Source organism: Citrobacter sp. Cpo100 (assembly GCF_030332595.1).
GTDB lineage: Bacteria > Pseudomonadota > Gammaproteobacteria > Enterobacterales > Enterobacteriaceae > Citrobacter > Citrobacter portucalensis.
The window spans coordinates 628924-686594 of sequence record NZ_JAOWHM010000037.1 but is presented as its reverse complement, the minus strand read 5'-3'; the positions used below and the strand labels follow the sequence as shown (position 1 = coordinate 686594).

The following is a 57671-nucleotide window of genomic DNA, read 5'->3' as shown; positions in this document are numbered from 1 at the left end:
TTGGTCGTTCAGCGGCGCCGGAAAACGACGCCATTGCCTACGCCAATAAGCTCAATATGGGGCAGGATAACTAAAAACTAAGGGCCTTCGGGCCCTTAGTTTTGATAGTGATAAAGGATAAAGTAGTCGCTCCGATACACCACGGTACTGTTTGCAGGTGATAGCAATTCACCCACGCGAAAACGTGGCCAACTGGAGAAAATGATCCTGTTTTCCAGATTAGTCAGAATCACATAGTCAGGATGGGCACAGGAAAGCAGTTCGGCTTCTATCTGACTGACCAGCAGATCGACCGCGGCAACACCGAGAAACTGGTTGTTGTAGTAGACCGGGACGGCTGACGTTAGGGTATAGGAGATATTGCAAATATAGTCGACGTAGGGGCCGTGGATATAGGCTTTGCCTGCCGGAGGAGAATGCTTAAACCACTCAAAGGTTCTGAAATCCAGTCGTTGTTGCGTGGCCTGATCCAAATCCAGATGCGCCTGGCTTAAACCATTATCTTTCTTATACCACCACTCCAGCAACCAGTACTCTTTTGTGGTTGCGGTGCTCTCAATATGGCTGGCGAATCCTGCCCCTGAGCAGTAATGGTTGTTATTGAGCGTGCGCTTGATGTGCTGTTGAACGGTGGATCTGACTGAGGGGTCGAGAACGACCTCGGCTGAGGCCTTTTGTACCCCTGAAATCGCCTCATGGATGCTCCTCGCCAGCGCAACGGTAGAATCTACGGTAGAAACAGTAATGTCATCAATTTTACGAATTAATGCGCTTAGGGATGTCGAAGAGCTCATTGTCTGTCCTGCCTTCACTGATTGTCAGTTCGAGTTATATTTCAGCTTTTTTTCAATAAGGTAGTAGGTAAACGTGTCGATGATCTGCGTGGCAAACTGTACTGACTCTGCCTCGTTGTGAGCAGCCAGCGCATCGGCCAGCGCCGAATAAAGCGCGATAATTTCTGCATGAATACTGTCTGTGCGATAAAGTATCGCCACCAGCGATGCCCATTCAGCCTGAACCTGCAGCTCCTGATTGGCCAGTCGCGCTGAATGCGAACTGGCGGCAATCGCCAGCAGACAACGCATATCGGCCTGGGTCATCAGCTCAGGTGAGTTTGCCTTTCTGAGCACCTCGACAAACTCGCGAAATTTGGCGATATCCGCACCGGTCATCCGTCGGGAAGCCAGCCTCGCGCTATGGCTAATAATGGCGCAATGCATTTCACCCAGATCAGACAGATAATCCGTACTGATCGCCTTGAACGGATGCAGGGCGCTATTTTTGCCATCAATATTTTCGCAAACGAAACTCCCGCCATTACGACCACGAACCGTATGGATAAGATTATTAGCCCGAAGCGTGTTTAGCGCTTCCCTGATAGTGATATGTGAGACACCCATCATCTTTGCCAAATCAGTTTCGTTGGGGAGCTGTTCTTTTGGCTCCAGCAACCCCGTGATAATGGCATTTGAAAGGCGTTGGACTATCTGGTCTGAACGACTGACCTGCCCGATAGGCGCAAATATGACCGCGTGAGTAATCATAATCTTTTCTGTACTCAATTCCCTGAAACAACGACCATTTTTAACACATGCCCGTCGGGCAAGGAAGGTAAGAATGGCCGAGTTATTTTACATGCCTGGGCGCAACGTCACTGCACAAGCGGATGTGTGTCCCGATAACCTTATGATGAGCTGGGCGTAACGCGTCAGCTGGCAATAAAAAGCCTCATCCTGCAAATGTGAAAATTAAGTTAAAAATGCGAGGCTTATCATAGTGTCAATGTTGCGCATTTGAAAAAATTTTACAATATATATATTACATAAGATTCTTTATGTATTAATTGGCAGGAGACAAACATGAAAACCCTGAAGCATTTTATTAATGGGCACTATGTAGCAGGCAGTAGCGAAGATAGCTTCGAACTGGTGAGTCCGGTTGATGGTGAAACGTACGCAATATCTCCCAACGCTAACGAGGTGGAGGTAGAGCAGGCTTACTCAGCAGCGGAGGCGGCGTTTAGCATCTGGAGAAAATCGACGCCGGCACAGCGGCAAAAGGCGTTATTGCGGCTGGCCGATGAGATTGAACGTAACGTTGAGCGACTGGTAACCGCGCAGAGTCAGGAAACTGGTCAGCTTCGCCATTTTATTGAGAAAGAGGAGATCGCGGCATCTTGCGATGCCATCCGCTTTTTTGCCGGAGCGGCGCGCTGTCTTGAAGGAAAGGCGGCCGGAGAATATTCCGCAGGATTTACTTCAACCATTCGTCGTGAACCGCTGGGTATTGTTGGGCAAGTGACGCCGTGGAACTACCCGTTCATGATGGCGGTGTGGAAGATTGCACCAGCGCTAGCGGCAGGCAACACGGTGGTGTTAAAACCAAGCGACACCACGCCAGTTAGTACGCTGCTGTTGGCTGAACTGGCCGCACCGTTGTTCCCGAGAGGGGCGTTTAACGTTGTGTTGGGCAAAGCCAGCACTGGTTCGCTGGTGGTTTCAAACCCGAAAGCCTCACTGGTCTCGATTACCGGTTCGGTCCGTGCGGGTTTGCAGGTTGCGGCTTCGGCGGCGGCAAATCTGACCCGAGCACACCTGGAATTGGGCGGGAAAGCGCCCGCAATCGTGTTCGCCGATGCGGATATGGACAAGGCGATTGCGACGATTACCACAGCTGGCTTTTTCAATGCCGGGCAGGATTGCACAGCGGCAACGCGGATCCTGGTAGACCAATCTATCTACGCTGAGTTTCTGGAAAAACTGATCCAGAAAACAAAAAGTATCAAATTTGGGCCGCCAGAAGATCAAAATGCACTGTACGGCGCATTGAATAGCCGGAATCAGCTGGAGCAGGTGAAAGGCTTTATTGAGCGTTTACCGGCACATGCAAAAATTGAAACCGGTGGGCGCGCAGGATCTGGTCCAGGCTTCTATTTTGAGCCGACGATCGTCTCCGGTTTGCATCAAAATGATGAAGCTATTCAGCATGAAGTATTTGGCCCGGTAATGACTATTCAGTCGTTTTCTACTGACGAAGAGGTACTACACAAAGCGAATGATGTGGAGTATGGTCTTGCCGCCAGCGTCTGGACCAGTAACCATGGTCGCGCCCAACGCTTCAGCATTGACCTCGATTTTGGCACGGTGTGGATTAACAATCACATTCCTCTGTGTGCCGAGATGCCGCACGGCGGGTTCAAAAAATCGGGGTACGGCAAAGATCTCTCATCTTATTCACTCGAGGAATACACTCGGGTGAAACATATCATGTGCGACATTTCTGAATAGAGAGGGTTACGATGAAAACATTAAAAATCGCGGTGCTTTCATTAGTGATGTTCTCGGGCTATAGCCTGGCAGAAAGTACATCGCTGAATACCGTAAAAGAGTATATGGCGGCGTGGAATGCGCATGATGCTTCGCGAGCCGCTCAATTTCTTGCTGATGATGCGGTCTATTATGATGCCGCCGCAGGAGAACCGATAAACGGCAGGGAAAAAGCAGAAAAAGAGGTTATCGGCGCTTTTATTAAGGCGGTTCCAGATCTTAGCTGGAAAATGGTTGGAAAACCCGTCTACGACGAAGATACCGTGGCCTTTCGTTGGGAATTTTCAGGCAAAAATAGTGGTGAATGGGCAGGAAGTCCGCCGACAAATAATCCGATCAAATTTGAAGGCGTCAGCTATATTCATGTTAAAGCAGGAAAAATCACCTGGCAGGGTGATTATTATGATTCTAAAAAACTGGATGAAGAGTTAAAGCCAGTGAAGTAGTCGGTTGTACCCCTTTATAAATAAGAAGGGGTATCTCTCTTATTTGTGTCGTATTAAAGGCAGTGTGTAGCAATAAGGAAAAAAGTTAATGGCAATTACCAGACGTGATTTTCTCAACGGCGTCGCGGTGACTATTGCGGCGGGACTTACCCCGCTGGAGTGGGTCAGGGCGGCAGGAAAGGGAAACGCATTTATAGATGGAAATTATTATCCTCCTGCGCTGACGGGGCTGCGGGGCAATCATCCTGGATCGTTTGAAATGGCGCATGCGCTAGGCCGCGAGCATAAACATTTTGATTTAAACGCTCTGCCCGTTGAGGAAGAGTACGATCTGGTGATTGTGGGTGGCGGGATTAGCGGGTTAGCTGCCGGTTGTTTTTGGCGTCAAGTTGCCGGGCAAAATAGCCGGATCCTGATCCTCGATAACCATGACGACTTTGGTGGACACGCCAAACGTAATGAATTTACCAGCTCGGGTAAGAAATTACTCGGTTATGGTGGCAGCGAAGCATTCCAGTCACCTGCGCATAATTTCAGCCCTGAAGTACAAAAGTTGATGGAAACCGTGGGCGTCAGCGTCACGCGGTTAAAAGAGAGTTTTGACGTAAACTTCTACCCCGACTGGCAGCTCAGTCGCGGCGTTTTCTTCGACAAGAAGAATTTTGGCGAAACAAAAATCGTCAGCGGCGATCCGGGCCGCGCGGTATCTGATGATATTCCGCCGGACAGGCTCAATGGGCGTAATATTGAAGACTTTATCAATGATTTTCCGCTAAGTGAGAACGACAGAAAAGCGCTGATCGACCTGCACGTCCGGCCCGGTGATTACCTGCCGGGGATGACGGTCGATGAGAAAATGGAATGGCTGGATACCCACAGCTACAGTGAATTTTTGGCAACAAAAGTTGGTTTGAGCAAAATGGCGCTGCTCTATTTCCAGCAGCGTTCCAACGACTTCTTTGCTATTGGTATTGAAGGTATTTCCTGTAGCGATGCCCGTGCGTGCGCCTTACCCGGCATGGAAGGGATGGGGTTACCGCCGTTGGACGGAGAGTCACTGGCCGACCTCGAAGAGCCGTATGTTTACCACTTCCCGGACGGTAACGCCGGGTTAGCCCGCCTGTTAGTCAGATATATGCTGCCGGATGCGCTACCGGGCAACACAATGGAAGACTCTGTCCTCGCCAGACTACATTACGAAAAGCTGGATCTGCCGGAAAACACTACGCGCCTGCGCCTGAACAGCACGGTGATTAATGCGGCCAACGTGCAGGATGGCGTGGCAGTGACCTATCTGCGTGACGGTAAAATGCACCGTGTGCGCGGTAAGAACACCATCATGGCAGGCTATAACATGATGATCCCGTATCTGGTGCCTGAGATGCCGGAACAGCAGCAGGCGGATCTTAAACTGAACGTGAAGGCACCGCTGGTGTACACCAACGTGGTGGTCAAAAACTGGCAGGCGTTCAAACAGCTTGGCGTACATGAGTTTTATTCTCCGGCGGCACCTTATAGCAGGGTCAAGCTCGACTATCCGGTCAGTATTGGTGGGTATCAACATCCGGCCTCCCCGGACGATCCGATGGTCATTCATATGGTTTATGTGCCGACCTATCCGGGCAGTAACTTGTCGGCCAGAGAACAGTTCCGTCTAGGACGAGCCTATTTGCTGGGGACCACTTTTGCCGCGCATGAGGAGATGATTCGCTCCCAGTTGCAGGAGATGTTTGGCTCAACTGGATTTGATAATCAACGCGATATTGCCGCCATTACGGTTAACCGCTGGGCGCATGGCTATGCGTACTACGCCAACTCGCTGTTCGATGATATGGATAAGATGCCAGAAATTATCGAACGGGCGCGTAAGCCAGTCGGTCGCATTGCCATCGCTAACTCCGATTCTGACTGGAGTGCTTATGCCCACACGGCAATCGATCAGGCATGGCGTGCGGTTAATGAACTCAAGGATATGGGGTGATCTATGCGTAATGTAACCATTCTCGCCGCCTGTTTATTTACCGCTTCGGTTTCCGCTGCTGAATCTAACGGTGAATACATCGCGCGAATTTCAGACTGCGTCGCCTGTCACACAGCAGAAGGTGGTGCGGCGATGGCGGGGGGCAAAAAGTTTCCTACTCCGGTGGGGGATATTTATTCGACCAACATTACCCCGGACAAAACGCAGGGTATTGGAAATTATTCTTACGAGGATTTTGAAAAGGCCGTACGGCAGGGGATCGCCAAAGATGGTCATCCGCTCTATCCGGCTATGCCTTATCCCTCCTATGCGAAACTTTCTGACGAGGATGTTAAGGCGCTGTATAGCTATTTTATGGATGACGTCACGCCGTCAGCACAGCCCAATAAAGAGAATGCCATTCCGTGGCTACTCTCCGCCCGCTGGCCGCTGCATATCTGGAACTGGCTGTTTACCGACGCGCCAGTGACGGCTGTAGAGGGCGCGAAAACGGATGATAATGCTGCCCTGGTAAAACGGGGTGCTTATCTGGTGGAAGGCCCCGGACACTGCGGTTCATGCCATACCCCGAGAGGCATGGCGATGAACGAAAAAGCGTATACTAATGCTGATGCCGAATACCTGAGCGGCGCGATGATTGACGGCTGGTATGCACCGTCGCTGCGCGGCACCGGTATGTCTGAGCAGGAGTTAAAATCGCTGTTGCTGACCGGTAAAAGCAAGCATGCCGCGGTTTCAGGTTCGATGGCTGAAGTCGTCACGCAGAGTACACAGTATCTGACCGACGAAGATGCCACGGCGATCGCCCAATATCTGTTGAGCCTGAAAAGTGCGAAGCCTGAAACGGTACGTGCTGCGGCGACTACAGCATCCTGGTCGAATTCACCTGAGGCGGGCAAAGTGACCTATAACCGCTACTGTTCAACTTGTCACGGTCTGGAAGGGAAAGGTACGGATGATAACGCGCCTTCTTTAGTTAACAATCCACTGGTGATGGTTGATGACCCGACACCGCTGTTCAGAGTGATTGCCCACGGCGCAGAAACACCGACAACGCGTGGCAGCGTCTCCTTTAAGATGCCTGCCTACGGTGGCTTGTTAAGCGACAACGAAATGCGCGACGTGATCAACTACGTGCGTAAAAGCTGGGGTGAAGGGAATGGCGAAGTAAGCCAGGAAGACCTGGCTGGCGTTAAAAAAGCGTCACATTAAACAGTATGCCGGAGAAGGTGCTTGCACCGTTATCCGGCAGTGCTTACACGGTGTTTACCCTGATAATATCCGCGAGTCGGGTAAACGCCGACGTCATTTCATTTTCTTCGATACTGGCAAATCCCAGCAACAGGCCGCTGCGTTTCTCTTCATTCACGTAGTAGCGTGACAGTGGGCGCACCAACAACCCTTGCGCATTCGCCTGTTGGGCAATGACCGCATCATCGCTCCCGGAGGGTAACTGTAAGATCATATGCAGCCCGGCGTTGCTGCTGAAAGAACCAAGAAAATGTTCACCAAGTTGGCGGCTGATAAGCTCTACCAGCATCTGGCGACGACGACTGTATAGCTGACGCATTTTCCGAATGTGTGCCGCGTAATAACCCTCGCGAATAAACTCCGCCAGTGCGGCCTGAATCAACAGATGCCCACCACGATAGAGGTCGTTATGAACCTTTTTCAGCGGAGCGGCTAACGATTTAGGTAGCACGACATACCCGAGTCGCAGTGCGGGATAGAGTGTCTTACTGAATGTCCCGATGTAAATGACCGGTGTCTCTTCTTCCAGCCCCTGCAAAGAGGGAATCGGCTGGCCGGAAAAGCGGAACTCACTGTCGTAATCATCTTCCACTATCCAACTTCGCGTTTCACGTGCGCGAAAGAGAAGTTGCCGGCGGCGGCTCAGACTCATTACCGAACCGAGTGGGTATTGATGTGACGGTGTCACAAAAATAAGTTTTGGCGGTGTTTCACCTGCATCCGGCGGGACCATGCCTTGTTCATCAACCGGGATAGCCGAAAAATTAACGGCATTGATGCGCAGAATATTTTTGATTCCCCAGTAGCCCGGTTCCTCAATCCAGGCGTGATCGCCGGGGTTGCATAAAGTCCGGGTCACCAGATCCAGGGCCTGGTGAATACCTTCAGTAATCAGAATTTGCTCCGGTGAGCACCGTACGCCGCGAGCGGTGCGCAGATAGTCTGCCAGTGCTTCTTTTAGCTCATTCACGCCGCCTGTGGCATCGTAAGTGAGATACTCCGGGCGCAGTCGTCTTGCCAGCCTGTCCTGAATTTTCTTGAGCACCCGGTGCGGGAAATGCTCTACATCAGGTACGCCTGGAATAAATGCCCCCCACTGACGGGGACTGGCGCTGGCATGACCCAGCAGCTCAAGGCAGCGGTCGGATAAGCGGGTGTGATCTTCCAGAGCGGCAGCAACAGGCTCTTTGTCAGGGTGCAGGTCGAGATTGTCCAGCACGCTGTCGGTCACAAATGTGCCGCTGCTGGTGCGCGCGGAAATATACCCTTCAGCTTGCAACTGTTCATACACCCGCAGGACGGTATTGCGCGATAGCGTCAGTTCTCCTGCCAGGTCACGCGACGGAGGCATTCGGGTAGCCGGTTTCAGGCTACCTTCGAGGATGCAACTACAAATGGCGGCATACAGGCGGCGATGTAGTTTTTCGTCAGTCTGCTGATTAAATGCATGCTTGATCACATCTCCGGCAAGTGAACGCATTTGGATCCTTAAAATAAAACGATTTGGCTCTCGATTAAAGTACCAGACGGCGTCTAAATTTAAAGGGTAATTCAACCGAAATGTATTAATGGACAAGGTGTAGAGAATGAACAATAAAAACCTGCAACAACGTCGTCTGGATGCCACCCCGCGTGGCGTGGGTGTGATGTGTGATTTTTATGCCCAGTCGGCAGAAAACAGCACAATTACCGATATCGAAGGCAATCAGTACATCGATTTTGCCGCCGGGATTGCCGTGCTGAACACCGGACACCGCCATCCTCGCCTGGTGCAGGCAGTCGAAGCGCAACTTCAGGCTTTTACCCATACGGCTTATCAGATTGTCCCGTACGAAAGCTATGTGTCTTTGGCTGAGAAAATCAACGCCGTTGCGCCAATCGACGGCAAGCGTAAAACCACATTCTTCACTACCGGGGCTGAAGCGGTAGAAAACGCGGTGAAAATTGCGCGCGCGCATACCGGCCGTCCTGGCGTTATCGCATTTGGCGGTGGTTTTCATGGGCGTACTTACATGACGATGGCGTTAACCGGCAAGGTGGCACCCTATAAAAAAGGTTTCGGCCCGTTCCCAGGCTCTGTTTACCATGCGCCGTATCCTTCTGAATTGCAGGGCATTTCCACGGCGGATTCCCTAAAAGCTATTGAGCGTCTGTTTAAAGCCGATATCGATCCAACCCAGGTTGCGGCGATTATCTTCGAACCCGTCCAGGGCGAAGGGGGCTTCGTGGTGGCACCGCCAGAATTTGTGGCTGCCATCCGCCGTATTTGCGACGAGCATGGCATCGTGATGATCGCTGATGAAGTACAAAGCGGGTTTGCCCGTACGGGTCAGCTGTTTGCGATGGATCATTACGCCGATAAAGCGGACCTGATGACCATGGCGAAAAGCCTTGCGGGCGGCATGCCGCTGTCAGGCGTCGTGGGCAAAGCCGAAATTATGGATGCGCCTGCGCCGGGTGGTCTGGGGGGAACCTACGCCGGAAACCCGCTGTCGATTGCAGCGGCCCATGCGGTGCTGGATATCATTCGTGATGAGCAGCTATGCCAGCGTGCGGCGGCTCTCGGCGAACAGCTGCGCGCCGCTCTGACAGACGCGCAAGCAGGGTGTCCTGAACTGGCCGAAGTGCGAGGTTTAGGCTCTATGATTGCTGCTGAATTCTGTGATGCAGCGACAGGAGAACCCAACGCTGCTGCCGCACAACGCGTGCAGAAGAAAGCCCTTGAGCAAGGATTACTGCTGCTGACCTGCGGTCAGTATGGCAACGTTATTCGTTTCCTTTACCCGCTGACAATTCCGCAGGATCAGTTCGCCAAAGCGCTCGATATTATCAAAGCAGCAACCAAGTAATTCGTTAGTTGTCATTTACCCAAAGCCGACGGTCGTCATCACCGTCGGCTTTATTGTTGCCGTGGATTTACCAACCACATGCCGTTATATATTTACATATATATCGATTGGATCTATTCTATTCATCATACAAATATAATAACTGTACTCTTCAAGAGAAGGCGCTTGCGTTAGCGGCCTCCAGTCTTTCTATCTAACGAATTGAATTAACGAATGTTAAATAACAAATTTACCCCAGTGGCCTCTGGGTTGTTAACCTTTGCCTGTTTTTCCACCGCCGTCACGGCTCATGCTGAAGATACCGTCATCGTTTCGGCGCCAGCCACGTCACAATCCTCGTTATCGGAACATGAACCTCCGGCGAGCGAAAAAAAAGTCACGTTAGGTAGCCTCGGCGAGCGAGAGTTGATAGACGTTCCCTGGTCGGTGCAGACGTTGTCGAAAAAAGTGCTGGATCAGCAACAAATCAAAGATGTGAAAGACGCCTATCGCTACCTACCGTCCGTTCAGGGTGACGGCGTCCGCCCACAAACCCGCGGCATGCAGGGGAGCGTGGTACAAAACCATATGATTGATGGCCTGAACGCCGTCTCCACGACGGAATATTCGACCGAACAGTTCCAGAACATTGAGGTGTTGAGCGGCATCGCTGGATCGCTGTATGGCCCTGCTAATCCAGCAGGGATGTTTAATTTGGTGTCTAAACGACCTGTCGATACACCGTTGCATCGCGTCACAGTAGGGCAAGGTACAGGGTCGGGAACGTTGGCATCGATGGATTTCAGCGGCCCAATCGATGCGGGAGACCGGGTGAAATATCGCCTCAACTTGCTGAACGATGAGGGCCATAGCTACACCACCGATAGCCATGTCCGTCGACAGTACGCTGGCTTGGGGCTGGACTTTCAACTGACAGATCAAACGGTGCTGGAGAGTAATTTCAGCTATTACCATTATTACGAAAAAGGCATGCCGGGTAGCTTTGCCCTGGCGAAAGGCGTTCACTTTCCCGCGGCATTTGATCCTACGGACAGTAAATATGGTCAATCTTATGCGGGTCATGATGACGAAACGACTACCGTCGATATGCATATTAAGCATGATTTTGACGGCAACTGGATGCTGGACCTGGGGGCGCTGCACCAGGTTGCAGACCGCGAGTCGACGGCCGTGACCAACACCCTGACGGATAACCGGGGCGATTACACCACTACAACCTCTAATTCGGCGGCCAGTCGGTTTACCATCAACAGTTATTTAGCGAACCTGACCGGTAGCATTGATACCGGCTGGCTGACGCAGGATATTGCTACCGGAATGCGTGGATTTGTGTGGAAAAACTATAATCCAAGAAACGGCGGCACTTTCACTCTGGGGCATTCTTCCCTCGATCAACATCCCGACTATCCACGACCACCGTATCCAGATTTTAACGATCGCTATCATTCAGCGACCACCACTCAACATGCATTTTTGCTCAGCGATACGCTGCATTTTTCCCCGCAGTGGAGTTTGCTGCTTTCCGGCAGTGAGAACCTGTTTACCGTCAGTAACTACAACAAAGCTGGACATGAAAGCAGCCATCAGCAGGACAATGGCATGAGCGGTTCTACCAGCCTGATGTATAAACCGGTGGAGAACGTCACGCTGTATACCACCTGGGCGGACAGTTTGCAGCAGGGCGATACCGCGCCCGCCGGGGCGCGCAATGCCGGGCAGGTGTTAGATCCCTACCGTAGCCATCAACTGGAGGTGGGCGCAAAATATGCGCCAGTAAAAGATCTGCTGCTTACCGCTGCGCTTTTTGAAGCCAAACGCCCCTTTGCCTATACCAACGACAATGGCGATTTTGCTCAGGATGGTACGCAGAAAAACCGTGGGCTGGAACTGATGGCTGATGGGCATATCACCCGTAATTTGCGCGTGTTAGGCGGCGGAGCCTGGCTTGATCCAACGCTTCATAATACCGCGGCCAGCAATGCGGATGGTAAGCAAGTTGTTGGTTTGCCGCGCATCGCCTCGAATATCCTCGCAATCTACACCATCGAACGGGTTCCGGGACTGGATGTCGACACGAACGTGCATTACGTCGGACGTCGGGCTACCGATAATGCCAACGACAGCTGGGTCGGGAGTTACACCACGGTGGACATCGGTACGCGTTATGCCACCAGACTGTGGAACACACCAACCACTTTCCGGTTTGATATCACCAATCTCACCGACCGTCACTATTGGACCAATATTGTTCCGGGCGCATTGACTGGTTACACGGGCGCAGGGGCTGCCAGCGCTCAACTTGGCGCACCGCGCCAGGCTCAGTTTTCTGTTCAGGTTGATTTTTAGGGGTTGCTTATGAAAACGTGCCACACATGGCTGCTTTGTGTGTGGCTGGCGTTTCCTGCCCTGGCAACACGCCAGGTTGTGGATGATGCTGGTCACACAGTTACCGTTCCCGCGCATGTTGAACGTATCGCGGATGGGTGGTTTGCCCATCATTCGGTGCTGATGACGCTGGGGGCTGGTCGTAACATTGTTGCGACGGTCAACCATGAGGAAAACCAGCCATGGATGTTCAAAATCAATCCTTCTCTGAGACAAGCCTTACAGATACGAGGAACATCATTTAATAGTGAGGATTTGTTGGCCCGGCACGTCGACGTGGTGTTTGTGGCAAAAGGAAAAGGGGATGCTCAAAGCTACAGTCAGGCGGGTATTCCGGCCCTTGAAATGGCATTTACTGACTATGCTTCGATGGAAAAATCGGTCACTACGACCGCAGAGGTTCTGGGTACCGAGCAGGCTCGCGTCCGTGCAACGGCTTACAATCAGTATCTCAACCGTGTACTCGCGGATGTGCAGGTTAAAACTGCGGAGCTGGCGGAAAATCAGCGCCCTCGGGTACTTCATATTCAATCGCTAAATCCGCTTAAAGTCGACGGCAGGAACACGTTGATCGATACCTGGATTACGCTGGCGGGTGGACGGAATGCGGCAGGTGAAGTTGACGGCAACATGAAAGAGGTGTCGCCCGAGAGGGTGCTCTACTGGCAACCGCAGGTCATTATTCTCGGTGCGGGGTGTGGTGATATCGCCAGTTCGCCATACGCAGCATTGTTCAAAGAACTTAACGCAGTGAAACAGGGTAACGTCTGGCGCAATCCGGCGGGCGTGTTCCCCTGGGATCGCTACGGCACTGAAAGCGCGTTGCAGCTACAGTGGGCTGCATCGAAACTGCATCCGGCATTGTTTAGCGGCCTGGATATGGTCAGCGTAACGCGAGATTTTTATCGCCAGTTCTTCGATTATTCGCTCACTCAGGAGCAGGCGATGCGAGTTTTAAACGCGTTACCCCCACAGGAGTAGCGCTCACGTATAAAGACAGGCGTGATTAGGATTGCACGCCATTTTTACCCCTCTGAAATGTGGGGTTTGGTGCGCTCATGATGAAAATGGTTTGCCAGGTCTCTCGTTATATAATTTAATGCATATCGTTTTTACTCCTCTATTCAGATGGTATCCCATGTTAACTTTCCGCTCTTTTGTGCTGGTTTGCGCCAGCATGTTGTTTGCGTTTTCTGCTCAGGCCGACCGAACGATCACCGATCAGCTTGGTCGACAGGTCACGATTCCTGACCACGTGGACAAAGTGGTCGTGCTGCAACACCAGACGTTGAATATTCTGGTCCAGCTCAATGCCCAGCAGGACATTGTTGGTGTGATGTCGAGCTGGAAAAAGCAGCTCGGGCCTGAATTTGCGCGCTTTATGCCGACGATTACTACATTGCCGACGCCAGGCGATCTCACCAGCGTGAACATCGAAAGCATGTTGGCGATTCATCCGCAGGTGGTTTTTGTCGCCAACTATGCGCCCGCGGAGATGATCCAGCAGATTCAGAACGCCGGTATTCCGGTCGTGGCTATCTCATTACGCAAGGATGCCACCGGGCAACAGAATAAAATGAACCCGACCATGGCCGATGAAGAGCAGGTCTACAACGAAGGGTTGAAGCAGGGTATTCGCCTGATTGCGGACGTGGTTGGGCGCAAACCGCAGGCCGAAACGTTAATCGACTACGTTTTTGCCGCGCGGTCAAAATTCAATGCGCCGGTTGCAAAAATCCCGGATGCGCAAAAAGTCCGTATTTATATGGCTAACCCCGATCTGATGACTTACGGCTCCGGGAAATACACGGGACTGATGATGCAGCACGCGGGGGGATTAAATGTGGCGGCTGCCAGTGTGAAAGGTGCCCGTCAGGTTGCGCTGGAGCAGGTATTAGCGTGGAACCCGCAGGTGATTTTTGTCCAGGATCGCTATCCGCAGGTGGTAACTGAGATCCAAAACGATCCGAACTGGCAGGGGATTGATGCGGTGAAAAATCATCGCGTCTGGTTGATGCCTGAATATGCCAAAGCCTGGGGCTATCCGATGCCGGAAGCGTTGGCGATCGGTGAACTTTGGATGGCCAAAAAACTGTATCCGGATGCCTATAAAAACGTAGACGTTGATGCGCAGGCCCAGGACTACTATCAACGTTTTTATCGTGTGAACTGGCAGCCTGATGCAGCTAAGTAACCGTATTTTGCCCCAGCAACCGCTCTTAATCGTTGTGGTCCTGTTGCTGGGCGTCAGTTCGCTATGCCTCGGACAGTATCCGCTGTCGTTAAGCGAAGTGTTTTACCACCTGACGCACTATAGCGACGCTGAGGGAATAGGCAGCCAGGTTATCTGGACGGTCAGGCTACCGCGTATTCTGATGGCACTGCTGGCGGGGGGCGCGCTTGGGTTATGCGGCGCGACGCTGCAAGGGGTATTTCATAACCCTCTGGTCGACCCGCATATTATCGGCGTGACGTCGGGGGCGGCCTTTGGTGGAACACTGGCCATCCTGCTCGGTCTTTCGCCCTGGCTGATGATGGGATCAACGTTTTTCTTTGGTCTGACAGCGTTGATCCTGGTGTATGCCATTGCTGCGTTACAGGGGCTGGAGAATACGCTGGTATTGATCCTGTCGGGTATCATTTTGAGCGGTTTTTTTGCCGCGCTGGTGAGCCTGATCCAGTATCAGGCTGATACCGAAGAGACGTTACCTAATATTGTGTTCTGGCTACTGGGCAGCTTCGCGACGGCCAACTGGCATAAAGTGCTGCTGTTGGCGGTCCCGGTCGGTATCGCCGCGACGGTTTTGTACCAGCTACGCTGGCGGATAAACCTGTTGTCGCTCAATGACAAAGATGCCAGAGCACTGGGGGTGGCTGTGGTTCCTCTGCGACGCAGCGTTTTGGTGTGCTGCGCATTTTTGGTCGCGGCTCAGGTGGCGGTCAGCGGCAGTATTGCCTGGGTTGGATTAGTGATTCCGCATCTGGCGCGTTTGCTGGTGGGGGTTGATCATCGTCGTTTACTACCGTGCGCCTTCTGGTTGGGGGGCGGATTTATGATTGTGGTGGACGATATTGCTCGCACCCTGATGCACACGGAGATACCGTTGGGGATTATTACCGCATTGTTCGGCGCGCCGTTGTTTGCTTTCTTACTCATTCGTACCAGTCGTCGGGAGAAATCATGATACCTGCCGCACTGCGTGTAAATCAGCTTACTTATGGGTATCGTACGCCGCTATTTGAGCCGCTAACGTTCTGTTGCCAGAAAGGTGAGATCTGGGCCGTGCTGGGACGCAACGGCCTGGGTAAAAGTACACTGCTCGATACGCTAACCGGCACGCTGCCTGCTTTAGGCGGGAATATTGAAAATAACGGTGGGATAGGGATTGTGGCACAGCATAGCCATCTGCCGTTTCCGTACACGGTCAGCGACGTGGTGCTGATGGGGCGAGCACAGCACGTGAAGCTGTTTGCGCAACCCAGTCCGCAGGATCAAAAAAGAGCAATGCAGGCGTTAGAGCAGTTGAATATCGCGCATCTCGCCTCCAGCTCATTTGGCTCACTTTCTGGCGGGCAGCAACAGTTGGTGATGATTGCCCGGGCTCTGGTGACGGAGTGTCAAACGCTGTTACTGGATGAACCGTGTTCCGCGCTGGATCTCGCCAATCAGCAGGTGGTGCTGCAGCTCATCAGCGATCTGGCCCATCAACAGGGATGCAGTATTCTCTTTTCGACTCACGATCCGCTTCATGCGTTACAGGTTGCTTCCCATACTTTGCTGCTACTCCCTGAAGGAAAATGGCGGGCAGGGCCCACGAACAGCATTGTGACGGAGGAGAATTTATTCCTGGCCTATGGCTTAACGCTGAGAAAACTCAGCGTGGAGAACTACCAGACGCCGTTTATCGCACCGTTGTTTTCTATTCGTCGTTAAGCGTTAAGAATCCTGCGGCGCTAAGAAATTCCTGCCCGCTGCGGGTGAGTATGAATTCAACCAGCGCCATGACTTCATTGGAAGCATCAAGCACCGCCAGTTGGTATTCGCAGCGAATATTGTGCTCATCGGGAATAGCCACGTAATGTACGTCGGGCATCGCGCGCAGCGCGTGTGCGTAATGCGCGTAACCGATAAACAGATCGGCCAGTCCCTGGCGCAGGATCCAGGCGCTCGCCAGTTCACCTTGCGGGATTTTTATCGTATCACGACCACCCACCAGCGGGATTGCCCGCGTCCGAAGCTGTTGCCCGAGTCCTGCTTCCAGTACATCCATATTGTCAAAAAATGCCCAGGTATAGTCTCCGGAAGGGTCGCAGCCGGGCGTTGATGTACCTGGTCGCAGCGTTGGGTCGCGGAGTAAATCCAGCCAGACGCCGGTTCGGTTGCTGACAAGGCTCAGTTTGTTCCAGCAAAAAGTGTGCGTAGAGACGGCTATATTACGTGCTAACAGGTTTTGCGGATGTTCCCGGTTGGCCGAGGCAAAGAGCGCACACGGTTCTCCCGCTTCAATACGTTCACGCAATAAACCGGCCGGACCATATTCAACCTTAACGTCTATTCCACTCATGCGCGTGAACTGGCTTATCAATGGCGTAAATGCAGGGCGCAAACTGCCTGCGGCTAACAGGAAGATGGAAGAGGGCATGGTATCCGATCTCTGGCGAATGACATTATGCGAAGAAGATGAATGATACGCGTTGAGCATGGAATTTAGAATGATTTAGCGCAGTGCTATTGAATCATCAAGGGAAATGATAAAACTGACGGATACAAACTGAAGATAAAAAAATAGTTTTGAAGTTAAATAGCACCAAATCAAAGGGATATGATTTGGTGCGTCCGAGTGGACTCGAACCACCGACCCCCACCATGTCAAGGTGGTGCTCTAACCAACTGAGCTACGGACGCAAAATGGTGCGTTCAATTGGACTCGAACCAACGACCCCCACCATGTCAAGGTGGTGCTCTAACCAACTGAGCTATGAACGCAACGTTGTAGGTGACAACGGGGACGAATATTAGCGGCACAGACCGAATGAGGCAAGAGGGAAATAGCATTTTTCTTCCTGATCTCACGCGATTGCAGAGTAATTAAGCAAGTTGATTATATTTTGTTGATTTTGCAGCGTGTTTTTTATTCAGACAGCGAACTGGGGCATACCAGGGACGGTTTGAATTACAGAGGCGCTCAGACTTTAAGCAATGTAAGGATGGTGGTTTCTATTTTCTCTGGGGTAGTGAAGGGGGCAAATCGCTTAAGCGGCTTGCCGTCACGCCCGATCAGGAACTTAGTAAAATTCCACTTGATCCGCCCACCCAGCACGCCGGGTAATTCGTCTTTCAGGTAACGAAATACCGGGTGCGTAGCGGCACCGTTGACTTCCACTTTCTCAAACATCGGGAAGCTCACACCGTAGTTGATGTGACAGGTTTGCGCGATTTCGTCGGCTCCACCGGGCTCCTGGTTACCGAACTGGTTGCAGGGAAAACCAAGCACCACCAGACCCTGCGCGGCGTACTTCTTGTAGAGCGCTTCGAGGCCTGCATATTGTGGAGTGAAACCACAATGGCTGGCGGTATTAACCACCAGAACCAGTTTGCCAGCGTAGTCAGTCATACAGATGGGCTGGCCATGCAAACTGGTGGCAGTCAGTTGATGAAAGGGGGCCATGCCAGAATCCTCAAATAAGATAGCATTACTCATGTTGCCCGCGAGTGACAGGCTTCGCTGCGTATCTATTTATTATGATCGCAACTGCAGGATTAATAAACTTGCCATTGGTGCAGGGCAAAAATAGAAATTCTCTGCGGTTCGGTTATGGACATTCCATAATTTATATTAACCAACCTGACGAGCGTTCCATTCGTCGCGCGTGATTTCCCAAAGTTCAGAATCCAGCAAACCGCTGACATACTCTTTCTTTTCCGTCTTGATAAGCCGCATGCCGCTACTGTCTGAAATACGTTTGGAACGGATATTGAGAGAGGCTTTCGGCGCACGCAATACCGTCTTATTTAACGTATTAAACCAGTAATCCGTAGCGACATTACTGGCCTCACGCATAAAACCCTGCCCCTGATATTCCGGAGCTAACCAAAATCCACGGTTATTATCCTCAACGTCATAAAGGCAAATTAAACCTATGAGAGCGTCAGGGGCCTCACGGAGTCTGATAGTCCAGATCCACGCAATCCCTTTATCCATATCAGGCAGGGCAACGTTATTGACGTAATTCTCCGCACCGTTATCAGGATAGGGCCAGGGTACTGAGGAGACCATATAACGAACTATCTCCCAGCGGGGATAAAGCACCTGAATCTGCGAGGCATCTTTGGCTTCTAATGGTTTTAACAGCAAGCGTTCCGTATGGAGTATTGGTATTTTCATATGCACTTTTCCTACTCGATCAAGATAAGAGGATCAATGTGGGGAGGATTTTGAAAAAATATTAATAACCAGAACCCCAGCACAAATAAGAAGCATACCTGCGATCGCCGGAAAATCTAGCTTTTGCCCACTTACCAACCAGCCCAAAAGACTGATTAATACGATTCCAGCACCTGACCAAATTGCGTACGCAATACCCGTTGGAATGGTCGACAGAGTTTGGGAGAGAAGATAAAAGGCTGTGCAGTAGCACACAATAGTTGCTACAGATGGCCATAGGCGTGTGAATCCGTCAGAGAACTTCATCAGGGTTGTACCTATGACTTCAGCTACGATGGCCCCGGCAAGGAAAATGTATGAATTCAAAATCTGACCCCATATGACAATTTAAAGCAAATATCGTATCACAAAGGGGTGGGTGAGTTTGAACACAGGAGTTATCCGCCCAAGACCTCGAAGCTGCCGTACTGAACTCATAGCGATTAGATTTCCGTTGGTGAGTTCTCCTGCCAAGAGCAAAAGAAAACTCAGGCTGATAATGCGATGGACATATCCATACAACGCAGATCTGTTTGGGCAAGTCTTGATGGGGATATCGTTTCCTTGATAAACATAAAACCATGCTTTTCGTAGAAAGTTTGCGCGTTTGGTGTTGAGGTCAAGGTTAACTGTTTCAGCCCTCTTTTAATCGCCTCATTACATTTATAGATTTATCATGAAACGGTTTCGTTTCAACATCGTTGTTTAACAAAAGAGGGAAGTCCATTACTGGCACGGAGTGGACAAGTTACCAACATGAGCAGTGAGTAGATAATCGCCTCTTGATGAGTCGATTATTCAATGCAAACGGGGCATAGTAATTCATTCAGTACAGGATTATGCAGCTCAATCAATCGACACAAAATAATTGTGAGGTCACAAATATGACGCCTACATTGCAAGGATCTCTTGTCACGCTCCGTCCTCTGCTTGAGACAGATGCTCAGCTATTGATTGATGCGGCAGCGGATGGGGAACTCTGGTCCCTGCCATTTACGGTGGTTCCGTCTGCTGACACCGCAGATTCTTACATTCAGAAAGCCCTCAAGGGGCAGATCGAAGGCACAGTCATGCCGTTTGCTGTAACGCTTTCGTCCGATCAACGTGTCATTGGATCAACACGTTTCTGGAAGATTGATAGAGAAAACCGAAAGCTCGAAATTGGTCATACCTGGTATTCACAAAGCTGGCAAAAAACAGCTGCAAATACCGAGAGTAAACTGTTATTGCTGCAGTACGCCTTTGAGCAACTGAAGTGTGTTCGCGTTCAGTTTACGACTGATGTATTGAATGAGCGCTCGCAGGCTGCCATTCTCCGTATTGGTGCGATCCAGGAAAGCATCATCAGAAATGAACGAATTATGCCTGATGGTCGAAAACGTACTTCCATACGGTACAGCATAATTGATGATGAGTGGCCGCAGGTTCGGACCAACCTTGAGCACCGCCTTTCCAGTTACAGGAAAGAGAAATAACTCGAGGTTTTGCGGACAGAAGGTCTGCTGTGAGCGAAGAGCAGACTAAACCCGGCCAACTGACTCTTAACGGGGCCGCAGAAATTTTGCATCTGAGCTTTCGAAGCCCCTCCCCTGAAGACAGAAAATTTCTGTGTGCTGTGAAGACATTATATCTTTGCCTTAGGTATAAATAATTTTATTCCACATGAAATTTACATTATTTTATTTATCTGCTTGTCTAAATCAGACTGCACTCCTTACTTAAATCAGGAGGCAGTCATGCCATTTGTTATTTATGTTTTCACTATCAGTGCCTTTGCGCTCGGACTCGCGGAATTTGTCCCCATTGGGCTGACCGACGTCATGGCTCAGGGGTTGGGGGTGGGTGTGGAGCAGACCGGTGCAGCGGTTACGACCTATGCACTGGGGGCAACGTTCGCGGCACCCGTACTGTCTGCGCTGACCGCAAGCTGGAACCGGAAGAATGTGATGCTTACCACTGCCGTTGTATTTACCGCCGGTAGTCTGGCGGCCGCGTTTGCCGCCACATTACCTCAGCTACTGTTGGCGCGGTTCATTGCCGGTCTGGGACACGGCCTGTTTCTGGCTGCGGCATCCAGTACCGCTGCTCGTCTGGCTGGACCAGGTAAAGCAGGTAGAGCGGTGGCTGTGGTATTTGGTGGCTTTACTCTGGCGATGGCAATCGGCGTGCCGCTAAGTACATGGCTGGGAGGCGTGGTCTCATGGCGTCCAGTTCTCGGCGCTATTGCCGCTTTCGGCGCGCTCGGATTCCTTGGACTGTTGTTCGGTATGAAAGACCCCGTACGCAGCGTCCCCGGCGAACATAGTGGTTCAGCAATGCAGAATATTAGCATGCTGTTTAACCGTAAGTTACTGGCCGGCGCGCTGGTTACGGTGCTGGCGTATGCAGGCTCGTTTACGGCTTACACCTTTATCGCACCTATTCTGATGCAGGTGACAGGCGTAACCGGAGCAACGGTGAGTCTGTTTATGCTGGTTTATGGTATTACCGCTGCGGTAGGCAACATTCTGGGTGGAAAACTTACCGACAGCATGGGGGTGAATCGTGCCAATATACTCATTATTAGCGGCATTGTTATTGTCGTGCTGGGTATGTGGCTGCTGGCTTCCTCACCAGCGAGCATGGGTATTCTGGTTGCGCTGCTGGGTATGCTGACATTTGCCGCAGTGCCGGCACTGCAGGCCCGTCTGATTGGTGTCGCTGAGCAACATGCTCCTCATGCGCATGGCGTTGCTGCCGGCCTGAATATCGCGGGCTTCAACTCCGGTATCGCGCTGGGTTCAGTACTGGGCGGTCTTACCATCACACACGCCGGTATTGTGTATACCGGTATCAGCGGTGCGATTGTTTCTCTGCTCGGCCTACTGTTGCTGCTTGCACAAATCAGTCGCCGTCACAGCAGTAAATTTCAGCAGGCTTAAATCCTGTGCCAGGAAAGGGAGGTAATATGCTTACCCGTGAAGATATGCTCAATGGCGCATTTGTCAGAGCGCATGAAACGCTGCTCCCGGCACACATGCGCTGGGACGCTGAAAAAATACGGGCATCAATGTACTCCACTCTGGAGGAGCGCCCGATAGGCGCTCCTGTGTGGATATTTGCCTACGGGTCATTGATGTGGAATCCCGCGCTGGCGATTGAAGAAATGCAACGGGCCCGTCTGAAAGGATGGCAGCGCAGTTTCTGTATCCGGCTGATATCCGGACGAGCCACCCCTGATATCCCCGGCAGAATGTTATCTCTTGACGAGGGTGGAATAACCGAAGGTATGGCGTTCAGACTGCCGGAATCGACTCTGATACATGAGTTGGAGATGGTCTGGACGCGAGAGATGATTACCGGTCTGTACCGTCCTGTCTGGGCTGAAATTTCGCTCGGAAACGGTGAGGAAATTCAGGCGCTAGCTTTCGTATCAGACAGATTGCATCCGCATTATGAACAGGACAATCTTACAGCGACCGTAGCGTCGAGCATCGCATCTGCCCGCGGAGACATTGGCACGAATGCAGATTATGTATGGAAACTGCAGGCCACTCTGGGTGCGTTGGGAATACGGGATGATTACGTGAGTGAACTGGCCCTTGCTCTGCATGAGGCTCCCTGTAACGATAAACTTCATCAGCGAGGCGCTTCACTATGAGCCATCTGAGCCACCTGCGAACGTTTCTTGAGGCCTATCGCTCTGGCTCCTTTTCAAAGGCGGCAGAGCTACTGGGCATCACTCAGCCCGCAGCGTCACTACATATCCAATCTCTTGAGACTCTGGTTGGTAAGCGTCTGTTCATCAGGCAGGCCAGAGGCGTGACGGCGACCGAAGCTGCGGATGAGCTTGCCCGCTCCGTTTCACCCTTCATTGACGGTCTGGAAGAAAAGCTATCGTCTTTCCGGTCAGGCCCTGTGCGCGGGGGAACAATTAATCTGGCAGGACCTCCGGATTTTATTCATTCCCGGCTTGGGGCTGTAATGGCTCCATTAATGAAGGAGGGGTATCGCCTGCGCTTTCATACCGGCAATAAACAACGTATTTATTCCCTTTTGCATGACGGGAGCGCCGATCTCGCAGTTACCGCATCTATGCCTGATAACCGTCTGTACGGCTATGCACATCTCCTGACTGAACGCATGCTCCTTGTTCATGCTCCCGCTATGTCAGAGGTCATAGGATCAGAACCTGGTGCTGAAACGCTTGCCTCATTACCGCTGATTGCTTATGACGAAGAGTTGCCACTGATTAGAGCGCTCTGGGCCTCCATGTTTCAGAAAGCCCCTGAGATGCAGGCTGCATTCACCATTCCGGATTTACGTATTATCCGCGACCTGGTCTGCGACGGACATGGATGGACGGTGTTACCGGATTATCACTGTGACAATGACCTGAAAAGCGGGCGTCTGATTTCAGTTACACCTGCAGATCTCGCCCCGACTAATCATCTTTATCTGGTTTGGAACAAAAGGACGGCTAATAACAGCCGAACCGCCTATGTTCGGGATTACATTCTTAAAGCGTTTCCGCGTTGATGTCTGAGGCGAATGATTGACGACGCGTATCATAAGTTACGTCTATCCGCTCCTGGCACTGAGCAGTCGTATGAGGAGGTACTGTTTTTCACGTGAAATTTGAATAGTTGAAGGCCATAAGTACGGATGATGAGAGACTTGAATAACCTGTGTGGTTTTGGAGTGGTTTTACCCCACTTGAAGCGTGATTTTTGGGGCATCTTTTGGAGCAGGGACATAAAAAGGGACACATTAATAGCTGCTATAACCCGCTATTAACTGTCCCAGTAATTGTTTATCGTAATGATTTATATGTTTTTTTTTGAGTTTTGAAATGATTGTATTTTGTTAATTTTGCAGAATGCTATTTACTCAGGCTGTGCGTCGGGCGAGTCACACCTGATTGTTAAACTGCGTGATGTTTTTACATTTCTACGCGCTGGAGTCACTTAAATAATTACACAGCAACTTCCATAAGTAATGAGCAGCCGGTGTAAAACGATGATCGGAGCTACGCAATACATGCCACTGACACTCTCTGGCAATATGATGATCAATCGGTATTGCCGTCAATTCCCCAGGATAAGAATTTGCATTAGCGGTTTGTTCTGTCATAAAAGCAATCCCCAGTCCCGCACGGCACAGGGCTATTGCGCTGGTAAACAAATTACAGCAGTAGGATGGCCTGAACATAATCGCTTCATCGCGAAACATCGCAGTGAGATATCGCTGAAGCCCAAAATTGTCATGCATAGCAATCAGGCGATGCCGGGAAAGTTCCTGAAGCGTTACTTTCTTTAAATCAGAAATAACATGATCCTTCCTGACAATGGCACAAATGGCTCCCCGGTTATAGCTATATCGTTTAAGTGCCGGTTGCCCAACGGGACCAAATCCTACGGCCATATCCACTTCACCTCTTGCAATGAGTTCCATCGATGTTTCCATGTTGCCAGAAGTGATATCGACAAACACATTCGGGTAGATTTGGGCAAAATCGCTCACGACGTGGGTAATGATTTCCTGGACCATCCCTTGTCCAACGCGCAGCGTAACGGTCCCTCCACGCATATGGCGCATATCGCTGAGTTGCCGCTCAAGTTCATTGCGTTTTTGTTGAGTAATGGCGTAGTCATCAGCCAGTAATCTTCCTGCCTCGGTGAGGACAACGTTACGTCCTCTTTTCTCCAACAATGGCAGCTGTATTGTTCTTTCCAGAAGAGAGATTTGGCGACTGACAACCGAGGGGTTAAAGCCAAGGATGTCGGCGGCTCTGCGGATCCCACCGTACAATCCGACCATATATAAATAACGGATCGCTTTTTCTGGATAGGTGCTCAATGTCATGTTTTTGCCATTATTGTTGACCTGAAGGCAACAATAATAGCATAGGAACCTGATTCTTTTTCAACCGGGATTCATTACATACTAATGCTAAATACCTATACAGAGAGTGTGGCAATGAAGAGCGTTGTTAATTACTTACAGAAACATACTGACCTTATCATGGAAGATATCAGCGATTTGGTACTGGCTGAGTCTCCTTCAACGGATAAAGCTGCTGTTGACCACTGTGGTGACGTTTTAAAAGCTATTTTCGAAAAGCGTCTGGGTATACAGGCTGAAACTGAAAAACAGACACATTACGGTAACCAGTTAAAATTTATTCTGGGAAAAGAGGGCCCGCAAACCACAATTTTGGGGCATTTTGATACGGTCTGGGATAAAGGGGTACTCTCACTTCGCGAAGAAGAGGGGAAATGGTATGGCCCGGGGATCCTCGATATGAAAGCCGGGATGATTCAGTCTATCTGGGCAGTTCGTGCGTTAAAAGAGAGCGGGCAGCTCGGCGGTAAGCGCATTGTTTTCCTGTGCAATAGTGATGAAGAACTCGGAAGTCCAAGTTCGAAGGAATGGATTATCCGTAATGCTACAGGATCTGAGCAAGTATTGGTTGTTGAACCGGCGACAACTCATGGTGATTTAAAAATTGCCCGTAAAGGCACTGGCCGCTACCGCATTGCTATCACAGGTCTTGCTGCGCATGCAGGCAATAATCCTGGTGAGGGGGTTAGTGCTATTGAGGAAATGGCTTTTCAGATCCTCAAATTGCGAGAGTTGAATGATCCTGAGCGCGGTACCACCGTTAACGTTGGTATTGTACGGGGTGGCAGTAGGGTCAATGTCGTCGCGGATTATGCCGAATTAGAAATTGATACCAGAGTGGAAAATCAGTCAGAAGCTGCACGGATCCATGATGCTATCACCCGTTTGACACCTCATTTGCAGGGTAGCCAACTCAGGATTGAAGGAGGGCAAACTCGCCCACCGATGGAACGTTCTTCAGCTTCCGAACAGCTATTTGAAAAAGCGCAAAAGATTGCGGAAATACTGGGCATTACGATTACCGCGAAATCGGCTGGAGGTGGTAGTGATGGAAACTTCACCGCGGCGTTAGGTATTCCTACATTAGATGGCCTTGGTGCGACAGGAGCCGGTATCCATGCGCTCCATGAGCATATATTACCCGAAAATATCGTTACCAGAACCGCACTGGTTGCTGGAATGATGCTTAACGATATTAATTCTGATGATGGGGAAAAATTTTAGCTAAATACATCATGCACACTCAACGACATTATTGTTTGTTATCCTCATGTAACCACTGTGGCTATATGGATTATTAATATCTTGACGAGTAAATAACAGGACTTATCCATGAGTGCTTTTATTATTGCGATAGTTATTACTGTCGTTGCGGCTTGGTTAATTATCAAGAATTACCAGCCGCAAACTATTTTGCTGTTAGCGGGGCTTTCCTTGTTAACAATTACAGCCATTTTCTACCCTGAAAAAAGTATCTTATATGGAAATGCAAAATCCACAGGGTCTGTCTGGATTGATATATTTGCTTTTGTAAAAGGTTCATTATCAACGCAGGTAGCAGGGATCGGTTTGATTATTATGGCGGCCGGTGGTTTCGCCAGCTATATGGATCATATTAAAGCTTCAAAGGCCATGGTTGACGTCTGCATTAGGCCGCTGGAGGCTTTAAAAGCACCTTACCTGATCCTTGCCATCGGCTACATTTTTGCGCAATTGCTCCATGTTGCCATCTCCAGTGCTGCGGGCCTTGCAATGTTATTACTGGTGACATTTTTCCCGGTCTTGGTTCGACTTGGGGTAAGTAAGGCTGCTGCCGCGGCCATGATTGGCATGTGTGCCTTTATGGATCTTGGGCCGGCCGTTGGCACCGCGAACTTAGCTGCTGAATATGCTGGCATGGAAACAGCACTGTATTTTGCTCATTATCAGATGCCGGTAGCTGCGGCGGTGATGGTTGTCGTTTCTATATTAATCTATTTTACGGCGAAATATTTTGACAAAAAAGATGGACATGTTGTTGCGTCACAATGTGTTGTGCAACCCGAGAGTGCTGAAAAAGATGACGCGTCAGCACCTAAGTTCTACGGGTTATTGCCCATTTTTCCTGTCGTTCTGGTATTGGTGTTCAGTCCGTTGGTTGTTGATACCATTAAAGTCGATGTCGTGACTGCAATGGTTATCGGAACTATTGTCGCCTTTATTTTTGAGCTATGTGTAAAACGAAACTTTAAAGAGTGCTGCAAGGGAGTACAAGTCTTCTTTAAAGGTATGGGGAGTATGTTTACCAGTATCGTTTCATTACTGGTATGCGCCGAAATTTTCGCACAGGGATTACAAAAAATTGGTGCAGTGGATTATTTACTCGATGCGACACATAACGCTGGCTTTGGTTTCACCAGCATGACGATTGTAATGGCATGTTTGGTTGGGGTAACGGCCGTACTGACAGGATCGGGGGTTGCAGCCTTCTTTTCATTTGCCGGTATGGCGCAGTCTATTGCAACAAAGTTTGGTATGAACGCCGTACATATGCTTCTGCCGATGCAACTGATGGCTGGGATGGGGCGCGCAATGTCGCCTGTAGCCGGTATTATTATTGCCGTCAGTAAATCGGGTGAGTGTTCCCCATTTATGATCGTGCGCAGAACGGTCATTCCGGCACTTGGTGGAATCATAACTATGCTAATCGCTAATACGCTAATTTCCAGTATGTAATAGTAACCGAATACGGAAGGTTTTTATCTGGATGAACACTATGTTAAATGAAAATGTAGATAATTTACTCTATATTCCTTACTCAGGTTCTGTTCTACTCGAATCTCCTCTTCTTAATAAAGGAAGTGGTTTTAGCGAAGAGGAACGAGTGATATTCAATCTGGAAGGATTGCTACCCAATGCAGTTGAAACAATTGAGGAGCAATCCCATCGAGCATATCGCCAGTTTAGCGATTTTAAGTCTGCTATTGCACAGCATATCTACCTTAGGAACATTCAGGACACTAACGAAACACTATTCTATTATCTGGTGAATAAACATTTAGCAGAAATGTTACCTATTATTTATACACCTGTTGTTGGCCATGCATGCGAACATTTTTCTGATATTTACCGTAGGGCCAGAGGGTTATTTATCGCATGGCCGGATCGCCATAAAATCGATGATATATTGCACAATGCCACGAAACAGCATATTCGTGTCATCGTCGTCACCGATGGTGAACGGATCTTGGGACTTGGGGATCAAGGTATTGGCGGCATGGGGATTCCAATCGGCAAACTGTCTTTGTATACCGTCTGCGGTGGTATAAATCCGGCAAATACATTACCCATTCTGCTGGATGTTGGAACCAATAATTCTCAACTGCTAAATGACCCTCTTTATATGGGATGGCGTCACCCAAGAATTACCGGGGAAGAATATTTTGAGTTTGTGGATATGTTCATAAACGCGGTTAAACGTCGATGGCCTGAGGTCCTACTGCAATTCGAGGATTTTGCTCAGCAAACGGCACTTCCTCTTCTGGAGCGATACAGAGATGAGATGTGCTGTTTTAATGACGACATCCAGGGAACTGCTGCCGTCGCGCTAGGATGTTTAATGGCGGCGAGCTCAGTCTCCGGTCGTTCATTATGCGAGCAAACAGTTGTATTTCTGGGGGCCGGATCGGCTGGTTGCGGTATTGCGGAGCATATTATTCAGCAGATGATCGCTGAAGGCTTGTCTGAAGTGGAAGCTCGCGCCAGAATTTTTATGGTGGATCGGTTCGGATTGTTGACTGATGACCAGGCAAACCTTCCACCTTTTCAGCGACAACTGTCACAGCCTCGAACGATCGTCGAAAGCTGGGGTGTGGAAAGCGAAAAAATGACGCTGATGGATGTTGTTTGTCACGCGCATCCTACGGCGTTGATAGGTGTTACCGGCCAACCAGGCTTGTTTAGCGAAGCTATTATTAGGGAAATGTACAAGTACTGTAAGCTCCCAATAATCATGCCGTTATCCAACCCAACTTCGCGGGTCGAGGCGAGGCCGGAAGATATTATTGAATGGACAGAGGGAAACGCCATTGTTGCAACGGGAAGTCCATTTAATCCCGTAATATACAAAGGGAAGGAGTATCCCGTTGCACAATGTAATAATGTTTACATCTTCCCTGGTATTGGTCTAGGGTGTCTGGCAAGCCGCGCCACACGAATTACAGAAAATATGTTAATAACGGCAAGCCGAACGTTAGCCTCTTTTTCGCCAATGAAAAGCAATAAAGATTCTCCATTATTACCGGATATAAATAATATTCAGGAGGTAACAAAGGCCATTGCCTTTAGTGTTGGTATTGCAGCGCAACGCGATGGCGTAGCCATTCGTATACCGGAGGAATCATTACGAGGCAAAATTGACGAGATTTTTTGGCATCCGCAGTATCGTCAATACAGACGGACCTCATACTGACGCTAATCAACCTCCTCTCTGGAGGGGGATTGACGCCACTCATCGATAGGGAGGTTGGATTTTGACACAATGCATCTTATTCTCAACGCAAGACACCCTTGCTGACCGATGGCGAAGGTCATGGGATATTAACCCGTTACTCAGGGAAGGCGGCAATGACAGATTATTGGTGGAAAGACCTGGTTGATCGTAATAACCAGTGGCAAGGGTTGGAACTGATCTTCAAAGAAAATCAAAGAACTGAGCCAGCGATGGAAATGCTCAGTGGCCATTTTGGGCGTATGGCATTGCAGCTCGCCGGAGAGCCGTTATTCTGGGCCTCAATGCTTGAAGATCATTCCGGCGTTTGGCTGGTTTTTAATGCAGATCATCCACGGAGCCAGGAGATATTACCTGCGGTAACTTCTGAAGATATTGAACGGATAAAAGCCAAAGGCGAGCAGGTGCGGATCGGCGAATGGTGCCGGTATTTTGTTCGTCAGTTAATGAATGCGCCAACACCATTACTCTCACCGCAGCGTTGGTTGATAAGACCGATGTTACCGATTCAATGTTCATCGCGCTATTCCAGTCCCCAACCCATTGCGTTAGAAAACTGGCGTTTCTCAGCGCCAGAAAGCACTGAAAATATTAACTGCCAGTGGACGCTGTACGGTGAAGATTTCCCAGATCTGACGCAGCCGGAAAACGTCAGATTGGTTGACTGGTGGTGGGGCGGTTATTTGCTGCGGGGGCGTTATGCCATTCAACCCAATACGGGGAGATTAAAATGGTGGCGTAAAAAATGCCGAGAGGGGACGTTGCCGCCGATACTGGTCTGGTATATCGCCGGATTAGGATCTTATGTGATCCTTGATGGGCATTATCGATTACAGGCGGCGATCGAAGAGCAGATCCCCCCTTTATTTCTGGTGTTGAGCGAGCTTAATGAAACGGAATATCCTGCCGATGCTGCCCATCAGGCGCGTATCGTTCAGTCGCTGGAAAAGCAGCTGGCTAACAACCCCAATTACAGTTTCAATGCGGTAAATCAGACGCTGATTAGTCTCTATGACAGACGATATCTTTACGCGTCAACGCATAGCCGCGCTACTCTCGGTGAGGGAACCCAATGGGCTACGGAGGTGGAACGTTATCTGCAAAAACATCATCTTGATGCGTATCGGGACAAGATTTTTCAGCGGGTTAAAGGAGATTGATTTTTACCCTACATTTTGTCGATATAACGCGAGCCAGCTTCTGATAACTCCCGGCGGTGGCATTCAGACGGGAGTTATCGTTACTTATCGCTCCTGTTGCAACTCGATATCAGAATACCGGCAAACCCAGTCCTTGCTTCACTTCTCTTAATGTCTGCTGCGTAATCTCGTGCGCCTGCTCGCTTCCTTTTTTGAGCATCGCCATCAGCATGCCTTTATCCTGAATGTAGGTTGCACGCCGCTCGCGCATTGGCGCGATGAGTTCTTGCAAGCACACTTCCAGCTCGTTTTTGCATGTCCGGTCACCCAGTCCACCCCGTTGGTAATGCGCTTTCATTTCCGCCACTTTTGCTTTATCCGGATGAAAAGCATCGAGGTAAGTGAATACCATATTTCCGTCTATTTGCCCTGGGTCGGACACTTTCAGATGATTAGGGTCGGTGTACATTGCGCTGACCGCGCGGTGAATGGTTTCTTCGCTGGCTGACAGGAGCAATGTGTTACCAAGCGATTTTGACATTTTGGCATTTCCGTCGATCCCTGGAAGGCGGCTGGTTTCACTCAGCAGCGCTTTGCAGTGCGATAAGACGGGGGCCGGTAACAGGCTATTCATCTTATGTACTATCTCATTAGTCTGTTCAATCATTGGCAACTGATCGTCGCCGACGGGAACGACTTCGGCTTTGAAGGCCGTAATATCTGCCGCCTGACTGATGGGATAAACCAGAAAACCAACCGGTAATGAGCGAGCGAACCCTTTCTGCGCAATTTCGTTTTTGACCGTAGGATTACGCTCCACGCGAGCCACGGTGACGATGTTCATATAAAGCGCGGTTAACTCTGCGAGAGCAGGCAGTGCCGATTGCAGACAGATGGTAGTAAGTGACGGGTCTATTCCTGCGGCAAGATAGTCGGCAAGTACTTCGGGAATATTGTTGCGGATCTTTTGCGGTGTGCTGCCGTTATCGGTTAACCCTTGTAGGTCAGCCACCAATATAAACTGCTGATAATCGTATTGCAGCGTGGCGCGCTGGCGCAATGACCCCACATAATGGCCAAGATGCAGCGGGCCGGTGGGACGATCGCCTGTGAGGATGATGGTTTTATTGTTCATGTCAGACTCCTTAGTCATAAAACCGAAAGGGGTCTCTAAATGCAAATAACCGCCTTTCGGCGGTTATTTAAAATGAGGAAAACACATTCTGACCGCCTTTAAGAAGGCAGCCACCACAGGTTGTGATTAAAACCGTTGATATCGTGTTTTGTGTTCATCCAATTAACATACCACCTGGCGTAGAGGTAAAGCAATGCCCGAAGTGCTGGCTCATATCAGCTCGCTTCCAGCATGCCAAAGCTCACAATGCGCGAACGACCTAACTCTTTCGCGCGGTACAGTGCAACATCTGCGGCGCGTAACAGGTTGTCGCTCTGGGCGTGCTGCGGGTAACTGGCGACGCCTATAGAGACATCCACGTGTCCAATATCGGAAACGCCAAAGCGCAGCGACAGTTCGCGTACGCCGTTGTAGATTTCCGTAGCAAAGCGGTTAGCGGCCTGTTCATCCGTATTGGCCAGCAGTACCAGAAACTCTTCACCGCCATAGCGGAAGGCCATGCCGCTGTCGTGGACAACGCGCTGAATAGTCGCAGCGATACTTTTGATTACGCTATCGCCTGCCTCATGGCCAAAGCGGTCATTAATACTTTTAAAATGATCGATATCGATCATCAGGCAACTGATCGGTTCTTTGTTACGCACTGCCTGGCTCATCTGGGTACGCAGTGTATCTTCAAGATGATGACGGTTGCGCAGTCCGGTTAGCGGATCGTAGAGCGCTTTCTCCAGCAGGGCGTCACGCAGACGCTGGTTGGCTAATGCGAGGCCGAGTGCTTCTGCCATCAGCTCCAGATATGCACGGGAGGGGGCGGAATCATCGCTAAGGTTCTGGAATGAGAGCAGGCCGATGGCTTCGCCCTGGGCAATCAGCGGGACGCACAGAGTGTGGTGCTGGCATGACTCTGGCAGATGGTAGCAGGCGATATCGGGTTCACCTTGTACCGGAGGATGACTCTGGCCGCGGCGCACAGCCCAGCATTCGTCCGGGTGGAACGCATCCGCTTTACCCTGCGGAGAAAGCCATTGTGCAACGCAGCGCATTTGCCAGGGTTCCTGGTCCAGTATGTAAAGCCGCCCGGCAATACCTGGAGCAATATTCGGTGCAAACAGCTCTGCCACATTGATGACATCGGCAAAACTCTCGCAACCCTGCAGACGTTGCGTCATGCGCGCCAGCAGATCGCGGATTGCCCAGTCGGCATCTCGCTCTTTCTCCAGTCTCTGACGCGCCAGACCGTTCTCGCGAAATATCCGGATCGCCTGTGCCATGTCGCCTATTTCATCTATCTGGTTAAAACTGGGCGTCTCAACGGCATAATCCTGCGATGCGAGACGGTTTACGACATCGCTCAAACGCACGACGGGGTGCAGGACGCGACGCTTTAAAATGAAACCGAGAACGAATAAAAACAGCAGCGCCGTCAGACCGACCATCACTTCAGAGGCCGTCCGCAGCATGCGGGATGACTGGGTTGCATCTTCAATCGTATTACGTACGCGGTTATCGAGCAGTTGGCGGAAATGATCTATCCGGTCCTGGGCGCGTTCCAGTTCCTGTTCATAGCTTTTCCCATAGAGCAGGGCAATAGCCTGCGACTCTTCTGCGCGCGCGATGCTGGCAAACGCCGCAGCTTGCTCGTCCTGCAGGGCATCAACAATCTGCAGCCCTTCGTGCAATAGCGCCAGCTCTTCATCCGTTGCTCCGAGGTCCTTGAGCTTCGACAGACGATGCTCAACAGCTTTCAGCGACGTTTCTTTCTGACGATAGGCGTCAAGCACCTCAGGATCTTTTGCAATAACATAGTCGCGTGCCAGGTCTGACAGCGACCAGGCATCGAGTTCGACTTCTTCGGTAAGTTGATCGAACTGATAACGCTGTTCTACCACCTGGCGTTCTGTGTTATCGGCGCTGGATGCCATCAGCATGACAACGCCTGAAGCGATGGTCAGGCATACCGTCGCGCTATAGGCCCAGTTGGTGATTGTGGCAATTCGCACTGATTAGTTCCTTCTGCGACGATTAATGAATACGCATGATTGCAATTATAGGAAACGCATGATTTTGCGTGAAAATAAAAAAGGCGGTCCCGAAACCGCCTTCTGTTATCGTCCTGCAATCATAAATCTGGAGGATTTTTTCCTTCTTCCATAAAGGCTTCGTCGATTCCTTCCACGTTACCTTCATGGTCACGCCCGGAAAACAGGTTCCAGCAGGTTATGAATAGTGCAGCAATCAGGGGGCCAATCACAAAGCCGTTAATGCCGTAGATCTCCATGCCGCCGAGAGTGGTAATCAAAATCAGATAGTCCGGCATTTTGGTGTCTTTACCTACCAGCAGCGGGCGCAGGATATTGTCCACCAGCCCAACGATAATCACGAAGAAGCCAACGATAAACAGCCCTTGCCATAGCTGGTGGGTGGCGAACAGGAATATTGCTGCAGGTACCCAGACGATCGCTGAGCCCACGGCAGGCACGAGCGAGAGAAACGCCATCAACGCCCCCCACAGAACGCTGCCGTCGATATCCACAATTGCAAACGCGATGCCGCCAAGAATACCCTGAACCAAAGCGACGACCGCCGTGCCCTTGACGGTTGCCCGCGTCACGCCGACGAATTTGGCAAACAGGTGCTGTTTGGCAAAATCAGAAAGGGGTAATGAGTCCAGAATCTGGCGCACCAGATACGGTCCATCCTTCAGTAAGAAGAACAGCAGATACAGCATGATGCCAAAACTGATAGCAAAGCCGAATGTCCCTTTCCCAATCAGAAATGCACTGCCAGCAAGGTACTGCCCGCCTTGCAGCACGACATCGGACAGTTTTTTCTGGATCTGCGCGACATCATCCAGATTGTGTTCTGCCAGAAATCCTCTGGCCCAATCAGGAAGGTACGAAAGAATAGAAGTGACGACTTCCGGGAACTGCGTGTCATTCTGTTGCAGTTTGGTGTATACCACGTTCAGTTCAATGGCCAACGATGACAGGATTACCATCAGCGGGATAAAGACAATCAGACAGATAATGACGATGGTAATCAACGATGCCAGCCCGTTGCGTTCGCCAAGCGCGCTACGCAGTCTGTTTTTTACCGGGTTAAAGATAGTCGTTAATATCGCGGCCCACAAAATGGCGGAAAAGTAGGGGGACAATACATCGAAGAACGCCCAGGTCACGAGGGCAAGTATGAAAATGAAGAAACCTTTAGTCAGTCCGTTAAATCGCATTAGTGAACCCTGTAATGAGAAGCAGTCCCGACTATAGAACCGTTCAGGGAATTTACCAACTTTAGCTGCAGATATTTAGAATAAAGATGTTGCACTAAGGCTACATTCTTATTGTCCTTGCTTCACTGGCGGGAGAGCTATCCTCGCCTCAGTTCAAACTTAATCTTAGACATATACGAATTCCTTCTTTTCAACGATACTCTTATGCTATGAGTTCAAATAAGCAGCGTTATTACAGCTCTTCAGGCAGATTCAAAATCAACATCGAATAATTTTTCGATATCCAAACTGCACCTTAATCAGTCCGGCGCATGGCAGACAGCCTCAATATTATGGCCATCAGGTGCAATGACAAATGCGGCATAGTAGTTTTCGCTATAGGAACGTAAGCCAGGTTCTCCGTTATCCTGGGCTCCTGTGCGCAAAGCAGCATTGTAAAATTCATCAACTTGCTGCCGGGTTTTTGCGACAAATGCCAGATGCAGAGGAGCCGGTTTGTCATTCGTGTGGAACAGACAAAGTGAAACATTATCGGAACCCATTTCAACACCGTAGCTTGGTGTGCCTTCATCGATGAGTTCTACGCCAAGTGGCTGAAGCGCGTTGAGAAAGAAAATTTTACTTTTTTCGTAATCACTTACACCGATTTTCACATGATCGAACATTCTTTATTCCTCATGAAGATATGAACAAATAAAGAGTATATAAAGAGATTGAAGTCGAATTCACTTAAGAACCTGTCAATGTGATGAACATCAATTTAGAGATCTATATATCTACAGTACCTGCCTTTGCTGTTTTAATTGGATTCTTTGATTGCCAGGTTTGTATCCCGCCTAAATATTCATTAGGAATGGCACGATTATGGGGGATACTTACACTTGCATCTATCAGTTCAACTCACAGCAGATAACTTACGCTATGATTTAATAGTGAAACCGTCATTTTTTCCCGAAAAGGGTCGTCAATTAACGAGGGGGTCGCTATGAACACTCAGCCTGTCATCGGGATTAGTGGATGTTTAACTGGTTCAGCCGTGCGATTCGACGGTGGGCATAAACGGATGGGGTTTGTGATGGACGACCTGGCTCAGTGGGTGACTTTCAAACCTGTCTGCCCAGAGATGTCCATCGGTTTGCCTGTACCACGTCCCGCGTTGCGTCTGGTTCAAACCGCCCAAGGGAATGTCCGCATCTGTTTTAGCCATGCGCCTGGTGAGGATGTAACCGATAAAATGTCCGATTTCACCAACTCATATCTTCAGGGACTTGGTGGCCTCTCGGGTTTTATCGTCTGTGCTAAATCACCGAGTTGCGGTATGGAAAGAGTGAGACTGTATGACGAGAAGGGAAATCGTGGGCGAAAAGAAGGGACTGGTCTGTTTACTGGCGCGTTAATGGAAACCTACCCGTGGTTGCCAGTCGAAGAAGATGGCCGCTTGCACGATCCAGTGCTGAGGGAGAACTTTGTCGAACGCGTGTTCGCATTGCATGAGCTTAATAGGCTGCGGGCCAATGGTCTTACTCGCCATGGCTTACTCAACTTTCACAGTCGCTATAAGCTTCAGCTTCTGGCTCATCACCAGGCCGGTTACCGGGAAATCGGCCCATTCGTTGCCTCGCTTCACCAGTGGGATGATTTGGACGCTTTTTTCGTTGTCTATCGTGAAAAGCTCATGACGATCCTCAAAAAGCCCGCCTCACGAAAAAATCACACCAACGTACTGATGCATATCCAGGGCTACTTCCGCGAACGGTTGAACTCCCGCCAGCGCGGAGAGTTACGTGACGTTATCCTCAACTATAGCGGTGGGCTGCTGCCAATATTGGCGCCTCTGACGCTACTCAAGCACTATCTGGCTGAATACCCAGACAGCTATCTGCTTACCCAGAACTATTTTGATCCTTATCCGAATGATTTAGCGCTACGGTTGATGATCAAATAGTCTGAGAGCGATTCAACCGTTTCTGATTTTCTCATCGATACAAGGCTGAGGTTTACCAAACAGATATCCTTGGGCGAAATCGCAGCCCAGCGCCTGAAGGCTTTTTAGTTGTTCCTGCGTTTCAACACCTTCAGCAACAGCCTTCATATTGAGGGATTTCGCCATGCCGGTGATCAGTTTGATGATATTAAGCGCATCTTCCTGTGTGGATATTGAATGGACAAACGACTTGTCTATTTTAATTTTATCGAAGGCAAGCCTGCTCAGGCGCGAAAGGGAAGAATATCCGGTGCCAAAATCATCGATGGAGATTTTTACACCCATGGCTCTGAGTTTGTTAAGTGTGTTCATCGGCGTCGTACTCTCAGTGAAGAGAGAGGATTCTGTTACTTCCAGTTCAAGACGATCGGCTGGGAGTCCAGTTTCTTTCAGAATAGACAGTACGATACCGACAAAGGCTTTGCTGCTTAGCTGGACAGGAGAGACATTCACTGAAATTTTAGCCGGAACCGCCCAACAAGCCGCTTCCCGGCAGGCAATTTCAAGCACAGCTTTCCCCATCTCATTAATCATTCCGGTTTTTTCAGCAACAGGAATAAAGTTATCCGGCGACAGGAGGCCCTTTAGAGGATGGAGCCAACGAATTAGGGCTTCATAGCTATAAATTTCCTGGCTGAAGGAGTCAACAATGGGCTGATAATAAACCACGAATTCTTTGTTCACTATTGCCAATGCCATATCATGCTCAAGCGTTCTGCTTTCTTGTAGCTTTTCTAACATTCGTTGTCGGAAGACTTTTATCTTACCAGAGCCTTCACCTTTGGCTTCATAAAGGGCCAGATCGGCAAATTTATAAAGATAGTCGGAACGACGTTCAGTGTCTGAGATAACAATGCCAACACAGGTGGTTATGTTGATAATCGTGTTATAAATAGTGTAGGGCTGGCTGATAAATTCACATATTTTCTGGGCGCGCGAAACAGCGTGGCTTTCTGTCAGGCCACTTGAGAGAAACGCAAATTCATCTCCACCCAGGCGATACAGCGTATCCGAAGTAAGGCTCATCGAAACCAGTCGGTCAGATATCTGGCGTAGCAACATATCACCGGCATCATGACCATACGTATCATTTACTTCTTTGAATCGATCTAAATCAAACAACATCACAGTCACAGAATCGTGATTTTTTTCTGCTCTCTCAATTGTTTTATTTAAATCGCTCCAGAATAGCTGACGGTTATTCATCTCGGTAAGAGAGTCATGGTAGACGTCATATTCCAGTTTAGCATTCTGAATTTGCAGTTTTTCTTTAGATTTCTGCAGTTCTTCGGCAAGACTCTTGACCTGCAGGTGCGCCCGCAGAATATTTCTGTTTTGATAGAAAATGAGCACGCCCAGAATCGCACTCAGTATTATCAGCAGCACAGAGGTTGCAGAATAAATATAGTACAGCGTCTGAATTTTTTGGTTGGCGTTATTGATCGAGTTAACATCTTTGTTTAACGCACCAGATGAAAGACGACCCAGTGGCGCATCCAGAGTATGCATTTTTTTCAGATAAGCCTGGAGTGCTGAACGGTTCATTTTTTCTAGATTAACATCCAGAAAACTAAGGGTATTTTCAAGTTTTACCGCCAGCTCGCGGTGGGCTATATTGCTTTCGATGTAGCGCCCCAGGTCACCTTCTTTTATCAAATCACTCTGGCTAAGCATAATGTCGAGGCGCATGCGTACATCATCGAGATTCATCGTATCATCGATAGTGTAAAGACCAAGCAACGATTCAAATCGGTAATATTGTGATACCAGCTGAGCAGCAGACCAGGAATCGGTGTAGTGAGTCAGTTTCTGTAACTCTTGTTGCCGTTCATGCACGAGGAAAGAGATATACCCGGTAGATATAAAAAGAAAAAAGATGATGCCAGCCAGTATTCTGTTCATGATGTTCCTCTGAACGCTTACTCAATATCCATACTACTGACCTGCCATGCAGACCTTGAATAATAAATCTGATTATTCAATTCTGGCATGCTGTCATAGGGGTACACAATGAATAACGGGCCTTTGTCACGGATGCGCATATATTTTCCGTTGATTTTTAACGCAAGGATAGCATTGTATTTTTTGAAATCACTAAGAGGGATAACAGTGGTGTAGTCATTGAGTGCAGTGACCTTAACAACAGAGCCGTTCGCCCCGACATAATCCATGAGTTTTTGTAGCGGAATACCCGTAAAGGTAGTGCGCCCATTATACCAGGGGGAGGTGGTCTGGAAACTGACCATGCCCAGCTTCTCAAGGCTGGCGGTATCAAAAACGGCTTTCCCGTCTGCATTTGTATTTTCAATATTACCCGACAGCGTTAAAAGCACTTTACCGGTGGGCCTGGAAAGTTCACCTGCCCATAGCTGGGTGGAGAGTACAAAGCTTACCAACATGACCATTAATCGCATTCTTACCTCACCAATCAGCCGGATGTTAAAGAATTATAATTTAGATATCACGCTATTTATATATATTGCATGGGTATTATTGGTGTAATAACTTCAATGGTTTTTTAACTCTTTTAAATCAGTGGGTTAGTTGTTACCTGTTCTGCTGTGGTGCATTAAAAATGCTAGTGTGTTATTTGAGTAAAGCTAAATTTCACTATGTATGTACAAAAATAAATCATCTATTTACTCAGTGCCAATAAATGCGCACGAAAATAAAGGTTAATTTTTTTCACTGCAGCTGGATTTGGTTGTTTACTGGTGGGTAACTATATCGGGCACGAAGCCGCCTTTAGTGGAGCGGGAGCGCTTCGTGTCGGTAATCAAGGACAGAAATTCTATATGCGGCAAGTGTGGTCTATCTGAACCCGTTTATTCACCCGCCTGAGCTGACTGGCGGGCATAAAGATAGGCGGTGGCCCTCGATACGCCCAGATGCTGTGCAACCGTATCCATAGATTTGCGTACGTTCAGCAAACCGTCCTGGCGTAATTGTTGAATCAGCAGCTTACGGTCTTGAGGTTTAAGGGCTCGGGCCGTCGTCGCGCGTTTAGCGGCAAAGTCATCAATACGCTGGCGGATGACTTCATTACTGCCGGGATCGATATGTTCCTTAATGGGGGAATTTTCAGTTTCAGTAAAACGCGCAAGAGCACTCTGCATACCACGGAACAGCGTCATATCGACATTCAGGCAAAGTGCCGCTACGTATTTGCCGTCTTCGTCCTTGATGCCAATCGATGTACTTTTCACCGGGCGGCCATCGGCAAACTGATTACTGTAGTTCGCAATGATGCTGGGAAAGTCAGGTGATGCGATTCTCGCCAGGCCAAGCTCGGTTGCTGGCTGGCCGGGTTGACGTCCGGAAAGATTATTATGGATGGACAAAATGGCATGATCAGGATTTTTGAGGTCATGAACCACCACTTCGCAAAACGGAGAGAAGGTCTCACTCAATCCCCTGGCGATAGTATCAATTTGGCTGAGAAGCGAGTTATTGTCGGTTTTTGGCATGCCAGTCTCCTGCGGTGATGTCTGTTGCCATGATTGCGAGCAGTTTACAGTGACCTGGGAGCGTTTTTCCAGACGGGAGTGTACAGACAGTAAAAGTAGGGTATCTGCATGGCAGATACCCTGTTTATCATCCGGCCAGAAATTCACTGTAGCGACTGATATCCACATTTCCGCCGCTGATGATAATGCCGATTTTCTTGCCGCGAAGCTCAGCTTTACGCGCTCTGGCGGCAGCAAAACCCAGACACCCGGTCGGCTCTACGACGATTTTCATGCGTTCAGCGATAAATTTCATTGAGGCAACTAACTCAGCGTCTGAAACAGTCAGAATATCGTTCACGTTTTGCTGGATAATCTGAAATGTATAGTTCCCGAGATGTTGAGTCTGAGCACCGTCAGCAATGGTTTTGGGCGTATCGATATGAACTATTTTTCCACTTCGGAACGACTGTTGACCATCGTTACCCGCCTCAGGTTCGACACCATAGATGATGCAGTCAGGAGACAGATGTCTGGCCGCCAGGGCGGATCCTGAGAGCAGGCCGCCACCGCCCAGACACACGAAAAGAGCGTCTAACTGACCCACTTCTTCAATTAGCTCTTTTGTGGCGGTGCCCTGGCCTGCGATCACGTGCGGATGGTCGTAAGGGGGGATTAGCGTTAACCCCTGTTTCTCTGCCAGGTCCCGACCAATTTTTTCACGATCCTCAGTATAGCGATCGTAAGTTACCACTTTTCCGCCATAGCCTTTCGTCGCCGCAACTTTGGCCGCCGGGGCATCATGCGGCATGATAATTGTTGCTGGAATGCCTAACAACTTTGCCGACAAGGCAATGGCCTGTGCATGGTTGCCGGAGGAAAACGTCACGACGCCCGCAGCGCGTTGTTGTGGCGTGAACTGGCGTAGCGCATTCATAGCGCCGCGAAATTTGAAGGCGCCCATTCTCTGGAAGTTTTCGCACTTAAAGAAGACTTCCGCGCCAAATTCTTCGTTAACCGTTCGGGAGGTCATCACCGGCGTTTTGTTAGCATAATCTGCGATGCGCTCTGCCGCAGCGGCAACATCGTAATAATCAGGCAGTGTCATTTCAGTCATTGTTGTTCACCTGTATGTTGTTAAACGTCACGCTTGCGGGGCCAACGCAATAGCTTCAACTTCCAGCGCAAAACCATAATGAAGTTCCGCAACACCTGCTACTGCACGGGATGGACGGAAATCGCCGATCCACTCTCCATAGATTTTGTTAAACGTCGGCCACTGGTTCATATCCGTCACATAGACGCGAACAGACACCAGATGCTGACGTGATGCCCCAGCACCAGCCAGACAAGCATCAATATTCTTGAGTACCAGCCGGGTTTGATCTTCAAAAGAGGCATCCGCTTTTTTCTCGCCGTCGAAAGTGACCGGCAATTGCCCGGAAATGAAGACGAATCCGCCAGCCGTTGTACTGTGCGAGTAATGACCTGCTGGCGGGAAGCTTCCAGCAGATGAGTTCAGTGTAATGTCCGCGGTCATATGAAAATCTCCAGTCGCCGTTTGTGATTCATTTTGTATAAAATAATACTGTTTGTATTATTTTATACTCCTTCATAGTGCGTTCGGCCAGCGATAGTTTTCGCTAACGCTGATTTTGTGAACTACTGCAAACGTGGCCCAGGCTAAATCACTGTCCTGGAGCGGTGACGGGGATATCGCTGTTGAAAGGGGAAAGCAGGGGGAAATGAAGAAACGCCCCGGGAGGGGCGTCTAAGGCAAAAGTTTAGCTGATATGACCGTGGTTAATTTTACTTAGCGGTTCATTGATATCGAAGATTTTGAACGTTACTTCCTCCACACCCAGGTGCTTCAGGCGTGCGGTATGCTTTTTGATATAGGCCTGAGCGGTGTCTGCGTCCTGGAACAGGTAGATGCCTCCCGCTTCGTGATTTGCTTCGTTCTCGGTCCAGATTTTCCAGATGAACCCCGGCTCCTGGTTGATTGATTCGGCCAGTTCAACGAGCTGATTCGACATCTCAGTCCCAAACGGACCATGAAAATCAAAGTGTATCTGCACGAGTTTGTTCGACATAAATCCTCCATGGATTGGTTATTTTGGGTAAGGCTGCTAGCGCAACAGCACTTTACCGGTCAGATAAGTTATCGCCTGCCCACTGATATATACACGCGTTCCTGCTAACTGACAGCGTAAATCCCCGCCGCGTTCAGAGACCTGGCGTGCCAGCATCTGTGTTTTATTCAGTTTTCCAGCCCAGTAAGGGATCAGCATGCTATGTGCCGAGCCTGTGACCGGGTCTTCCGCGACGGCTTCGCCCGGGCAGAAGAAACGGCTGACAAAATCGTATTCCCCGTCACCCGGCGCGGTGATGCATACCATTTTCCCCAGCGGAATCATGGCGTGGATGTTTGGGCGCACAGCCTCAACCTGCTGTTGATTTTCCAGCACCACCATGTAATCGCGTGCCACACGCATCTCTTTGTATTCGGTGATGCCTAATGTTTCCAGCAGTAAAGCGGGCGGCACGGCAGATTCGCTTTGCCAGGCTGGAAAATCAAGCGTCAGCCATTCACCGCAGCGCGTGACCGTCAGCGGTCCCACAAAGCGGGTAGCAAATTGGATTTTGGTATCCGGGTAATCCAGATGTTCAAAGATGACATGCGCGGCGGCAAGCGTGGCATGCCCACACAGATTAATTTCACCCTGAGTGGTAAACCAACGCAGCTCAAAGCCATTCTCATTGGCGACAAAAAAAGCGGTTTCTGACTGGTTATGCTGCTGCGCCATCTTTAATAATGTTTCATCGGGCAACCAGTCCGTGAGCGGACAGACTGCTGCGGCATTACCGCCAAATGTCGTGGTGGTAAAGGCATCCACCATGTAAAAATCGATTTGTTGCACAGAGTAACCCTCTCATCGCACTCAGGATAAATCACACTCTATCATGCCAGCCATTGGGTCAATGCTCAGATTCGCCACTGTGGTGAAAATTCGTTATCATCCGTTCCCACACCTCATTCTGGCCGCCTGATGTCTACGATCTTCGATACCTTTATTGCCCCGCCTTGCCATGACGAGATAGAGACCCTCTATCAGGACGAGCATCTGGTGCTCATCAATAAACCCAGCGGGTTGCTTAGCCTGTCGGGCAAAAATCCGCAGAATCTCGATTCGGTACATCACCGGCTGGTACAGATTTACCCTGGCTGCACGCTGGTACATCGGCTTGATTTCGGCACCTCTGGGCTGATGGTGGTCGCTCGTAACAAGGCTATCAACGCCGCGCTTTGCCAGCAGTTCAGCCAGCGGACGATCACTAAGGTGTACAGTGCGCTGTTATGCGGGCATCTGGAAAACGACGAAGGGGTTATCGACGCCGCAATTGCCAAAGACCCGGCGCTGTTTCCATTGATGTCGATTTGTGCTCTCAACGGCAAACCCGCGCGCTCGCGCTATCAGGTTGTCGAGCGTTTTTATCATCGTCAGGAAGAGGGGAGGTTGCTCCCCTTGACGCGGGTACAACTGACCCCTGAAACCGGGCGCACCCATCAACTACGGATCCATTGTCAGCAGTTGGGACATCCTATTTTGGGGTGCGATCTGTACGGTGGACGTCTGCTGCCGGGGACTGAACAAACGCCACGGCTGATGCTGCATGCCAGTGAACTGCATTTCAGGCATCCCATTAGTGAAGCGTGGATGAACGCCAAAAACGCCAGCCCGTTTTGAGGCGAAAATCTGTTTTGCTGTTTAAACAAAAAAACAAATGCTCAGGTGTGGGCTGGTCCGGCTGAAAATTGCCGACGTGTTTCCGTAAGGCCGGGAGAGCCAGCATGGATGCTGGCTCAGGGCGCGCTTTACAGGGATGTTGCATCGCGCCCGGCCTGGTAGCCTGGAGGAATAAGCGGAGGGAACCACGAAGTGGCAATTTTCCCGCCGGGAGCCGGGATTGTTAAGGGTACGGCGATAGTACCCTTAACACGTTCACAGGCAGTATCGTTTCAGAGAAGAAAAAAACTTAAGGTGAACGTAGCAATATACTGGAGGCAACAAATTCATTACCTCCGGATATACCGCTCTTAGGTATCGTTACGACTATTACTCGTCGTTAACTGATCGGTATTACGCCAGACAGCGGCTATTTGGGGATTATCGCGCAGCGCGTTGTAAAATAACCGCTGACGGCTGGCGTTGTAGAAACCGCATCCGCAGCATCATCAGTATCGCCGCAGAGGTCAGGCCGATAATAAAGCCCATCCAGAATCCCGCCGGTCCCATCCGGTCAACTACCAGATCGGTAAGCGCCAGAATATAACCGCTCGGCAGGCCCAGCACCCAGTATGCCGTAAAGGTAATAAAGAAAATGGAACGCGTATCTTTATAACCACGCAGGATCCCGCTGCCAATAACCTGGATAGAGTCCGAAATTTGATACACAGCGGCCAGTAACATGAGCTGAGCCGCCAGGGCGACAACTTCCGGGTTATTGTTATAGAGCAGGGCAATATGCTCGCGGAATGTCACGGTGAAAATCGCTGTTACGACCGCCATGCACACACCAACACCCAGACCCGTTCTGGCTGCGGTTTGCGCATCCAGCGTGGAACCCTGGCCCAGACGATAACCGACACGAATGGTGACGGCGGCAGCCAGAGACATTGGCAGGACGAACATTAACGAGCTGAAGTTCAGTGCGATCTGATGTCCGGCTACGTCGACAATCCCCAGTGGAGAAACCAGCAGCGCGACCACCGCAAACAACGTCACTTCGAAAAATAACGCCAGCGCGATAGGTAAACCCAGCTGTACCAGACGCTTCATTACTGCGGTGTCAGGTTTCTGGAAACCACGCTCATTACGGATATCGCGCATTGAACGCGCACGTTTGATGTAAGAGAGCATGGCGATAAACATCACCCAGTAAACCGCTGCTGTTGCCACACCACAACCCACGCCACCCAGTTCCGGCATGCCTAAATGCCCATAGATGAAAACATAGTTAACCGGAATGTTCACCAGCAGGCCGAGAAATCCCATCACCATCGCCGGTTTAGTCTTGGCTAATCCTTCGCACTGGTTACGGGCTACCTGGAAGAACAGATAACCCGGTGCGCCCCACAGCAGGGCACGCAGGTAGCCAACGGCTTTATCTGCCAGCGCCGGGTCGATGTTATGCATGGAGCGAATAATGTACCCCGCGTTCCATAGCACAACCATAATCAGCACGGAGACGCTGCCCGCCAGCCAGAATCCCTGACGTATTTGATGGGCGATACGGTCGCGGCGTCCGGAACCATTGAGTTGCGCAATTACCGGCGTCAACGCCAGCAGTAGTCCGTGACCAAACAGAATGGCCGGTAGCCAGATGGACGTACCAATGGCGACTGCCGCCATATCCGTCGCGCTGTATCCGCCCGCCATGACGGTATCAACGAATCCCATTGCGGTTTGAGCGATTTGCGCAAGAATCACCGGAATTGCCAGAGCTAATAACTGACGCGCTTCACTTACATACTTTTGCACGTGTACACCACTATATTGTTGTTATTTGAGAGACTAAAAAAGCCGCCTTATATGGCAGCAAGGAGAAAAAGCAGGGGAAATTTCAGTCTATTGTAGCGAGGAATACGTAATTCTCCAGTGAAAAAACAGGCGCTGGTGGCGCATTGCTGGCAACCTGAATTTCCACCTGCTATTGTGCTGTGCAGAGATGTCTTAATTGAGTTCAGGAGTAGGAAGTATGTTTACGGGTATTGTGCAGGGCACTGCAAAATTGGTGTCCATTGATGAAAAACCGAATTTTCGTACGCATGTTGTGGAGTTGCCTGAATATATGCTGGATGCGCTGGAGACCGGCGCATCGGTTGCCCACAATGGATGCTGCCTGACGGTCACCGAAATTAACGGTAACCAGATAAGCTTCGACCTGATGAAAGAAACGCTGCGTATCACCAACCTGGGCGATCTGAAGGTTGGAGATTTGGTTAACGTTGAACGTGCGGCAAAATTCAGTGATGAGATTGGCGGACATTTAATGTCGGGCCATATTATGACCACTGCCGAAGTGTCGAAAATTCTGACCTCGGAGAATAACCGTCAGGTGTGGTTTAAAGTCCAGGATCCGTCGCTGATGAAATATATCCTGTACAAAGGATTTATTGGTATTGACGGTATCAGTCTGACGGTCGGTGAAGTGACGCCGACGCGTTTCTGTGTACATTTGATCCCGGAAACGCTGGAGCGTACGACGCTTGGCAAGAAAAAGCTGGGCGCACGGGTTAATATCGAAATCGATCCCCAAACGCAGGCGGTGGTTGATACCGTTGAGCGTGTCCTGGCGGCGCGTGAAAGCGCCATCAGCAACATAACGGGCGAAGCGGGAGCCTAAGCCTGAGAGTAAAGCCCCCGTTGCTACGGGGGCGAAAACGATTAGCGGGGAACGCGCAGACCGTGTTCAACACCGCGGGAAAAGACCACCTGCCATAGCTGAATATCTCGAGCACGAAACGCCCCGGCGCAGGCGTTCAGATAATAGCTGAACATCCGCTTGAAACGTTCGGTGTAGTTATCGGCGATTTCAGGCCAGGAGCTCATGAAACGCTCGTGCCATGCCATCAGCGTCGTGTCGTAATCCGCGCCAAAATTATGCCAGTCCTCCATCACAAAATGTGGTTCGCTGGCGTTGGCAATCTGGCGAACTGACGGCAAACACCCGTTTGGGAAGATATACTTATTGATCCACGGATCAACGTTATTGTCGGTCTTTTTGGAGCCGATGCTATGCAGTAAAAAGAGACCATCCGGTTTTAAATTACGATCGACCACCTCAAAATAGGTGGCGTAGTTCTTCGGTCCAACATGTTCAAACATGCCGACGGAGACAATGCGGTCAAATTTGTCGTTCAGGTCGCGATAATCCTGCAGCAAAATGGTGACATCCAGCCCAGCGCAACGTTCCTGTGCCATTTTCTGCTGTTCTGCCGAAATGGTCACACCCACCACGCTCACGCCATATTGCGATGCTATAAACTGGGATAAACCACCCCAGCCACAGCCAATATCAAGCACCCGCATTCCTGGCTTCAGTTGCAATTTTTCAGCAATCATTTTGAGCTTCGCCTGCTGGGCAGATTCCAGAGTGTTGGCATCTTTCCAGTAGGCGCAGGAATACTGCATATAGGGGTCAAGCATGCGAGTAAAGAGATCGTTGCCCAAATCGTAATGTTCTTTGCCGACCATCCACGCACGTTTTTTGGTCTGTAAATTGAACAGGCGAGCCGTGGCGATACGTAGCGTATCTTTAAAGTGGCGGGGGAGTTGGTTTTCAAGACCGGCGCGCAAGACTTTACTAAAAAACATGTCCAGCCGGTCGCATTCCCACCAGCCATCCATATAACTTTCACCCAACCCTAACGATCCTTCCTGCAATACGCGTTTGAAAAAATCGGGGTTCTTTACTCGAATATCAGCCGGTGCAGGCCCATTAATAGCAATACCTGCACGGCTCAATAATTCATTGGTAATGCGGTACCAGTCATCATCCGGTACGCTGACGTCTTCTATACATGATGAACTCATAGCTTCTCCATCACTGGTCGGTGATCAGAACCTTAAAACAGCGTAGACGCTTTTTTGGGCTTTGTGAGAAATCTCACGGAATTAATCCGCGAATCTATAATCCGACGTAGAACAGAGGAAGGGAGAAACCCTTGCCGAAAAGGCCATCCGTGGTAAAACGGGAACGTTCTTGTCCCCGTTAACGCATTAAAATTATCGTTTTTTTAACAACTGAAAATCAGTATATGCCTGAATTTTTGACGATTCAACCAATAATTGTTAGCGGGCTAACTAAATGCCCGCAACCATTATTAGTGCGACTCTCCGTGGGCAACTTGCGCACGATCATCTGTTTGCGGGGCGTCAGTTTTCTGCGACTGCATTTTGTAACCCACAGCAGCCAGCAATACTGTTGTCAGCATAACGCTGGTGGTGGTGAGCAGTGGGGTGGCAATCAACCAGGAAACGACAAGGCTTGCCAGGAAGCATAAACCCAGTTGCAGCGTATTCTGCAATGCGGCTGCGCGTCCAGTGGCCTGTGGGAAAGGGCGTAATGCCTGCGCGACAACGATAGGGTAGATTGCGCCGTTCGCAATCGCCATAACGCAGAATGGGATCAGGATTTCAGCCAATGCAACATGATGAATAAAGCCGGTCGCCCAGGTGCCTACAACGCTGAAGGCATACAGAATGAGTAACCAGGGTAGCAGCTGACGACCCTGCCATTTTTGCAGCGCTGCACGACAGCCGTAACCACCAATTAAGAAGGCGATAGTTTGCGGAACATAGCTCAGACCAATTACCGCTGGGCTATAACCCATTTCGCTGAGGATGAACGGGGAACCTGTCAGCCATGCGAAAAAGCTCGCGGAACAGGCGGCATAAATCAGCACGTTTCCACGGTAAGTTTTCGAGCGCAGCAAGGTGGCGAAAGTCAGTTTATCCTGGCTGTCATCGCGCGCTTTAGCCGTTGGCTTTAGACGCAGAGCCGGAAGCATCAGAATCAGAGTAATGGCAAACAGAGTTGCAAAAATGGCCTGCCAGGAAAAATGTACCAGGATCCAACTGCCTAAAAGCGGGGCGAGTGCAGGAGATAACCCGACCAGCGGCATAATAGTGGCAAAGATGCGGTTTACTTTTTGTGAAGGAAAATAATCGGTAACCAGCGCTTGCCAGATAACCGATGCCGCACAGACGCCAACGGCCTGAACAAATCGCAGTACCAGCAGACCAGTGGCGTTTTCAACCCATAGCATGCCCAGACTGCCCAGTGCGAAGATAGATAAACCCAGCAGCAAAATAGGCTTGCGACCATAGTGGTCAGAAAGCGGCCCCCACAGCAGTTGCGCGACGGCAAACCCCGCTAAGAACAAGCTCAGGCTGGCGCTGACGGCAGATGCAGGTGTTTGCAGATCGGACTGAATAGCAGCAAAGGCGGGTAGATACATATCCGTTGCCAGAAAACCGAGCACGCTAAGACCTGCCAGCCAGACTAAAAACCCTTTCCCAGGTTGCATCATCATTTCTCTTTTTTAGCAGTAGAACAATGCCGCTGAGTGTAGTGAGTGTAATTCTCGCTGTGAAACGCTAATATTTGCTTACTGATTTCAAATTTTTTGCAGGCAGAATATGTGGTCGGAATATTCACTTGAAGTGGTTGATGCGGTTGCGCGTAACGGCAGTTTTAGTTCGGCCGCGCAGGAGCTGCACCGTGTACCTTCGGCAGTAAGCTACACCGTACGCCAGCTGGAAGAATGGCTGGCGGTGCCACTTTTTGAGCGACGCCATCGGGATGTGGAATTAACGCCTGCCGGGGCATGGTTTTTAAAAGAAGGCCGCTCTGTTATCAAAAAAATGCAGATCACGCGCCAGCAATGTCAGCAAATTGCCAACGGTTGGCGCGGACAGCTGGCGATCGCCGTCGATAACATTGTCCGCCCGGATCGTACCCGACAGATGATCGTGGATTTCTACCGTCACTTTGATGATGTGGAGTTGTTAGTTTTTCAGGAAGTGTTTAACGGCGTGTGGGACGCACTGTCTGATGGGCGTGTGGAGCTGGCCATCGGGGCCACACAGGCCATTCCGGTCGGGGGGCGCTATACCTTCCGCGATATGGGAATGCTGAGCTGGAGCTGCGTGGTAGCCAGTCATCACCCACTGGCGTCAATGCCCGGACCGTTAAGTGATGACACGTTGCGCAACTGGCCGTCACTGGTGCGCGAAGATACCTCCCGAACATTGCCGAAGCGTATTACCTGGCTGCTGGACAACCAAAAGCGCGTCGTCGTGCCGGATTGGGAATCCTCTGCGACCTGTTTGTCCGCGGGATTGTGCGTGGGCATGGTACCGACGCATTTTGCCAAGCCGTGGATCGATAGTGGTAAATGGGTTGCGTTGCAACTGGAGAACCCCTTTCCTGATGCCGCATGTTGTCTGACATGGCAGCAGAACGATACGTCACCGGCATTGAGTTGGCTGCTGGACTATTTAGGGGATAGTGAAACGTTGAACAAGGAATGGCTGCGGGAGCCAGATGAGACTCCCGCACAACAGGCTTAACGGCGGTAATCGCGGAACGGACCGTCGGCAACGGAGCGACGCTCAACCAGGCGCGGATGCACCTCGATAGACTGTGACTCTTCACGTTTATTCACGATACGGTCTAACAGCATGTTGAAGGCCGTTTCACCCAGTGAATCCTTCGGCTGGTGAATGGTCGTCAAGGCCGGCGTGAAGAAGCGGGCGTTGCGCACGTTGTCGTAGCCGATGAGTGAGACATCCTGCGGTACGCGCAGCCCCATTTCGTCAGCGGCGCACAGCGCACCCATTGCCATAATATCGCCACCGCAGAAGACAGCGGTCGGACGATGTGACTGCGACAGAATTTGCTGCATGGCACGATAGCCGGATTCAGGCTCAAAATCGCCCTGGACAATCCAGTTTTCAGGCACTTTAATCAGCGCTTCTTCCATCGCTTTCATAAAGCCAGCCAGACGCCCAGCCCCGGTGTTACGTTCCATTGGGCCAGGGATCACGCCAATCTCACGATGACCGCGTTCTACCAGATACCGACCCGCCATGTAACCGCCTTCGAAGGCGTTATCAATGACCGTATCAGTAAAGTCGGCTTTTGCTTCGCCCCAGTCCATGACGACCATCGGGATATGGCGATACTCTTCGAGCATCGAAAGCAGCGACTCCGGATACTCAGAACACATCACCAGCAGACCATCAACGCGCTTTTGCGCCATCATCGACAGATAAGCCTGCTGTTTTTCGAGACTGTTCCATGCGTTACCCAGGATCAGGGTATAGCCTTTCTGGAAACAGTTTTTCTCAACGGCTTCGATAATTTCGGCGAAATAGGCCGCTTCGCTGCTGGTCGCCAGCAAGCCGATAGACTTGGTGTGATTTACCTTCAGGCTGCGGGCAACTGCGCTCGGAGAATAGTGCAGTTCTTTGATTGCTGCCCAGACAGCATTACGTGTTTCTTCCGCGACAAAGCGCGTCTTGTTAATTACGTGTGATACGGTTGTAGTGGAAACGTTTGCTCGCTTCGCTACATCTTTAATTGTTGCCATTACATCTCACTCCAGACCATATCCTAAGCTCCTGAGAATACTCCAGGTAAACGTTTGCCTTTACACACCCTTATCGCAACGTAAGGGTTGCGGCACGCCGGGAAAACGACACGGAACGTCAGGAAGGGGTCAATGGCCGGTACGCTAATCAAGTAAGCGTGGAATTTTGTCTGATCTTAACGAAAAGGGGAAGAGTTAAAAGCAGTTATCAATATAAATCGTGAGAGATTTTTGCTTTCAAGTGTGTAAAAATGCGCAATATCACTTTTTGTGTGGGAATAAAAAGGAGAAAACTTGATGAGCACCGATCTGAAATTTTCGTTAGTGACTACCATTATTGTTCTGGGTTTGATCGTCGCGGGTGGTCTGACCGCAGCGCTGCATTGATTCCCCCCGAGGGAGTTAGCTCTCCCTCATCCCTTCGACTCGTTTTTCCCCTCTATTGTTTGCGAATAAGCAAAAGTCTTTTGCAGTTTTGTTAACTTTATTAATTTTGCGATCAATGTCATGCTTTTGACTCTTATTTTATGTCGTGCCACGGCTCGACGATACGGAGTCGAAATATGAAAATCAATTACCCTTTACTGGCGCTGGCAATCGGGGCGTTTGGTATTGGCACCACCGAGTTTTCGCCAATGGGGTTGTTGCCCGTCATTGCCAAAGGTGTGGACGTCTCGATTCCGGCGGCTGGCATGCTGATCAGCGCTTATGCAGTAGGTGTGATGGTAGGCGCACCGCTGATGACATTGCTGCTGTCTCATCGTGCGCGACGTAATGCTTTGATATTCCTGATGGCGATTTTCACGCTGGGTAATGTGCTTTCGGCTATCTCGCCGGATTACACCACGCTGATGCTATCGCGTATTTTGACCAGTCTTAATCATGGAGCCTTTTTTGGTCTCGGTTCTGTGGTTGCAGCCAGTGTGGTACCCAAACATAAGCAGGCCAGCGCTGTGGCAACGATGTTTATGGGGTTAACCATCGCCAATATTGGCGGCGTTCCGGCGGCGACCTGGCTTGGTGAAACCATCGGCTGGCGCATGTCGTTTATGGCCACTGCGGGGCTGGGTGTCATTGCGATGGTCAGCCTGTTCTTCTCATTACCCAAGGGTGGAGCAGGAGAGCGCCCGGATGTCCGTAGCGAACTGGCGGTACTTATGCGCCCACAGGTGCTGTCGGCGTTACTGACTACCGTACTGGGTGCTGGGGCGATGTTCACGCTTTATACCTACATCTCGCCGGTTCTGCATACTATCACTCATGCCACACCGGCATTTGTTACCGGGATGCTGGTGTTGATAGGCGTTGGCTTCTCGATCGGTAACTATTTTGGCGGCAAACTGGCTGACCGTTCAGTCAACGGTACGCTGAAAGGCTTTTTACTGCTGCTGATGGTTATTATGCTGGCCATTCCTTTCCTTGCGCGTAATGAGCTGGGAGCGGCGGTCAGTATGGTGGTCTGGGGCGCGGCGACGTTTGCGGTCGTTCCACCGTTGCAGATGCGTGTGATGCGCGTTGCCAGCGAAGCGCCTGGATTATCATCGTCAGTCAATATTGGCGCGTTTAATCTGGGGAACGCTCTGGGGGCTGCGGCCGGTGGGGCGGTAATATCTGGCGGCCTGGGCTACAGTTTTGTGCCGGTAATGGGGGCGATTGTGGCGGGTCTTGCGCTGCTGCTGGTGTTCATTTCCGCAAGAAGACAGCCTGAAGAGGCTTTCACTACCGCGAATTAATGCAAAAACGCAGAAGGAAGTCCTTCTGCGTTATCTTTTTTATGCTGCGAAGTTCTTCGCAACAAATTCCCAGTTCACCAGCGCCCAGAAATGTTCCAGGTAGCCAGGACGAGCATTGCGATAGTCGATGTAGTAGGCGTGTTCCCATACGTCAACGGTCATCAGCGGCGTCGCGTCGGTAGTCAGCGGAGTACCTGCGTTGGAGGTGGAGACGATAGCCAGTTTGCCATCCGTTCCTTTAACCAGCCAGGTCCAGCCAGAACCGAAGTTTTTGATAGCGGCATCGGTGAATTGCGCTTTGAAATCTGCAAAGCTGCCAAAGGAAGCGGCGATTGCATCGGCCAGTTTACCGGTTGGTTCGCCACCTGCGTTCGGTGCCAGGCAGTTCCAGTAGAACGTGTGGTTCCATACTTGTGCTGCGTTATTGAATACACCGCCTTCAGAGCTACGAACGATCTCTTCCAGTGATTTGCCTTCAAACGCCGTGCCTTTAATCAGATTGTTCAGATTGGTCACGTAGGTTTGATGGTGTTTGCCATAGTGATATTCCAGCGTTTCGGCAGAAATATGCGGTGCCAGAGCATCTTTGGCATACGGTAATGCAGGTAATTCAAACGACATTGCTTCTCTCCTTATTATTTATATTGAGTACACACAATAGCCTCATTGTGAGTAAGGATAGGGTAGCAAATTGAAAGGTTATGCAAAAGAAGAACTTACCCTACAGCATGTTCTGTAGGGTAAGTTTTTAGCGAATTGTTTTTGGCGTCATTACCCGACGAGCGCCCACATAGTGGCGCTGCCAGTAATCTTCGCTCAGAGAGGTGATTTGAATTTCCTGCCCGCTGCGCGGTGACTGAATAAACTTACCGTTGCCGACGTAGACGCCGACGTGATCGGCTGTTCCGCGGCCCTGGGTACGAAAGAATACCAGATCACCATTTTTCAGTTCGCCACGTTCAATTGGTGCGGCATCACGCAGATGGTACATTTCATTCGCGGTACGCGGAATGCGGAACTTCACCAGATCTTTATAGGCGTAATAAACCAGACCGCTGCAGTCAAACCCGGTTCTTGGCGAGGAGCCGCCCCAACGATAAGGTTTGCCGATTTGGTTCATCAAGGTAGACATAGCGGTTTTAGTCGCTTTCTGCACTTTCACTTTATGTGCATCAGCAAGCGTAGTCGGTGCAGTGGTTTTCACCTTCACGCAGCGTGGTTTGTGACCTTTGCGCGGTGTGCATTTTTCCGTCCAGGTAACGGCTGCGGTTTGTGCTGCGGCAGTTTTACTACGGCGATTTGCAGTTTTAGTCGACTTTGCCGGAGTGGCAGTGCGTTTTTTAGAAGAGGAAGCGGTTTTGGTGCTGGTTTTGCTGGTGGTTTTTGTCGCCGTTTTCTTACTGGTCTTTGTTGTTTTTTGGCTGGTTGTTGCGCTTTTCTTTTTATCTACCGTTTTGATGGTGTGAGAATTGGTAGGTGTCGTCCTGGCCTGCTTGGAAGCATGAGCCATAGGCGTAAAGGGCAGTGTAGTAAAAAGTAAAGCACAGAGCGTGATCGAGATTCGGTTTATCCGCGCCACTGAGCAGTCCTCTGGTAAGGCAGGTCTATCGTGCCTGCGTGTGATTTTCAAAACTTGACGATTCTAATCTATAGAAAGAGGGAAAGTTAATAGCTTTTTTAGTTTAAAACTGCGTTTCGTAACCGACCGCAAAAAAAAACAGCAAATAGAGATAGAATTGGTGAACAGATAATCAAATCCACATGTTTGAAGGGGATAAGTGAGATTGTGAATGCAACTTTTAGCGTCAGGGGATAAAATAATAACGCGTAATGAAAATGTTATTTTCCGTTGCCTGTCTGACCCGTTACAATGTCAGACTACTGCCGTAAAAGAAGTTTAAGGAAGCAAGATAATGAGCACCACTATCGAAAAAATCCAGCGCCAGATCGCTGAAAACCCGATTCTCCTGTACATGAAAGGTTCCCCTAAACTGCCAAGCTGCGGTTTCTCCGCACAGGCTGTGCAGGCGCTGTCAGCCTGTGGTGAACGCTTTGCTTATGTTGATATTCTGCAGAACCCGGATATTCGCGCCGAACTGCCGAAATACGCAAACTGGCCAACTTTCCCACAGCTGTGGGTTGATGGTGAGCTGGTTGGCGGTTGTGACATTCTGATCGAAATGTACCAGCGCGGTGAGTTGCAGCAGCTGATTAAAGAAACAGCAGCGAAATACAAAACCGAAGAGCCGGACGCTGAGTAATACCAGCAGAAGTAAAAAAGCGACCTGAAATGGTCGCTTTTTTTATGTCGCCGTTACGCTTCTTCAGGCACGGGAAGAGGCCAACCGCCGAGACGTTTCCAGCGGTTAACGATTTCGCAAAACAGCACGGCCGTACGTTCGGTGTCATACAACGCCGAGTGCGCCTGATTCCCGTCAAACTCCATTCCCGCCGCCAGGCACGCTTTTGACAATACAGTCTGCCCCAGAGACAGACCGCTTAATGCCGCCGTATCAAAGGTTACAAATGGGTGGAACGGATTACGTTTGAGCGAGGCGCGTTCTGCTGCAGCCATCATGAAACTGTGGTCGAACGTAGCGTTATGCGCCACCATGATTGCCCGATTGCAGCCGCTGTCTTTAATGCCTTTACGCACCATTTTGAAGATGGCATGCAGAGCATCATATTCGCTGACCGCACCGCGTAGCGGATTGTTAGGGTCAATACCGTTAAAGGCGAGCGCTTCCGGTTGCAAATTGGCACCTTCAAACGGCTCTACGTGGAAATGTAACGTCGTGTCCGGCATCAGCCAGCCTTGTTCATCCATTTTCAGTGTGATGGCGGCAATCTCAAGCAGCGCATCGGTTTTGGCATTGAACCCTGCGGTTTCGACATCAATGACGACAGGATAAAAACCACGAAAACGGTCACACAGACCGGAAAGTTGAGCGTTATCGGACATCTGGGTCTCTTAATACGGGAAAATTGCAGCGCGTATTATGGCAAAATGATGAGTATAAAACTATGGGCACAGACGATCTGCGCCCGAGGGGGAGATTAATCGCCCAGGCCGCGCCCGGCGTCTTTCTCTTCGATCAGCTCAATTTTGTAGCCGTCCGGATCTTCAACGAACGCAATCACTGTGGTGCCGCCTTTTACTGGACCTGCTTCACGCGTTACGTTACCGCCATTCTGGCGAATACGTTCACAGGCTTCAGCCGCGTTGTCTACGCTCAGGGCGATATGGCCATAGGCTGTACCCAGATCATACTTGTCGACACCCCAGTTATAGGTCAGTTCGATTACTGCTTCACTGGTTTCAGGACCGTAGCCGACAAAAGCCAGAGAGTACTTGTATTCAGGGTTTTCGCTGGTACGCAGCAGCTTCATGCCCAGCACGTTGGTATAAAACTCGATGGAACGCTGCAGGTCACCCACGCGCAGCATGGTATGGAGTAAACGCATCTTTTTCCCCTTCGAAAATGGCTAATACATTCAAAATGTTGTTTTAGTATAGCGGCGTTGTTACGCCGCTATCAATGGCAGAACGGAGATTGTGACGTTAGAGGGTAGGATAGTCGGTGTAACCTTCCGCGCCGCCGCCGTAGAAACTCTCGGCACGTTGCGGATTCAGTTCTGCTTTTCGTTGCAGACGCGCCACCAGATCCGGGTTAGCAATATAGGCGCGACCAAAAGCAACGGCGTCGATCAGACCTTTCTCGATCAGCGCTTCTGCTTTTTCTGGGGTGTAAGCACCAGCACCAATGATAGGGCCGTGGAAGCGCGCGCGCACTTTTTCGCGGAACGCATCGGAATACGGCTCGCCACCGGCCCAGTCCGGCTCAGACATGTGCAGGTAAGCGATTCCACGCTTGCCCAATTGTTCAATCAGATACAGCGCATCGGCTTCTTCGTTTGGACCATTGTCTACGTTCTGGAAAGTGCCAATCGGGGAGACGCGAATACCAATGCGATCGGCACCCCATTCTTTAATTCCGGCATCAACCACTTCCAGTACCAGACGCGCACGATTTTCGACGCTGCCACCGTATTGATCGGTGCGCTGGTTAGACGTTGGCGACAGGAACTGGTGCAGCAGGTAGCCGTGGGCAGAGTGCAGTTCAACCATATCGAAACCCGCTTCGCGCGCATTGGCTATCGCCTGACGGAAGTCATTAACGATGCCCGGAATCTCTTCGGTTTCCAGCGCACGCGGCATTGAGGTATCGGCACGCGTTGCCAGGCCGTTTTCATCGCGCAGCGAGGTGCGGGTTCCAGCGCTAATCGCGGAAGGTGCAACTGGAGCTTGACCGTTTGGCTGCAGACTGGCGTGAGAGATGCGTCCAGTGTGCCACAACTGGACAGCAATATGACCTTGCTCAGCGTGTACGGCAGCAGTGATTTTCTTCCATGCGGCAATTTGCGCTTCGCTGTGTAAGCCGGGTGCTCCGGCATAGCCTTTCGCCTGTGCGGAAATCTGCGTCGCTTCGCTGATGATAAGACCCGCGCTGGCGCGTTGACGGTAATACTCGGCCATCAGCGGAGTAGGGATGTCGCCAGGCTCAATACTGCGCAGACGCGTCAGTGGCGCCATAAATACGCGGTTTGCTGCCGTAATGGCACCCACTTTCAGTGGGGAAAACAGTTTTTCAGATGACATGTGGTACTCCTGAATAGACCGGTCGTCTAGTGATAAAGAAAATAAAAACGCCTGTTAAACGGCAGGCGTTGTGATGATGTTTTTAACGTGCGCCAGCGCATTTTCCAGCGGAGTGGCGCTACGAGAAATCTTGGCCTGCAGGTTGGCGC

At 50.3% G+C, this 57671-nt stretch carries 56 protein-coding genes and 2 tRNA genes (2 of these 58 only partly in view); 26 read left to right on the top strand and 32 right to left on the bottom strand.

The window, feature by feature from the left end; translation table 11 throughout:
* A protein-coding gene (locus OGX96_RS18835; protein WP_003832697.1) for an APC family permease crosses the window boundary here: on the top strand, positions 1–74 show its end. It extends 1408 nt beyond the left edge of the window; 74 of the gene's 1482 nt are visible here — the last part of the coding sequence; the start codon falls outside the window, past its left edge; it ends in the stop codon at positions 72–74.
* 21 nt (positions 75–95) lie between these two features.
* Here OGX96_RS18835 and OGX96_RS18830 read toward each other — a convergent pair whose 3' ends face one another.
* Positions 96–794, bottom strand: coding sequence for a cache domain-containing protein (locus OGX96_RS18830; RefSeq protein WP_103014626.1), 699 nt, complete (start codon positions 792–794; stop codon positions 96–98).
* A gap of 24 nt (positions 795–818) precedes the next feature.
* Positions 819–1544 carry a FadR/GntR family transcriptional regulator gene (locus tag OGX96_RS18825; RefSeq protein ID WP_008784630.1) on the bottom strand — a complete coding sequence of 242 codons (726 nt, stop codon included), beginning with the start codon at positions 1542–1544 and terminating at the stop codon, positions 819–821.
* 315 nt (positions 1545–1859) lie between these two features.
* Here OGX96_RS18825 and OGX96_RS18820 point away from each other — a divergent pair, with 315 nt between their 5' ends.
* From OGX96_RS18820 to OGX96_RS18805, 4 genes are all read left to right on the top strand, one after another.
* Positions 1860–3287: a gamma-aminobutyraldehyde dehydrogenase gene (locus OGX96_RS18820; RefSeq protein WP_286583902.1), complete on the top strand. Its 1428-nt coding sequence runs from the start codon at positions 1860–1862 to the stop codon at positions 3285–3287.
* An 11-nt stretch (positions 3288–3298) separates the two neighbouring features.
* On the top strand, positions 3299–3772 hold the full coding sequence (locus OGX96_RS18815) for an ester cyclase (RefSeq protein ID WP_032943249.1): 474 nt from the start codon (positions 3299–3301) through the stop codon (positions 3770–3772).
* Between the two features lie 88 nt (positions 3773–3860).
* Positions 3861–5753: an NAD(P)-binding protein gene (locus OGX96_RS18810; RefSeq protein ID WP_286583900.1), complete on the top strand. Its 1893-nt coding sequence runs from the start codon at positions 3861–3863 to the stop codon at positions 5751–5753.
* Between the two features lie 3 nt (positions 5754–5756).
* Positions 5757–6965: a c-type cytochrome gene (locus tag OGX96_RS18805; protein WP_286583898.1), complete on the top strand. Its 1209-nt coding sequence runs from the start codon at positions 5757–5759 to the stop codon at positions 6963–6965.
* A 43-nt stretch (positions 6966–7008) separates the two neighbouring features.
* On the opposite strand, the gene pdxR is transcribed toward OGX96_RS18805, so the two are convergent.
* A complete protein-coding gene (gene pdxR / locus OGX96_RS18800) occupies positions 7009–8484 on the bottom strand; it encodes a MocR-like pyridoxine biosynthesis transcription factor PdxR (RefSeq protein WP_286583896.1) in 1476 nt (491 codons plus the stop codon).
* Positions 8485–8590: 106 nt separating this feature from the next.
* Here pdxR and puuE point away from each other — a divergent pair, with 106 nt between their 5' ends.
* The 6 genes from puuE to OGX96_RS18770 all read left to right on the top strand — a co-directional run bounded on the left by puuE (position 8591) and on the right by OGX96_RS18770 (position 16172).
* The gene (puuE, locus tag OGX96_RS18795; protein ID WP_003832711.1) at positions 8591–9853 is read left to right on the top strand and encodes a 4-aminobutyrate transaminase; all 1263 of its coding nucleotides are present in this window, start codon (positions 8591–8593) and stop codon (positions 9851–9853) included.
* 213 nt (positions 9854–10066) lie between these two features.
* A complete protein-coding gene (locus OGX96_RS18790; RefSeq protein ID WP_286583894.1) occupies positions 10067–12199 on the top strand; it encodes a TonB-dependent receptor in 2133 nt (710 codons plus the stop codon).
* 9 nt (positions 12200–12208) lie between these two features.
* Complete coding sequence (locus OGX96_RS18785) at positions 12209–13219, top strand: ABC transporter substrate-binding protein (RefSeq protein ID WP_150388293.1); 1011 nt, start codon at positions 12209–12211, stop codon at positions 13217–13219.
* 157 nt (positions 13220–13376) lie between these two features.
* The gene (locus OGX96_RS18780) at positions 13377–14432 is read left to right on the top strand and encodes an ABC transporter substrate-binding protein (RefSeq protein WP_286583892.1); all 1056 of its coding nucleotides are present in this window, start codon (positions 13377–13379) and stop codon (positions 14430–14432) included.
* Positions 14419–15423 carry a FecCD family ABC transporter permease gene (locus OGX96_RS18775; RefSeq protein ID WP_267451720.1) on the top strand — a complete coding sequence of 335 codons (1005 nt, stop codon included), beginning with the start codon at positions 14419–14421 and terminating at the stop codon, positions 15421–15423. The genes OGX96_RS18780 and OGX96_RS18775 overlap by 14 nt, the downstream gene beginning before the upstream one ends.
* Complete coding sequence (locus OGX96_RS18770; protein ID WP_071446922.1) at positions 15420–16172, top strand: ABC transporter ATP-binding protein; 753 nt, start codon at positions 15420–15422, stop codon at positions 16170–16172. Before OGX96_RS18775 ends, OGX96_RS18770 begins: the two co-directional genes overlap by 4 nt.
* Here the strand turns inward: OGX96_RS18770 and OGX96_RS18765 are convergent.
* From OGX96_RS18765 to OGX96_RS22630, 7 genes are all read right to left on the bottom strand, one after another.
* On the bottom strand, positions 16159–16881 hold the full coding sequence (locus tag OGX96_RS18765) for a substrate-binding domain-containing protein (protein WP_258735662.1): 723 nt from the start codon (positions 16879–16881) through the stop codon (positions 16159–16161). The genes OGX96_RS18770 and OGX96_RS18765 overlap by 14 nt on opposite strands.
* A gap of 186 nt (positions 16882–17067) precedes the next feature.
* A tRNA-Val gene (locus OGX96_RS18760) sits at positions 17068–17144 on the bottom strand.
* A 4-nt stretch (positions 17145–17148) separates the two neighbouring features.
* Positions 17149–17225, bottom strand: a tRNA-Val gene (locus tag OGX96_RS18755).
* 199 nt (positions 17226–17424) lie between these two features.
* A complete protein-coding gene (locus OGX96_RS18750; protein WP_008784641.1) occupies positions 17425–17907 on the bottom strand; it encodes a glutathione peroxidase in 483 nt (160 codons plus the stop codon).
* Positions 17908–18075: 168 nt separating this feature from the next.
* The gene (locus OGX96_RS18745; RefSeq protein WP_103285133.1) at positions 18076–18624 is read right to left on the bottom strand and encodes a GNAT family N-acetyltransferase; all 549 of its coding nucleotides are present in this window, start codon (positions 18622–18624) and stop codon (positions 18076–18078) included.
* Positions 18625–18657: 33 nt separating this feature from the next.
* Positions 18658–18990, bottom strand: a complete 333-nt coding sequence (locus tag OGX96_RS18740) for an EmrE family multidrug efflux SMR transporter (RefSeq protein ID WP_063941528.1) — start codon at positions 18988–18990, stop codon at positions 18658–18660.
* Between the two features lie 161 nt (positions 18991–19151).
* Complete coding sequence (locus OGX96_RS22630; protein WP_323848674.1) at positions 19152–19313, bottom strand: GNAT family N-acetyltransferase; 162 nt, start codon at positions 19311–19313, stop codon at positions 19152–19154.
* 189 nt (positions 19314–19502) lie between these two features.
* On the opposite strand from OGX96_RS22630, the gene OGX96_RS18735 reads away from it, so the two are divergent.
* The 4 genes from OGX96_RS18735 (at position 19503) to OGX96_RS18720 (ending at position 23181) form a co-directional block, all read left to right on the top strand.
* Positions 19503–20138, top strand: coding sequence for a GNAT family N-acetyltransferase (locus OGX96_RS18735; protein WP_255584504.1), 636 nt, complete (start codon positions 19503–19505; stop codon positions 20136–20138).
* A gap of 261 nt (positions 20139–20399) precedes the next feature.
* The gene (locus tag OGX96_RS18730; RefSeq protein WP_239606421.1) at positions 20400–21584 is read left to right on the top strand and encodes an MFS transporter; all 1185 of its coding nucleotides are present in this window, start codon (positions 20400–20402) and stop codon (positions 21582–21584) included.
* A 26-nt stretch (positions 21585–21610) separates the two neighbouring features.
* Positions 21611–22303 (top strand): gamma-glutamylcyclotransferase, encoded by a 693-nt coding sequence (locus OGX96_RS18725; protein WP_267449876.1) that lies wholly within the window; start codon positions 21611–21613, stop codon positions 22301–22303.
* On the top strand, positions 22300–23181 hold the full coding sequence (locus tag OGX96_RS18720) for a LysR family transcriptional regulator (RefSeq protein WP_239606423.1): 882 nt from the start codon (positions 22300–22302) through the stop codon (positions 23179–23181). Before OGX96_RS18725 ends, OGX96_RS18720 begins: the two co-directional genes overlap by 4 nt.
* Positions 23182–23592: 411 nt before the next feature.
* Here the strand turns inward: OGX96_RS18720 and OGX96_RS18715 are convergent, their stop codons facing one another.
* Entirely contained in the window at positions 23593–24507 is a 915-nt protein-coding gene (locus OGX96_RS18715; RefSeq protein ID WP_286583883.1) for a LysR family transcriptional regulator, read from the bottom strand.
* Positions 24508–24621: 114 nt separating this feature from the next.
* Between OGX96_RS18715 and OGX96_RS18710 the strand changes: the two genes are divergently transcribed.
* The 4 genes from OGX96_RS18710 to OGX96_RS18695 all read left to right on the top strand — a co-directional run bounded on the left by OGX96_RS18710 (position 24622) and on the right by OGX96_RS18695 (position 30195).
* Complete coding sequence (locus OGX96_RS18710) at positions 24622–25770, top strand: M20 family metallopeptidase (protein WP_286583881.1); 1149 nt, start codon at positions 24622–24624, stop codon at positions 25768–25770.
* A gap of 108 nt (positions 25771–25878) precedes the next feature.
* Entirely contained in the window at positions 25879–27261 is a 1383-nt protein-coding gene (gene dcuC, locus OGX96_RS18705; protein WP_286583879.1) for a C4-dicarboxylate transporter DcuC, read from the top strand.
* Positions 27262–27301: 40 nt separating this feature from the next.
* The gene (locus OGX96_RS18700; RefSeq protein ID WP_286583877.1) at positions 27302–28996 is read left to right on the top strand and encodes an NAD-dependent malic enzyme; all 1695 of its coding nucleotides are present in this window, start codon (positions 27302–27304) and stop codon (positions 28994–28996) included.
* A gap of 155 nt (positions 28997–29151) precedes the next feature.
* Positions 29152–30195: a ParB/Srx family N-terminal domain-containing protein gene (locus OGX96_RS18695; protein WP_149607185.1), complete on the top strand. Its 1044-nt coding sequence runs from the start codon at positions 29152–29154 to the stop codon at positions 30193–30195.
* Positions 30196–30304: 109 nt separating this feature from the next.
* On the opposite strand, the gene trpS is transcribed toward OGX96_RS18695, so the two are convergent.
* The 4 genes from trpS to OGX96_RS18675 form a co-directional block, all read right to left on the bottom strand.
* Positions 30305–31309 carry a tryptophan--tRNA ligase gene (gene trpS / locus OGX96_RS18690; protein WP_286583874.1) on the bottom strand — a complete coding sequence of 335 codons (1005 nt, stop codon included), beginning with the start codon at positions 31307–31309 and terminating at the stop codon, positions 30305–30307.
* Positions 31310–31524: 215 nt separating this feature from the next.
* Positions 31525–33309 carry a diguanylate cyclase gene (locus tag OGX96_RS18685; RefSeq protein ID WP_286583872.1) on the bottom strand — a complete coding sequence of 595 codons (1785 nt, stop codon included), beginning with the start codon at positions 33307–33309 and terminating at the stop codon, positions 31525–31527.
* Between the two features lie 119 nt (positions 33310–33428).
* On the bottom strand, positions 33429–34538 hold the full coding sequence (locus tag OGX96_RS18680) for an AI-2E family transporter (protein WP_003832733.1): 1110 nt from the start codon (positions 34536–34538) through the stop codon (positions 33429–33431).
* Positions 34539–34837: 299 nt separating this feature from the next.
* Positions 34838–35203 carry a VOC family protein gene (locus OGX96_RS18675; protein WP_057067224.1) on the bottom strand — a complete coding sequence of 122 codons (366 nt, stop codon included), beginning with the start codon at positions 35201–35203 and terminating at the stop codon, positions 34838–34840.
* A 320-nt stretch (positions 35204–35523) separates the two neighbouring features.
* Between OGX96_RS18675 and OGX96_RS18670 the strand changes: the two genes are divergently transcribed.
* Entirely contained in the window at positions 35524–36483 is a 960-nt protein-coding gene (locus OGX96_RS18670; RefSeq protein ID WP_008784653.1) for a YbgA family protein, read from the top strand.
* Positions 36484–36495: 12 nt separating this feature from the next.
* On the opposite strand, the gene OGX96_RS18665 is transcribed toward OGX96_RS18670, so the two are convergent.
* The 7 genes from OGX96_RS18665 to OGX96_RS18635 all read right to left on the bottom strand — a co-directional run bounded on the left by OGX96_RS18665 (position 36496) and on the right by OGX96_RS18635 (position 42889).
* Positions 36496–38424 (bottom strand): putative bifunctional diguanylate cyclase/phosphodiesterase, encoded by a 1929-nt coding sequence (locus OGX96_RS18665; RefSeq protein ID WP_048235445.1) that lies wholly within the window; start codon positions 38422–38424, stop codon positions 36496–36498.
* A gap of 17 nt (positions 38425–38441) precedes the next feature.
* Entirely contained in the window at positions 38442–38936 is a 495-nt protein-coding gene (locus tag OGX96_RS18660; protein ID WP_003832739.1) for a putative pterin-binding protein, read from the bottom strand.
* Between the two features lie 411 nt (positions 38937–39347).
* Positions 39348–39989, bottom strand: a complete 642-nt coding sequence (locus tag OGX96_RS18655) for a helix-turn-helix transcriptional regulator (RefSeq protein WP_048235444.1) — start codon at positions 39987–39989, stop codon at positions 39348–39350.
* Between the two features lie 127 nt (positions 39990–40116).
* Positions 40117–41085 carry a threo-3-hydroxy-L-aspartate ammonia-lyase gene (locus OGX96_RS18650; RefSeq protein ID WP_191214725.1) on the bottom strand — a complete coding sequence of 323 codons (969 nt, stop codon included), beginning with the start codon at positions 41083–41085 and terminating at the stop codon, positions 40117–40119.
* A gap of 27 nt (positions 41086–41112) precedes the next feature.
* Positions 41113–41508 (bottom strand): RidA family protein, encoded by a 396-nt coding sequence (locus tag OGX96_RS18645; protein ID WP_003832744.1) that lies wholly within the window; start codon positions 41506–41508, stop codon positions 41113–41115.
* 244 nt (positions 41509–41752) lie between these two features.
* Positions 41753–42061: a monooxygenase gene (locus tag OGX96_RS18640; protein WP_286583870.1), complete on the bottom strand. Its 309-nt coding sequence runs from the start codon at positions 42059–42061 to the stop codon at positions 41753–41755.
* Positions 42062–42097: 36 nt separating this feature from the next.
* Positions 42098–42889 carry a PhzF family phenazine biosynthesis protein gene (locus tag OGX96_RS18635; RefSeq protein ID WP_103285143.1) on the bottom strand — a complete coding sequence of 264 codons (792 nt, stop codon included), beginning with the start codon at positions 42887–42889 and terminating at the stop codon, positions 42098–42100.
* A gap of 129 nt (positions 42890–43018) precedes the next feature.
* Between OGX96_RS18635 and OGX96_RS18630 the strand changes: the two genes are divergently transcribed.
* Positions 43019–43717 (top strand): RluA family pseudouridine synthase, encoded by a 699-nt coding sequence (locus tag OGX96_RS18630; protein ID WP_286583867.1) that lies wholly within the window; start codon positions 43019–43021, stop codon positions 43715–43717.
* A gap of 420 nt (positions 43718–44137) precedes the next feature.
* On the opposite strand, the gene mdtK is transcribed toward OGX96_RS18630, so the two are convergent.
* A complete protein-coding gene (mdtK, locus tag OGX96_RS18625) occupies positions 44138–45511 on the bottom strand; it encodes a multidrug efflux MATE transporter MdtK (RefSeq protein ID WP_008784661.1) in 1374 nt (457 codons plus the stop codon).
* A 217-nt stretch (positions 45512–45728) separates the two neighbouring features.
* Between mdtK and OGX96_RS18620 the strand changes: the two genes are divergently transcribed.
* On the top strand, positions 45729–46376 hold the full coding sequence (locus OGX96_RS18620; RefSeq protein WP_003832752.1) for a riboflavin synthase: 648 nt from the start codon (positions 45729–45731) through the stop codon (positions 46374–46376).
* A gap of 41 nt (positions 46377–46417) precedes the next feature.
* Here OGX96_RS18620 and cfa read toward each other — a convergent pair whose 3' ends face one another.
* Both cfa and punC read right to left on the bottom strand, forming a co-directional pair.
* Positions 46418–47566, bottom strand: coding sequence for a cyclopropane fatty acyl phospholipid synthase (gene cfa, locus OGX96_RS18615; protein ID WP_286583865.1), 1149 nt, complete (start codon positions 47564–47566; stop codon positions 46418–46420).
* A 290-nt stretch (positions 47567–47856) separates the two neighbouring features.
* The gene (punC, locus tag OGX96_RS18610) at positions 47857–49062 is read right to left on the bottom strand and encodes a purine nucleoside transporter PunC (RefSeq protein WP_286584222.1); all 1206 of its coding nucleotides are present in this window, start codon (positions 49060–49062) and stop codon (positions 47857–47859) included.
* A gap of 112 nt (positions 49063–49174) precedes the next feature.
* Here punC and punR point away from each other — a divergent pair, with 112 nt between their 5' ends.
* Positions 49175–50107, top strand: a complete 933-nt coding sequence (punR, locus tag OGX96_RS18605; protein ID WP_003029215.1) for a DNA-binding transcriptional activator PunR — start codon at positions 49175–49177, stop codon at positions 50105–50107.
* On the opposite strand, the gene purR is transcribed toward punR, so the two are convergent.
* Positions 50104–51129, bottom strand: a complete 1026-nt coding sequence (purR, locus tag OGX96_RS18600; protein WP_003832757.1) for an HTH-type transcriptional repressor PurR — start codon at positions 51127–51129, stop codon at positions 50104–50106. The two genes, punR and purR, sit on opposite strands and share 4 nt — an antisense overlap.
* Before the next feature lie 297 nt (positions 51130–51426).
* Here purR and cydH point away from each other — a divergent pair, with 297 nt between their 5' ends.
* Both cydH and OGX96_RS18590 read left to right on the top strand, forming a co-directional pair.
* The gene (cydH, locus tag OGX96_RS18595) at positions 51427–51516 is read left to right on the top strand and encodes a cytochrome bd-I accessory subunit CydH (RefSeq protein WP_003029209.1); all 90 of its coding nucleotides are present in this window, start codon (positions 51427–51429) and stop codon (positions 51514–51516) included.
* Between the two features lie 176 nt (positions 51517–51692).
* Entirely contained in the window at positions 51693–52862 is a 1170-nt protein-coding gene (locus OGX96_RS18590; protein WP_008784665.1) for an MFS transporter, read from the top strand.
* A 39-nt stretch (positions 52863–52901) separates the two neighbouring features.
* Here OGX96_RS18590 and sodB read toward each other — a convergent pair whose 3' ends face one another.
* Positions 52902–53483, bottom strand: coding sequence for a superoxide dismutase [Fe] (sodB, locus tag OGX96_RS18585; protein ID WP_003029205.1), 582 nt, complete (start codon positions 53481–53483; stop codon positions 52902–52904).
* Between the two features lie 127 nt (positions 53484–53610).
* A complete protein-coding gene (locus tag OGX96_RS18580) occupies positions 53611–54441 on the bottom strand; it encodes a C40 family peptidase (RefSeq protein ID WP_079933979.1) in 831 nt (276 codons plus the stop codon).
* 334 nt (positions 54442–54775) lie between these two features.
* Here OGX96_RS18580 and grxD point away from each other — a divergent pair, with 334 nt between their 5' ends.
* Complete coding sequence (gene grxD, locus OGX96_RS18575; protein WP_003832760.1) at positions 54776–55123, top strand: monothiol glutaredoxin 4; 348 nt, start codon at positions 54776–54778, stop codon at positions 55121–55123.
* Between the two features lie 53 nt (positions 55124–55176).
* On the opposite strand, the gene rnt is transcribed toward grxD, so the two are convergent.
* The 4 genes from rnt to OGX96_RS18555 form a co-directional block, all read right to left on the bottom strand.
* Entirely contained in the window at positions 55177–55824 is a 648-nt protein-coding gene (rnt, locus tag OGX96_RS18570; protein WP_003029200.1) for a ribonuclease T, read from the bottom strand.
* 95 nt (positions 55825–55919) lie between these two features.
* Positions 55920–56327, bottom strand: coding sequence for a lactoylglutathione lyase (gene gloA / locus OGX96_RS18565; RefSeq protein WP_003832762.1), 408 nt, complete (start codon positions 56325–56327; stop codon positions 55920–55922).
* Between the two features lie 97 nt (positions 56328–56424).
* A complete protein-coding gene (locus tag OGX96_RS18560) occupies positions 56425–57522 on the bottom strand; it encodes an alkene reductase (protein WP_032943320.1) in 1098 nt (365 codons plus the stop codon).
* 54 nt (positions 57523–57576) lie between these two features.
* A protein-coding gene (locus OGX96_RS18555; protein ID WP_003832766.1) for a TetR/AcrR family transcriptional regulator crosses the window boundary here: on the bottom strand, positions 57577–57671 show its final stretch. The gene runs 505 nt beyond the window's last position; only the last 95 of its 600 coding nucleotides appear in the window; the start codon falls outside the window, past its right edge; its stop codon occupies positions 57577–57579.

What these genes read in the sequence shown, in the direction of transcription:
- OGX96_RS18830 (WP_103014626.1), bottom strand. Translation starts at nt 794, where the DNA reads ATGAGCTCTTCGACATCCCTAAGCGCATTAATTCGTAAAATTGATGAC.
- OGX96_RS18825 (WP_008784630.1), bottom strand. Translation starts at nt 1,544, where the DNA reads ATGATTACTCACGCGGTCATATTTGCGCCTATCGGGCAGGTCAGTCGT.
- OGX96_RS18820 (WP_286583902.1), top strand. Translation starts at nt 1,860, where the DNA reads ATGAAAACCCTGAAGCATTTTATTAATGGGCACTATGTAGCAGGCAGT.
- OGX96_RS18815 (WP_032943249.1), top strand. Translation starts at nt 3,299, where the DNA reads ATGAAAACATTAAAAATCGCGGTGCTTTCATTAGTGATGTTCTCGGGC.
- OGX96_RS18810 (WP_286583900.1), top strand. Translation starts at nt 3,861, where the DNA reads ATGGCAATTACCAGACGTGATTTTCTCAACGGCGTCGCGGTGACTATT.
- OGX96_RS18805 (WP_286583898.1), top strand. Translation starts at nt 5,757, where the DNA reads ATGCGTAATGTAACCATTCTCGCCGCCTGTTTATTTACCGCTTCGGTT.
- pdxR (WP_286583896.1), bottom strand. Translation starts at nt 8,484, where the DNA reads ATGCGTTCACTTGCCGGAGATGTGATCAAGCATGCATTTAATCAGCAG.
- puuE (WP_003832711.1), top strand. Translation starts at nt 8,591, where the DNA reads ATGAACAATAAAAACCTGCAACAACGTCGTCTGGATGCCACCCCGCGT.
- OGX96_RS18790 (WP_286583894.1), top strand. Translation starts at nt 10,067, where the DNA reads ATGTTAAATAACAAATTTACCCCAGTGGCCTCTGGGTTGTTAACCTTT.
- OGX96_RS18785 (WP_150388293.1), top strand. Translation starts at nt 12,209, where the DNA reads ATGAAAACGTGCCACACATGGCTGCTTTGTGTGTGGCTGGCGTTTCCT.
- OGX96_RS18780 (WP_286583892.1), top strand. Translation starts at nt 13,377, where the DNA reads ATGTTAACTTTCCGCTCTTTTGTGCTGGTTTGCGCCAGCATGTTGTTT.
- OGX96_RS18775 (WP_267451720.1), top strand. Translation starts at nt 14,419, where the DNA reads ATGCAGCTAAGTAACCGTATTTTGCCCCAGCAACCGCTCTTAATCGTT.
- OGX96_RS18770 (WP_071446922.1), top strand. Translation starts at nt 15,420, where the DNA reads ATGATACCTGCCGCACTGCGTGTAAATCAGCTTACTTATGGGTATCGT.
- OGX96_RS18765 (WP_258735662.1), bottom strand. Translation starts at nt 16,881, where the DNA reads ATGCCCTCTTCCATCTTCCTGTTAGCCGCAGGCAGTTTGCGCCCTGCA.
- OGX96_RS18750 (WP_008784641.1), bottom strand. Translation starts at nt 17,907, where the DNA reads ATGGCCCCCTTTCATCAACTGACTGCCACCAGTTTGCATGGCCAGCCC.
- OGX96_RS18745 (WP_103285133.1), bottom strand. Translation starts at nt 18,624, where the DNA reads ATGAAAATACCAATACTCCATACGGAACGCTTGCTGTTAAAACCATTA.
- OGX96_RS18735 (WP_255584504.1), top strand. Translation starts at nt 19,503, where the DNA reads ATGCAGCTCAATCAATCGACACAAAATAATTGTGAGGTCACAAATATG.
- OGX96_RS18730 (WP_239606421.1), top strand. Translation starts at nt 20,400, where the DNA reads ATGCCATTTGTTATTTATGTTTTCACTATCAGTGCCTTTGCGCTCGGA.
- OGX96_RS18725 (WP_267449876.1), top strand. Translation starts at nt 21,611, where the DNA reads ATGCTTACCCGTGAAGATATGCTCAATGGCGCATTTGTCAGAGCGCAT.
- OGX96_RS18720 (WP_239606423.1), top strand. Translation starts at nt 22,300, where the DNA reads ATGAGCCATCTGAGCCACCTGCGAACGTTTCTTGAGGCCTATCGCTCT.
- OGX96_RS18715 (WP_286583883.1), bottom strand. Translation starts at nt 24,507, where the DNA reads ATGACATTGAGCACCTATCCAGAAAAAGCGATCCGTTATTTATATATG.
- OGX96_RS18710 (WP_286583881.1), top strand. Translation starts at nt 24,622, where the DNA reads ATGAAGAGCGTTGTTAATTACTTACAGAAACATACTGACCTTATCATG.
- dcuC (WP_286583879.1), top strand. Translation starts at nt 25,879, where the DNA reads ATGAGTGCTTTTATTATTGCGATAGTTATTACTGTCGTTGCGGCTTGG.
- OGX96_RS18700 (WP_286583877.1), top strand. Translation starts at nt 27,302, where the DNA reads ATGTTAAATGAAAATGTAGATAATTTACTCTATATTCCTTACTCAGGT.
- OGX96_RS18695 (WP_149607185.1), top strand. Translation starts at nt 29,152, where the DNA reads ATGACAGATTATTGGTGGAAAGACCTGGTTGATCGTAATAACCAGTGG.
- trpS (WP_286583874.1), bottom strand. Translation starts at nt 31,309, where the DNA reads ATGAACAATAAAACCATCATCCTCACAGGCGATCGTCCCACCGGCCCG.
- OGX96_RS18680 (WP_003832733.1), bottom strand. Translation starts at nt 34,538, where the DNA reads ATGCGATTTAACGGACTGACTAAAGGTTTCTTCATTTTCATACTTGCC.
- OGX96_RS18675 (WP_057067224.1), bottom strand. Translation starts at nt 35,203, where the DNA reads ATGTTCGATCATGTGAAAATCGGTGTAAGTGATTACGAAAAAAGTAAA.
- OGX96_RS18670 (WP_008784653.1), top strand. Translation starts at nt 35,524, where the DNA reads ATGAACACTCAGCCTGTCATCGGGATTAGTGGATGTTTAACTGGTTCA.
- OGX96_RS18665 (WP_048235445.1), bottom strand. Translation starts at nt 38,424, where the DNA reads ATGAACAGAATACTGGCTGGCATCATCTTTTTTCTTTTTATATCTACC.
- OGX96_RS18660 (WP_003832739.1), bottom strand. Translation starts at nt 38,936, where the DNA reads ATGCGATTAATGGTCATGTTGGTAAGCTTTGTACTCTCCACCCAGCTA.
- OGX96_RS18655 (WP_048235444.1), bottom strand. Translation starts at nt 39,989, where the DNA reads ATGCCAAAAACCGACAATAACTCGCTTCTCAGCCAAATTGATACTATC.
- OGX96_RS18650 (WP_191214725.1), bottom strand. Translation starts at nt 41,085, where the DNA reads ATGACTGAAATGACACTGCCTGATTATTACGATGTTGCCGCTGCGGCA.
- OGX96_RS18645 (WP_003832744.1), bottom strand. Translation starts at nt 41,508, where the DNA reads ATGACCGCGGACATTACACTGAACTCATCTGCTGGAAGCTTCCCGCCA.
- OGX96_RS18640 (WP_286583870.1), bottom strand. Translation starts at nt 42,061, where the DNA reads ATGTCGAACAAACTCGTGCAGATACACTTTGATTTTCATGGTCCGTTT.
- OGX96_RS18630 (WP_286583867.1), top strand. Translation starts at nt 43,019, where the DNA reads ATGTCTACGATCTTCGATACCTTTATTGCCCCGCCTTGCCATGACGAG.
- OGX96_RS18620 (WP_003832752.1), top strand. Translation starts at nt 45,729, where the DNA reads ATGTTTACGGGTATTGTGCAGGGCACTGCAAAATTGGTGTCCATTGAT.
- cfa (WP_286583865.1), bottom strand. Translation starts at nt 47,566, where the DNA reads ATGAGTTCATCATGTATAGAAGACGTCAGCGTACCGGATGATGACTGG.
- punC (WP_286584222.1), bottom strand. Translation starts at nt 49,062, where the DNA reads ATGCAACCTGGGAAAGGGTTTTTAGTCTGGCTGGCAGGTCTTAGCGTG.
- punR (WP_003029215.1), top strand. Translation starts at nt 49,175, where the DNA reads ATGTGGTCGGAATATTCACTTGAAGTGGTTGATGCGGTTGCGCGTAAC.
- purR (WP_003832757.1), bottom strand. Translation starts at nt 51,129, where the DNA reads ATGGCAACAATTAAAGATGTAGCGAAGCGAGCAAACGTTTCCACTACA.
- cydH (WP_003029209.1), top strand. Translation starts at nt 51,427, where the DNA reads ATGAGCACCGATCTGAAATTTTCGTTAGTGACTACCATTATTGTTCTG.
- OGX96_RS18590 (WP_008784665.1), top strand. Translation starts at nt 51,693, where the DNA reads ATGAAAATCAATTACCCTTTACTGGCGCTGGCAATCGGGGCGTTTGGT.
- sodB (WP_003029205.1), bottom strand. Translation starts at nt 53,483, where the DNA reads ATGTCGTTTGAATTACCTGCATTACCGTATGCCAAAGATGCTCTGGCA.
- grxD (WP_003832760.1), top strand. Translation starts at nt 54,776, where the DNA reads ATGAGCACCACTATCGAAAAAATCCAGCGCCAGATCGCTGAAAACCCG.
- rnt (WP_003029200.1), bottom strand. Translation starts at nt 55,824, where the DNA reads ATGTCCGATAACGCTCAACTTTCCGGTCTGTGTGACCGTTTTCGTGGT.
- gloA (WP_003832762.1), bottom strand. Translation starts at nt 56,327, where the DNA reads ATGCGTTTACTCCATACCATGCTGCGCGTGGGTGACCTGCAGCGTTCC.
- OGX96_RS18560 (WP_032943320.1), bottom strand. Translation starts at nt 57,522, where the DNA reads ATGTCATCTGAAAAACTGTTTTCCCCACTGAAAGTGGGTGCCATTACG.